We start from the raw sequence: 57,671 nt of genomic DNA on the forward strand, positions 1-57,671 counted from the left end.
ATGCCGCCGATGAATTCCATGAACTGGGTCGAGCGGATGATGGTGTAGGGGATGCCGGAGGCCTCAATAAGTTTTTCTTGCGCGACCTTGGCACGGAAATAGCCGTTTTCGGGCGTCCGGTCGGTGCCGACGATGGACAGCGCGACATGGTGCTGAACGCCCGCTTTGGTCTCCGCCGCATGAAGGTTGCGGCCGGAGGTCTCGAAGAACTCCAGCACCGCCTTGTCTTCAAACGACGGGGAATTGGCAAGGTCGATCACCACCTGAGTGCCGGCGAGGGCCTCCTGGAGCCCCTCGCCAGTGATGCTGTTGACACCGCTCTTGGGCGAGGCGGCCACGACCTCGTGGCCGCCCTGGCGCAGAATGGCAACGGTCTTCGAGCCGATCAGGCCGGTCCCGCCAATGATGACAATCTTCATGATGCTTCTCCGTGCTGAGGAAGGTGGAACGATTCCATGTTAGGGAACGCGGCATCCCCGCGCCAGATCGACTCGGAGCGCTGGCTCGTGGGATAGTCACGGCGCGGGCTGCAATCGAGCAGCAGCAGGCTGAGGGGCTTCATTGCAACTCCATGCAGAAGTGGAGGCCCTTGGCGAGCAGGCCGGAACGGAAATAGAAGCGCTGGGCCAGCGCGTTCGCGAGTGCGGTATCCAGGACAAGTCGCTGGCAGCCTTCTGTGCGTCCAAGCTCGCAAAGCGCCCGCAGCAGACGCTCGCCGTGACCCTGCCCCCGGCCTTCGGCATCGGTGATCAGGTCATCGACGTACAGAAAGCGCCCGTGGATCAGGTTGTCAAGACGCCGATATCCGGCCAGCGCAACAGCTTTGCCATCGTCCCAGAGCGCGAGCAGCCGGTACCCTTGTCCGCTTTGCAGCATGAAGGTGTCGAGAAAGTCTTCCGGCATTTGCAGCTTGGGGCGCAGTTGCCGCATAATCGGGAAGCAGGCATGGATCTCGGCTTCCGTTTCCGCATGCCTGAGCGTCAGGTTCTTGGTCATGGTGCCGATGCGTGCTGGTTTGTGCAGGCTTCAATGTAGTTGAGCGATGACGCAGTCAACAGGCACATGTTTATCGTTTTCAACTAGGCCATCGACCATCGACATGGGACGGTATGACCTAAGAGTGGTTTGTCATGCGATCGACCAGGCGGCGAATGATGGGCGTAGCCGACACGACAACCGGCAGCATGGTCAGCCAGGAAACGCTCCAGGACCTTAGCCAGTGCTGAAAGAACCGGCCTTCTTCTGCAAATGGAAGGCTTGCGATGGCAGCAGCGATGGAGCAGGTCAAGCCGGCCTGGATAACGCCATAGGCGAAATAGCTGTAGCGCGAAGGAATCTTGGGCATGTGAGTCGCCTCTATGCATTCTTTGAACCAGACATTGATGCACCCTGCCATTGCCGCGCCAGGCGCTACGCGGCTGCTTCAATCTTTCCTGCCAACCGCTGCACGGTTTCGTTGGTATCCCACAGCGCGTTTGCGATGAAGCGGAAGTTGACCAGTGCCGCGTGAAACCCATCCCCTTCGGGTAGCTTCGGCCCTGCCACGGCGTCGCGCACGACAGCAACTTCGAAACCTTGCTCCAGCAGATCACGCAGATGGGATTCGACGCACGGATTGGCGGCCATGCCCGCAAGGATCACCTGGTCGACGCGCTGCTTGCGCAACTGTGAGACGATGGTGTCGCAGGAACTGGGCCTGCTCTATGACAAGGGCAACGGCCTGCAGGCGGGCGTGACGCTGTTCAACAACGACGTCAAGGACAAGATCACGCGCGTCGCCTGCCCGACCACGCAGTGCACCGACGGACCAAACCGGTTCGGCGCCGACCCGACTACCTACATGAACGTGGACCGCGCCTACTCGCGCGAGGTGGAAGCCAGCCTGCGCTGGCCGATCGCGCAAGCGTGGTCGCTGACCTGAAGCTATACCTATACCAAGTCAGAACAGAAGAGCGGCCAGTACCAGGGCCAGCCGCTGAACCAGTTGCCGATGCACCTGCTGGTGGCCACGCTGAACTGACGGCCGAGCGAGCGGGTCAACGCCTGGGCGCGCGTCAATTACCGCGGCAAGGAAAGCCAGCCGATCACGGGGCCGTCTTCCAGCACCGTGGTGGCGCCGTCATACACCTTTTTCGACCTGGGGGCGACCTATGCGGTCACCAGGAACGTGTCGGTGTTTGCTGGTATCTACAACCTCTTCGACAAGCAGGTGAACTACACCGATTATGGGTATGTCGAGGATGGGCGGCGGTACTGGATGAGTGTTTCAGTGAAGTTTTGAACGGGCCCCCTCAGCTCGCGACATCATCCGCCCGGCACGTTGCCGGCACCTCTCCATAGAGAGCCATCAACGCGCCCGCAATCGCATTGGTCCAACCAAAGCCATCCTGCAACGGATACTCGCCCCCACCCCCGCCCAAGGCCCGGGCTCCGATATTCCGGATGCGGTATTTCTCCACCAGCTTGCATTCATGGATGTAGAGACTGGCCACGGTCGCCAGCCAGCGCTGCGCGATCTCACGCGCCAGGTCGTCGTGACCATAGCGTGCCAGCCCGCGCACGGCCAGCCATTGCAGCGGCGCCCAGCCGTTGGGCTGGTCCCATTGCTGGCCAGAGGTGCATTCCGTGGTGGCCAGCCCGCCGTCGACCAGCAGCCGGTCCTTCACCGCCTGCGCCACGGCTTGCGCCTGCGGCGGCCGCGCAAGACCGAGATAGAGCGGCATCACCATTGCCGCGGTCAGGCACAGCCGCGGCGCGCCGCGGCACCAGTCGTAGTCGACAAAGGCGCCCGCTGGGTCGTCCCACATGTATTGCAGGATGGCTGCTTCGCGCCGCTGCGCTGCCGCGCGGTAAGCCTCTGCCGCGCCATCGCCGGTCTGCTCGCACAGCGCGGCGAGGCGCGTTTCCAGGTGCCAGAGCAGTGCGTTGAGGTCGACCGGCAACATTGCCGTGGTCCGGATGGTGGCAAGGTCCGCGGTCCGGCCGGGCGGCGTGGATGGCGAATCGAGCCAGCGTGAACTGAAGTCCCACCCCGATTCCGCCGCGGCGCGCAGGTCGCGGAACACCAGGTGATGCGGCCGGCCGCTGCGCATCGCGGTCTCCATGTCCTCCAGGAAGGCTTCCTCGCGCGGCCACGGGCGGTCGTCCCAGTAGCGGTTCAGCACCGCGCCGTCGGGCAGGCAGACCACCCGCCGGTGCGCGTGGCCGGGCCGCACGCAGTCGGCACCGTCCATCCAGAAGGCGTATTCGCGGCGCAGCTGCGGCAGGAAGTCGATGGCGCTGCCCAACTGCTCGCGCTCGAGCAGGTCCACCATCAGCGCAAACACCGGCGGCTGCGAGCGGCTCAGGTAGTAGTTGCGCGTGCCGTTCGGCACCATGCCATACGTGTCGATTAGGTAGGCGAAGTTCCGCGCCATCTCCACCATCAGCTCGCCGCACCCGCTGCCGGCCAGGCCCTCCATGGTGAAGTAGGAATCCCAGTAATACAGCTCGCCGAAGCGCCCACCCGGCACCACGTAGCGGTGCGGCAGCGGCAGCAACGACGACAGCGGCGGATGGGCCACGGGCTCGCGCGTCAGCACCGGCCACAGGCCATCGATATGTTCGCGCAGGGTGCTGGCCGGGTCTGACACGTAGTGGCTCTCCGGCACGATGGCGCGGGTGAAATGCGCCTGCACGAAATCGGCCAGCGAGAAGCCCGGCGTGTCGCGCGTTTCGCGGTAGCGCGCCACGATCAGGTCCGGGTCGCAGTTGGGAATGCAGTCAGGGAAGGTCTTGCTGTCGGCAAACAGGCCGCTGTGCTGGACATCGACGAACAGTTCGCAGTAGCGCGCCGCGGGCGACAGCATGTCGGCACAGGCGCAGCCGGGCAACGTGTGCGGCGGCGGGCAGTCCCGGTGCGTGACCAGCGCTGGCCGCGCCGCCGCATGGACCTTGCCGGGCGCCGCCACTGGCCCCGGCACCGCGCCGGCGCCGTCAGGGGTGGCCGGGGCCGAGCGCGGCACCGTGCTGCCGCCGGCAGCGGGGCCTGGCGACGGCGGGATGGCGGGTTCGGACCCGGACTTGCCTGTCGGCTGCATGGACGCCTCCTTGCACCGGGCGCTGCCGGCTCATGTGGATAGGAGCCGAGAAGTGCCGGGTAAGTTCGCGGCCGCCCCCCCGAAGCGGCCCATGTGCCACGCAGTTGTTCACACCTCCTTCTCGCCATGCTGCACCAGTATCGCCGGCGCGGGCTCCCGCACGCCCAGCTGCATGAAGATCCAGGCCGACGCGCACGTAATCAGCCCCATGCAGACAAAGGTGGCATGAAACGCTGGCAGCACCGCCGCGGTATCGCCGCCAAAGCGATGCTGGAAGGTCGCCAGCAAGGCGCCCGCCGAGGTCACGGCCAGGCTCATCGACAGCATCTGCACCATCGACAACATGCTGTTGCCGCTGCTGGCGCCGGCCCCGCTCAGGTCCTTCAGCGTGACCGTGTTCATGGCCGTGAACTGGATCGAATTGACCATGCCGAACAGCGCCAGCAGCGGAACCAGCAGCCACAGCGGCAGCTGCGGCGTGATCAGCGCAAAGGCTGCCATCACCAGCCCTACCACGAAGGTATTGGCCACCAGCACGTGGCGGTAGCCGTAGCGCTGGATCAGGCGCGTGGCCAGGCGCTTGGAGGCCATGCCGGCCGCGGTGACGGGCAGCATCATCAGGCCCGCATTGAACGGCGAATAGCCCAGGCTGACCTGCAGCGTCAGCGGAATCAGGAACGGCATCGAGCCGTTGCCGATCCGTGCGAACAGGTTGCCCAGCAGCCCTACGCTGAAGCTGTGGATGCGGAACAGCCGCAGCGGGAACAGCGGCTGCTTGCGCCGGTTGGCGTGCAGCCCGTAGGCGGTCAGCGCGGCCATGCTGGCGATCAGCAGCATCAGCACGGTGGCGTGCTGGAAGCCCAGCCCGGCCAGCCCGTCGAGCGAGAATGACAGCGCCAGCATGGCGATGGCCAGCAGCAGATAGCCGGCGATGTCAAAGGACCCGATGCCTGTCAGCCGCGCGTTGGGCATATAGCGCACCGTGGCCAGTGCGCCCAGCAGGCCGACCGGCACGTTGATCAGGAAGATCCAGTGCCACGACAGCACCTGCGTCAGCCAGCCGCCCAGCGTCGGCCCGATCAGCGGGCCGATCATGCCGGGGATGGCGACGAAGCTCAGCGCCTGCAGATACTGCTCGCGCGGGAAGGTGCGCAGCACCGAGAGCCGCCCCACCGGCAGCAGCATGGCCCCGCCCACGCCCTGCACCGCGCGCGCGCCGATCAGGAAGTTCAGCGTCGGCGCGTAGGCGCACAGCAGCGAGCCCACCACGAACAGCCCGATGGCGGTCTGGAAGATGGTGCGGGTGCCGAAGCGGTCCGCCAGCCAGCCCGAGGCCGGGATGACCACCGCCATGGTCAGCGAGTAGGCAATCACCACCGACTGCATCCGCAGCGGACTCTCGCCCAGGCTGTGCGCCATCGACGGCAGCGCGGTGTTGACGATGGTCGAGTCCAGCGTCTGCATGAAGAAGCCGACCGCCACCACCCACAGCATGATATTGGAATCTCGGTTATCAGTACGAAAACGGCTGGGAAACATGGGGTTTCAGTGTGGGTAGGTGGAAACGAATGTGCCCCAAACCGACGCTTTGGGGCACTGCGGAGCTAGTATATCCGTCGCAAAAACACACATATAGCGGTGCATCAGAATGGCTAATTTCGAGCAACGGGGGCACACGGTTCGTGCCCTGGTTCGCATGAAGGGACAGCTCGCATCAGCGCTACTTTCGACAGCGAGAAGGCCGCGCGGCAGCATCGACGTCACGCTTATCAACGCGACCGCGAGCCTGGAAAGGCTCCACCCTGATTGCCGTTGTGCTGCTGCTTACAGGCTGCGGCACAACGCCGGCCCGGCAGTGCGATCGCTGCCGGAGATGGCAGCCGGACAGACCTTGCAGGACTATACGCTCGACGTGGTCACGTCGATCCTTGGCGCCGTGCTGTCCATCGCCGGCCGTGTCACGGCGTCGAAGACCATCATCCCGCCCAAGGGCTGAACGGCGTTGGCTGCGTACTAGCGCGCAAACCCGGCGCGCGCTTTGCGACTACCCACCGCCAGCGCGAGCATCAGCGCGTGACTTCGACACTCTTTCGCTTGAAACTTGGCGGAAACAGAATATGCCAATGCATCATTCAGTGATGTCGCCCATCTAATGTAGAAAAAGAGCCCCCGGGGACCGGGGGGTTCCCCGAGGGCCTTAAATGCGAGGCGAAACAGCAGCCCCGCACATTCCATGCTGAATGATGGTCGTTGAATCGGCATCCGCCAGAGTATCTAAACCATTGCGCCATTAAGTGTGTTTCAACGGCGAATAGGGCAATTACTTGCCTATTGAGACGTGATTACCGGGTGAACCTCGGCGGCGGCACGGCGCCGGGACGCTTGATCTTCATCCATTCGCGCGAGCGCTCCCCGTCCTGATACAGCGAGCCGGCGCGCTTCCCCACCACTCCCTCCACCCCGGTGAGAGCGCATGGCCGTACAGCCACGCGCCATCCTCGACGCTATCCGCGTACAGAAGCCCTGCACGCGGCTCGGCCAGAAGTCGACGGAGTGGACGCTCCAGCGGCTGCCGGCGCAAATCCTTTCCCTTGCCGACCCGCATGTCAAACACGCAGTAGGCCACAAGGTCCGCGCCCTTGTACCAGCCCCGGGCCCGCGCATGCCTGCTCCCTGTCTCTCGCCGACCCGACGCAGCCATCCGACGCGCCTTGGCGGCGACTGCATTGTCGGCATAGCCTGTATTACGTGCAACGCAAAGGCAGACTTATTCGCCGCTTCGACGAGTCTGGAGCCGCACGCTGAAATCGTACGACGCTTTGTCGTTTTTCTATTAATAAGAATTGAGAACCGCACCTGGCCATGCCTATTGGGCAACCAGCCTCGGTGGGCCGGTATCAGCGCATGTTGCTGCCTAATGCGGCCGATGACAACCTTGTGGATCTGCAGCGCGGCGAAAAAATAAGTATAGGTCGACTGGGCAGCCATTGCGCCAAAAAATACAGCGCGCAACTTCCACTGAACAAAAAGAAATCTCCAGTTCGCCGCCTTGCTTTAACTATACTTTCGAGAACATTATTACATACCAAAATGTAAATTCTGCAGCAATGCTGAAGCGCATATTTTTAATACGAAGCGAGGAGGGAACCATCATAGCTTTAAGGATCTGCTGAATACTGCGGAGCGAAGAAAAAAGTAAACAGCAAGCCAATTTTTCTCATCCGGGGGCTCAATGAATCCTTGGAGAAAAATATGAGAAATCTAGCTTTAGTTACATTGGCTGCGGTGCTGGTCGCTCCCGCAGCTTGGGCGGAAACAATTCCCGCCAATGGGCCCAGCGGAGCACATTATGCAAACGGCTCTGCCGAGCCGCAATGCACCGTAGATTCCAGCCAGGATGTCAGCTGTACCGGGACCACCATCGGGGGGGTCGGCAAAACTAATGCGACAGCGATTCTGTCAGCGACTTACTCAGGCACCGTGCAGTGCACAAACCATGGCGGCCAGATCGTCGAGGTGAAGACGAAGTCCACGGAGGCTACTTCGTCTGGAACCCTGAGACCTTCCAGGAACGGGCAGCTGGTAGTGCCGCCGCTCAGTACGACGGCGCCGACCACCCAGGAGTTACTGAGCGCGGCCACCTGCCCCAACGGGAACTGGACCAAGCAGCTGATCGCGGGCCCAACCCTTACGGGTTTCGTGTACACGGTCACCTTCGCGGGCTTCACCCAGCCTTATATCAGCATCGTGGGTCCTTGATTGACTTAGCACAGGCTTCGGCACATTCGACCGATACGCGAGGGCGTCCTGAGCCATAGGGATGGGCGTGCCAGCATCCGCTGGCACGTCTCCAATCGGTGGCGGCTGGTACCAGCATTTCATGCGGTGCCACGCCCGCTTTTTCCTGAATCATCGGATGCTTGACCATGCAACAAGACGTTCACCTTAATTGCCACGGGTGGCATGCACCGCGCCATTTTTTGCATGCTCGGTGGATGCTGCTGTTCAGTCTGCTGCTTACCGGATGCGGCGGAGGGGATTCCGCCCCCGCATCAATGGCAGCCACGCAGCAAGCTTCGTCGGGACCGAGCCCATTGGCCGCGCAAAGCACGTCGCCAGGAGGGGCAAAATCGGCACCGTCGGCCGTGACGGACGAAGCTGCCGTGCCTTCGGTTGGGTCCGCCAGTATGGTGCAACTCAGCGCGTTACCGCAGCTGTCATCGCTGTCCGACCGTGAGAAGGCGGGGTTGCTCATGCTGCTGCCCTCCAAGTCGTCTTCGCAACGGCTGGCATTGATTAACATGTATCCCAGTCTGGTCAAGCTGCCGGCCCAGCAAAAGGAGCTGTTGCTGGACCAACTGGAAAAAATCGTCCCGGTCACGGTAAGTCAGCGTCAATGACCGCTTTCCGACAGAGGCTTCGCTGCCATGCTAGTCGAGGCGCTGACGCTGGTCCTGGCTGAAATAGGCAAGCCGGTACAGCCGCCACGGTGCCTGCGCACTGTCGCGGCAATAGCCATAGCGGAAGGTGTCTTCCAGCGCGGGCAGGTCGTAGCGCAGGTCGGTGAACCAGACGCAGGCGACCGTTTCGCCCGGCGGCACGGATGGCGATGCCCGCATCGCCGTGATGGCGGACAAGGCCGGATAGACCGCGAATTGCCTGAAATCGGCAAAGTCCGGCCGCACCCAGAGCTGCCATGCCAGCGCCTGCTCAGCCGGCGCCTCCGGCAGCCGCGGCCGCTGTGTCCAGGCCATGCGCGCGGGCGGCTCGTAGGCCCTGGCCATGGCCGGCAGGCGCCCCAGCACCTGCCATTGCGGCACCCAGGCCGGATGCCCGGCCAGGTTGACGTGGGCGACGCGGTAGTCTGTCTCCGCGCGGGCGATCAGTTTCCAGTTGAACGGAGAAAATGGCTGGGGCAGCGCGTCCACGCCCTGCGCCTGGATGCCGGCGGCGCGCAAGGATTCGTTGCCCAGTTCCAGCGCCCGTTGCCTGAGCACGGCCTGGGCGCCGACATAGGCGCACAGCAGCGCGATCCCCGCCAGGGCGGCCCGACTGCGCCACTGCAGCGCCAGGAACAGTGCCAGGACCAGGCCGGACACGACGATGCCGCTCAGCAACGGATCGACCAGGAAGCTGGTGCCAAGGCTGAAGCGCCGCTCGGAGCCGGGATAGAAGATGCGGGTGCCATAGACGGTGATCAGGTCCAGCGCGATATGGCTGGCCACGCCGAGGCAACTGACCGCCAGCGCATCTCTCCACGCCTCGCGCCGGCGGGCCACCAGGCAGAACAGGCCAGCAAGGAGCGCGCCCCAGGCAGGGAGCAGCAGCAGCGAATGGGTCGGCCCCTGGTGCCACTGCGCCAGGAAGCGCAGCGGATGGACCAGGAAGCCCAGAAAATCAATATCCGGAAAGGCACCGGCGGCAGCGCCCAGCAGCAGGCGCTCGCGCGTGCTGAGTCGCCGGCCGGGGGCCTCGGCCATGGGGATGGCAAGCGCGGCCTGCGCTCCCATCAAGGCATGCGTGATCGTATCCATCCCGACCGGCCCCCCTTGTCGCCAGGGTGGCGCCAGGCCAGGCGCTCGGCGCAGCGCAGTTGCCGTTCGAGCCAGGCTTGCGTGCGCCCGGTATCCGGCGAACGGTCGCGCAGCCAGTAGCCGAAGGTGGAGAGGAAGATGCCGGTCAGCACGACCTCCCCCACTTCGCGGCGCCAGCCGGATTCGGGCAGGCGGGCCGATTCCCGCAGCCACTGCACGGTGCGGCTGATATGCAGCAGGCCCTGTACCTGCAGATGCACGTGCTCTGGCTGCAGCTTGTAGCGCAGCATCTGGGCGGTGAGTTGCCGGTGCGGGGCCAGCGCCTCGAGCCAGGCGAGGATGGCCTGCTCCAGGCGCTCGCGGTGCGATAGGGCAGCCCAGCCTTCACGCGTGGCAGCGCGCACGAGCGCAAGGTCGGCACGTTCGAACCAGGCCTCGGCCAGGTCGTCCTTCTGCAGGTAATGCCGATGAATCTGGTCCAGGCCGATGCCCATGTCATCGGCGACGTCATGCAGGTGCAGGGCGTCCCAACCGCTGCGCTCGCCGAGCATCAGGGCGACCTCCAGGATCCGGCCGGCCAGGGCTGCATCGTCGTTCATGGCGTTGCCATCCTCGGGAATGCGCGTCAGCGCTCTACCTTCCAGCATAGAGAGGCAGCCCGCGTGCGAGCGCGAATTTCTTTGCCATGTGCACGATGCTGCCGGATCGGCGTGCAGTCGAGGGCTTGCCGGCCTGTACCCGGTTCGGCACCTGCCTCGACAATTTCCGCACGCGGGCTATCTTTAGGGTGTCAGTCCAGGCGCCATCCGGAACGGCCGCCGTGCCAGCCAGAATTCGGCGGCGGCCGCGGCGTTGCGTGGACAGAGGCCGTACGCGCATGAAAGCGGATTCTCCCCCGAGGCAGAACTACGAGGATGCCCTGCTCGGCATCGTGCGGGAGATGTCTTCGGCCATGCGCCCGCCGGCAGAGTCTGAAGTGACGGTCGCGCTGGACAGCACGCTCGAAGGCGAACTGGGCTTTGACAGCCTGACGCGCGCCGAGCTGCTGACCCGCCTTGAACACCGCTTCGGCGTCAGCCTGCCAGAGCAGGTGCTGGCCCAGGCCGACACCCCGCGCGCGCTGCTGCGTGCCTTGCTCGCCGCCCAGGACCTCCCGCCTGGCGCAAGCGGCGCGCACCTGCGCCAGGCCCGCCCTGCCCCGGCGGCGCAGGCGCCCGAGGGCGCCGCCACCTTGCCGGACGTGCTGCGCTGGCACTTGCGCAGCCACCCGGAGCGCACCCACATCATCCTGCAGGACGGCGACGGCGCAGACACGCAGATCAGCTTTGCGCAGCTGCACCGCCGCGCCGCGGCCATCGCCGCCGGACTGGTCGCCCGCGGCGTGAGCGCGGGCACGGCCGTGGCCATCATGCTGCCCACCAGCCCCGAGTACTTCTACAGCTTCTGCGGCGTGCTGCTGGCGGGCGGGATTCCGGTACCGCTCTACCCGCCGGCGCGGCTGGCGCAGATCGGCGACCACCTGCAGCGCCACGCCGGCATCCTGGCCAACGCGCAGGCGCCGATCCTGATCACGGTGGCCCAGGCGCGGCCGCTGGCGGCCCTGCTCAAGGCCAGCACGGGAACGCTGCATAGCGTGCTCACGCCGCAGGAACTGGAGGACGGCGGCGGCGCCCCGGTCCATCCGATGCTGCGCACGCACGACATCGCCCTGCTGCAATACACCTCGGGCAGCACCGGCTCGCCCAAGGGGGTCGTGCTCAGCCATGCCAACCTGCTGGCCAACCTGCGCGCCATGGGCAAGACCCTTGCCGTCGGCTCGCAGGACGTCTTTGTCAGCTGGCTGCCGCTCTATCACGACATGGGCCTGATCGGCGCCTGGCTGGGCAGCCTGTACTACGCCTACCCGCTGGTGGTGATGTCACCGCTTGCCTTCCTGGCGCGGCCCGAGCGCTGGCTCTGGGCGATCCACAAGTACCGCGGCACGCTCTCGGGCGGGCCCAACTTTGCCTTCGAGCTGTGCCTGCGCAAGCTGGCCAATGCCGACCTGGCCGGCCTGGACCTTTCCAGCTGGCGCTTCGTCTTCAATGGCGCGGAGCCGGTGAGCCTGCAGACCATGCGCGCCTTCATGGAGCGCTTTGCCCGCTACGGCCTGCACCCGCAGGCCGCCGCGCCTGTGTACGGGCTGGCCGAGGCCTCGCTGGGCCTGACCTTTCCGCCGCTGGGCCGCGGGCTGGCCGCCGACCGCATCGACCGCGCCGAGTTCACGCGCACTGCCGTGGCCGTGCCCGCCGGCGAACGCGAGCCCAATGGTGAGCGCAAGACCCTGGAATTCCCGTCCTGCGGCCGGCCGCTGTCCGGCCACGAAGTCCGCATCGTCGACGCCACCGGATGCGAACTGGGTGAGCGGCATGAGGGCCTGCTGCAGTTCCGCGGCCCTTCGGCCACCAGCGGCTATTTCCGCAATCCCGTGCAGACCCGCCAGCTGTTCGACCGCGGCTGGCTGAACACCGGCGACTATGCCTATATCGCCGCCGATGAGGTCTATATCACCGGGCGCGCCAAGGAAACCATCGTGCGCGGCGGCCGCAATATCTATCCCTATGAACTGGAGCAGGCGGTCGGCGCCATCCCCGGCATACGCAAGGGCTGCGTGGCCGTGTTCGGCAGTCCCGATCCGGAGAGCGGCACCGAACGCATCGTGGTGATGGCGGAAACCGCCGAGAAGGATGTGCAGGCGCGCCGCGCGCTGCACCGGCAGGCGCTGAAGACCGCCCTCGACGTGCTGGGCATGCCGCCCGACCATATCGCGCTGGTGCCGCCGCACAGCATCCTGAAGACATCGAGCGGCAAGATCCGGCGCGCCGCCTGCCGCGAGCGCTTCGAGCACGGACGGCCCGGCCGTGGCGTGGAGGCGCCCTGGCTGCAGATCGCGCGCTTTGGCTGGCGCGCGCTGCGGCCGGAGCTGCGGCGCGGCCGGCAGACCGCCGCGGGCCTGTCCTACGCCCTCTATGCCTGGCTCCTGTTCGCCGCGCTGGCGCCGGCAACCTGGCTGGCATCGGTTGCACTGCACCGGCCGGCACTGGGCTGGGCGCTCAGCCACCACGCTGCCCGGCTGTTTCTCAGGCTGGGCGCGGTGCCATGGTTCGTGCAAGGGCTTGAGCACCTGCCGCGCGACCGGCCCTGCATCCTGGTCTCGAACCACGCCAGCTACCTGGATGGCATCGTGCTGGTGGCGGCGCTGCCCGCGCCGGTATGCATGGTCGCCAAGCGCGAGCTGCAGGGCCAGCGCATTCCCGGCACCTACCTGGCCAGCATCGGCGCCGATTTCATCGACCGCTTCGATAACGTGCGCGAACACGAGGACGTGGAGCGCGTAGTGGCGGCGGTGCGCGCCGGGCATTCGGCGCTGTTCTTCCCCGAAGGCACCTTCGGGCGCGCCCCGGGGCTTCAGGCCTTCCGCTCGGGCGCGTTCCTGGCGGCCGCGCGGGCCGGCGCGCCGGTGGTGCCGGTCGCCATCCGCGGCACCCGCTCGGTGCTGCGCGACGGCCAGTGGCTGCCGCGCCGGGGGCCGATCGGCGTGGTATTCGGCAGCCCGCTCTGGCCGGACGGCGCAGACTGGCCGGCCGCCATGCGCCTGCGCAACACCGCCCGCGCCGAGATCCTGCATTACTGCGGCGAGCCGGACGCCCGGCGCACGACGCACCGGGATGGAAGGCGGGCCTAGTGCCCCGCGCCGCGAGGAACTTGCCATGACATCTGCCGACGGCGCAGGACACTAGCGGCATGGATACCTTTGCCACCGCCCCGATGTGGGCCGGCTTCCTGGTCCTGGTGCTGGGGACGCTGGTCGTGGACATCTTCGTCCTTGGCGGCCGGCGCGCGCACCGTGTTTCGACACGTGAAGCGCTGGGCTGGACCCTGACCTGGTCGACCCTGGCCCTGCTCTTCGGCATCGCCCTCTGGTGGCTGCTGGCCGGGAGCACCGGACGCGAGACCGCGGACCGCAAGGTGCTGGAGTTCTATACCGGCTACCTGATCGAGCTGTCGCTGTCGGTCGACAATATGTTCGTGTTCGCGATGATCTTCGGCTATTTCGCGGTGCCGCCGGAGTTGCAGCGCAGGGTGCTGCTGTTCGGCGTGGTCGGCGCCATCGTGATGCGCGCCGCCATGATCCTGGCCGGCGTGTGGCTGATCAGCGAATTCTCGTGGATCCTCTATGTGTTCGGCGTGTTCCTGCTGTTCACCGGCATCAAGATGCTGTTCGTCTCCAGGCGTGCCCCCGATCTCTCGCGCAATCCCATCGTTCGCTTCTTGTGCGCGCATATGCGGGTCACCGCGGACTATCACGGCGAGCGCTTCTTCGTGCGCATGGACGGCATGCGCCATGCGACCCCGATGTTCCTGGTGGTGCTGCTGGTCGAGGCGACCGACCTGGTGTTTGCCGTCGACAGCATTCCGGCCATCTTCGCCGTCACCACCGACCCCTTCATCGTCTTCACCTCCAACATCTTCGCCATCATGGGGCTGCGGGCGCTGTACTTCCTGCTGGCCAACCTGGCGCAGCATTTCCAACACCTGAAGTACGGCCTGGCCATCGTGCTGGCCTTTATCGGCGCCAAGATGCTGGCCGAGCCGTGGTTCCATGTGCCGGTGCACTGGTCTCTCGGCGCCGTCGCCATGACGTTGCTGGTGTCGGTCCTGGTCAGCCAGGCCAGGGCCCGGCGCACACTTGCACACGCCGGCGACGAGCTGGGTAGCCACTGCGCGTCGCGCGAGCGCAGGGCGGGAAACAGGCGCACATAAGGAGCAATGCCATGAACAAGATCCTGCTTGCGACCGACGGGTCGGCCTATAGCGACGCGGCCGCGCGCTACCTGGTACAGAATCCCCTGTTCAGCCGCGACTTCGTGGTGCACGTGATGCACTGCGAGCCGGATGTGGCTGGCGACATCAAGACCTTCATCGACCGGCACACCCTCGATGCCTGGCATCGCGAACAGAACGACAAGGCGATGCAGTCCGTGGCCAGCATCCTGGGCGAGGCCGGTATCGCTTTCGAGTGCCATGGCGTCGTCGGCTTCGCGCCGGCGCGCATCGTCGAGTACGCGGGCAGCATTGGCGCCAGCCTGATCGTGATGGGTTCGCACGGCCGCGGCGGCTTCCTGGATGCCATCATCGGCTCGGTGGCCAGGCGAGTCCTTGCCCACGCGCACTGCCCGGTGCTGCTGGTCAGGAGCTAGCCACTCTCAAAGGGCGGCGCGCAGGCCCAGGAAGAAGCGGCGCCCGGGCGCGGGTTCGAAATACCGCCCGTTGGCCTCGTTGACGATCACCGAGCCGATATAGCGCCGGTCGGTGAAGTTGTCGATGCGGCCGAAGACGTAGAGCCGGGTCGGGCCGATGCGGAACTCATAGCCGGCGCGCAGGTTGAAGACCGCATAGCCGGGCGCGGCCTGCGTGTTGAGGTCGTCGGCGTAGACGCGGCTGTCCACGCGCATCTCGGCCCCCAGCGTCAGCGGCGCTGCCGGCCGCCATGACAGGTCCGCGCCCAGGCTGTGGCGCGCGGTGCCGGGCAGGCGGTTGCCGGCTGCCACGGTCTGGCCCTGCGCGTTGACGAAGCTGTCGCCGAAGTAAGCATCGAGCCAGGTATAGGCCAGTCCTGCCTCGATACGGCTGCCGCCGCCCTTGCCCGGCGTGCCCACCTCGCCGAGGAAGCCGCCGCGCCAGCCCAGTTCAAAGCCGCGCCGGTGCACGCCGCTGACATTCTGGTAGACGGTGCGCCCGGCGTTGTTCGATTGGGGCACCACTTCGTCGTGGCTGTCGGCATCGAACAGCGCCGCCTCCAGCCGCTGCCCCGCCGCCTGCCACTTGATGCCGATCTCGCCCTGGCGGCTGGTAGAGGCCTGCAGCCCCAGGTTGCTGCCGACGCCGCCTGGGCCGTAGGCGACTTCGGTCAGCGTCGGTGTCTCGAAGCCGCGGCCGAGGTTGGCGTAGACGTTGAGGGAATCGAGCGCGTGCCACACCACGCCAAGCACGGGGCTGACGTTGCTGTAGGTCGCGCTGCCACTGTCATCGGGGCTGGCCGCATTGATGAAGTGGTCGTCAATGCCAAGCCGCACCCGGCTGGCGCGCACGCCGCCCACCAGTTGCCACGCCGAGTGGAAGCTCCAGTCGAACTGCGCAAAAGCGCCAAGGTCGGTCGCGGTATTGGTCTCGTCGCGGCGCAGCGCGCCCTGCGTGCCGTTCTGGTTGACGTAGCCGTTGCGGCCATCGCGCATGCCGTTGGCTTCGAGCCCGGCGCTCCATAGCAGCGGCAGGCCGGCGGCGGTGGTGGCGCGCCGGCTCCATGACAGCGCGGCGCCGCCGTAGGTGCGGTCCAGGTCGACGATGCCGCCGGCCGAATTCGGCGCGGCACCGCTGAGGCCCAGCCGCTGGTACAGGTTGCGCGTGCCGCCGTACAGGCGTGCCGACAAGCTGTCGGTCCCGGTCAGCTGGTGGTCCACCACCACGCCGGCCTGGGTCTGCTCGACATTCTTGCCGGTATCGAACTGGGTCGCCGCGGGCACCGCCTGGCGCGGGTTGGCATCGGCCTGCGCACGCGTGAGCCCCAGCGGGTCCTGCGCCAGCGGCTGGTTGAAATAGTTGAATTGGCCGGTCACGCGCGTGCCGCTGGCCGGCTGCGCCACGACCTTGGCATTGAGCTGGTAGCGGCGCGCCGCGCTGTGGTCGCGGTAGCCGTCGGTCTGGTAGGTCCAGGCATTGAGTGAGCCGCCGAGCCGGTCGTTGCCGCCGGCCAGCGCGATGCCCGCCTGCCACTGGCCATCCGAGCCGAACCCCGTCGACGCGCGCCCGCTGAAGCCATCCTTGGGCGGATCGGGCGTGAACACCTGCACCACGCCGCCCGACGCATTGCCATACATCTGCGCAAACGGGCCGCGCAGCACCTCGACGCGGCTGGCGTTGGCAAGGTCGGCAGTGGAAGCCTGGCCCTGCCCGTCCGGCATGGTGGCCGGGATGCCGTCGACATACAGGCGCACGCCGCGCACGCCGAAGGTAGAGCGCGTGCCAAAGCCACGCACCGCAAGTTGCAGGTCCTGCGAGTAGTTCTGCCGGTCGCGCACCGCCACGCCCGGCACGCCGGCCAGCACCTCGGACAGGTTCACCAGCGGCGTGGCGCTGCGCAGCGGATCGACCGGCACGCTGTCCACCGCCGCCGGCGCATCAAAGCGGCGCTGCTCGCTGCGGGTGGCGCTGACCACCACGTCGGGCAGCGTTTCGGCAGTGGCAGCGGCCACTGCCGTGCCGGGCGGGTCGGCGGCACGCGCGCCGGTGCTGGCAAGGATCAGCGCGGCCAACGCCAGCGCGGAGCGGTTCGCGAACGGGATGCGGGGGATACCGGAACGGCGCTGCTGCCGGACCGCCAAAATCTGCCTGCCGCCTGGTTTCATGGGGATCGAAAGCGGTTGCGGGTTCTGGCGCGGAGGACGGGGGCGCCGGGCACAGGTGAATGTGTCGCAACTTTATCGTGCCCACAGCACTATTGTCACGCGCGCGGCTGCGGGGAAAACCCGCGGAAGAGACCATGCCGAAACCGGATTCCAGATGTTCAGAAAAATTCAACAACTGATTGCATGGACGCTCACGCAACCAATCCCATGGCTCTCTACACTGCTTTCATCACCCGCCGCAACCGCACCAGTCCATCACGCGATGCAGCATAAGGGTATTCAGATTTCCGCAACTACCAAGGGATCCACCATCATGACCACCGCACAAACCCGCATCGCCATCGTCTACCATAGCGGCTACGGCCACACCGCCAAGCAGGCCCAGGCCGTTGCGCGCGGCGCCGGCAATGTCGCAGGCGCTGAAAGCCTGCTGATTCCGGTCGAGGACATCGACCAGCACTGGGACACGCTGGAGCAGGTGGACGCCATCATCTTCGGCGCGCCGACCTACATGGGCAGCGCCTCGGCACAGTTCAAGGGTTTCATGGACGCCACCTCGCGCAATGTCTTTGCCAAGGGCGGCAAGTGGGCCAACAAGGTCGCGGCCGGCTTCACCAACGCGGCCTCGCGCTCCGGCGACAAGCTGGCCACGCTGCAGCAGATCGCGATCTTCGCGGCGCAGCACGGCATGCACTGGGTCAACCTGGGCCTGCCCCCGGGCCACAACAACTCCAAGTCGACCGAGGACTCGCTGAACCGCCACGGCTTCTTCCTGGGCGCCGCCGCGCAGTCCAACGCCGATGAAAGCGCCGACGTGGTGCCGCCGCTGGCCGACCTGCGCACCGCCGAGCACCTGGGTGCCCGCGTGGCCGAAGTGGCGCAGCAACTGGTCGCGGGCCGGCGTGCGCTGGCTGAACTGAAAGAAGCTGCCTGATCCCGTCGCACTCTCACTGATCGGCCCCCATGGGGCCGATTTTCTTTTCCGGGGCAGTCGCGAGCCCTGGGCGGTCAGTACAGGACTTCCAGCTCGTCGAACAACTCGCTGTCCTTCTGCGCCGCCGAGCGCGCGCGGCGCCGGATTTCCTGCAGCAGGCAGTCGGTGAAGCACTGCGCCGCAGGGCTGCGCACCGCGTTGTGGCGCGTGATGACGCCGAGCCGGCTGGTCTCGAACTGCTCGGCCAGCGCAAAGACGTGGACCCAGCCGCGCATCGACTCGGTCAGCAACAGCGGCCGCGGGCAATAGCTGATCATGCCGGCATTGCGGATCAACTCCAGCAGCAGCGCGGTGGAGTGCGCGCAATGCAGCCGCGCCGGGTCGATGCGGGCTTCATGCTGCCAGAACAGGTTGCGCATAAAGGACTCGTAGCTGGCCGCGGTGTAGTTGACGACCCAGTCCTGCTCCAGCAGTCCGTGCAGCGACCGCGCATCCGCGCACGGGTGCCCGCGCCGCGCGATCACGCACGAGGTGTAGGCAAGCAGCGGCTCGCACTCGAATTCCTGCGTGGACATCGCCGCCGTGAACGGCCCCACGGCAAAGTCCAGCGTGCCTTCGCGTAAGCGGGGCAAGGCCACCGCGGTCAGGCCTTCGAAGATCTCCACCTGCACGCCCGGCATGCGTTCGCGAAAGCGCAGCAGCACGCGCGGCAGGAAGGTCAGCATGACCCAGGGCGTGACGCTGATGCTCAGCCGCCCCACCCCTTCGCCGCGCAGCGTGGCCAGTTCTTCACTGGCGCGGGCGAGCTGCCCGACCACCAGCCGGGCGTGGCCCAGCATGCGCTGCCCCGCCTCGGTCAGCGCCACGCCGCTGGCGGTACGCGACAGCAAGGGCAGCCGCGCCTCGCTTTCCAGCTCGCGCAGCGCCTTGGTGACCGCCGCCTGCGACAGCCCGACCAACCGGGCGGCGGCGCGGATACTGCCGGCGTCGGCAACGGCGACCAGCGCCTGGATCTGGTGGAGTTTCATCGTCATGGCGGTTCGAACTGGTGACAACCAATGGTTGTCAGGATAACAGTATTGCGGCTATCGGCACGCGCGGGCCCTGCATAAGATCGGCCCACGCAATCCCCCGACAAAGCCTCCGGAGACCCCATGCACCCCGATCCCGTCCTGCCCGGCATCCGCGCCATCGAAGCCGAGATGGTGGACCTGCGTCACCGCATCCACGCCTATCCCGAGCTCGGCTTCGAGGAATTCGCCACCAGCGACCTGGTGGCGGAGTGCCTGCAGGCCTGGGGCTATGCCGTGCATCGCGGCCTGGGCGGAACCGGCGTGGTAGGCACGCTGCGTCACGGCGAAGGCCGCGCCATCGGCCTGCGCGCCGACATGGATGCGCTGCCGATCCGCGAAGCCACGGGCCTGCCGTATGCCAGCAAGATCGATGGCAAGATGCATGCGTGCGGCCATGACGGCCACACCGCCACGCTGCTGGCCGCGGCCCGCTACCTGGCCGAGCACAAGCCTTTCCGCGGCACGCTGCACGTCATCTTCCAGCCGGCCGAGGAAGGCATGGGCGGCGCGCGCGAGATGATCCGGGACGGCCTGTTCCGCCTGTTCCCCTGCGATGCGGTGTTCGCGCTGCACAACATGCCCGGCCACCCGACCGGCAAGTTCGGCTTCCTGGGCGGGCCGTTCATGGCCTCGTCCGATACTGTCACGATCCGCGTCACCGGACGCGGCGGCCACGGCGCGGTGCCGCAGCGGGCGGTCGATCCGGTGGTGGCCTGCGCGTCGATGGTGATGGCCTTGCAGTCGGTGGTGGCGCGCAATGTGAACCCGCTCGACATGGCCATCGTGACCGTCGGCGCGATCGAGGCCGGCAAGGCGCCCAACGTGATCCCCGAGAGCGCCGAGCTGCGCCTGTCGGTGCGCGCGCTGAAGGCCGAGGTGCGCGACCTGCTGCAGGCACGCATCACCACGCTGGCGCATGCCCAGGCCGAAAGCTTCGGCGCCAGCGCCGAGGTCCACTACGACCGCCGCTACCCGGTGCTGGTCAACGACCCCGCCACGACCGAGATGGCGCGCGAGGTCGCGCGTGAATGGCTGGGCGAGGACGGCCTGATCGACAACATGGTGCCGCTGACCGGCAGCGAGGATTTCTCTTTCATGCTCCAGGAATGCCCGGGCTGCTACCTGATCGTCGGCAATGGCGATGGCGAGGGCGGCTGCATGGTGCACAACCCCGGCTACGACTTCAACGACGCCTGCCTGCCGCTTGCGGCCACCTACTGGATCAAGCTGGTCGAGCGCTACCTGCGCTGAGCCACGCTCCGCCGTCGACAATGACCGGCCCCAAGGCCGGCGCCACCCCACCCACGGAGACACCGAATGCCCACTTCCCTGCCCGCGCAGCCGCTGGACGGCGCTTATGCCGCGCCCCCGGCCAGCCGCGCCGCACCGCGCCGTCGCGTGATCGCAGCCATCACCATTGGCAACGGCCTGGAGTTCTACGATTTCACCGTCTACAGCTTCTTCGCGGTACTGATTGGCAAGCTGTTCTTTCCCGTGACCGGCAGCTTCGGCCAGCTGATGCTGTCGCTGGCCACGTTTGGCGTGGGCTTTGTCGCGCGCCCGCTCGGTGGCCTGCTGATCGGGCTCTATGCGGACCGCGTGGGGCGCAAGCCGGCCATGGCGCTGACGCTGTGGCTGATGGGGCTGGGCTCGCTGCTGTTCGTGGTCACGCCCACCTATGCGCAGTCCGGGCTGGCCGCGCCGCTGCTGATCGTGCTGGCGCGGCTGCTACAGGGCTTTGCGCTGGGCGGCGAGGTCGGGGCCTCCACGGCGCTGCTGATGGAGTACGCCGACGACCATTCCCGCGGCTACTACGGCAGCTGGCAGCTGTTCAGCCAGGGCGTGAGCGTGCTGCTGGGGGCGGTGGTCGGGCTGTCGCTGACCAACGGGCTCTCGCCTGACGCCCTGCAAAGCTGGGGCTGGCGCGTGCCGTTCGCCATCGGCATCCTGGTGATCCCGCTCGGCCTCTATATCCGCCGTCACCTGGAAGAAACCGCCGAAGCGCCGGCCGCCGGCGCGCCGGGCCATGAACGTGCAGGCCTGACTGAAATCTTCCGCGGACACGGCCGCGTGGTGGTGGCCGGCGTGCTGGTGACCATCGGCGGCACCTCCGCCACCTATATCGTGCTGCACTACATGACCAGCTACGCGGTGACGGTGCTGAAGATCCCGCTCGGGCTCAGCATGGCCGCCGGCTGCGTCGCCGCGCTGGTGCAGGTGGGGCTGTCCGCGTATGCCGGCAGGCTGTCCGACCGCATCGGCCGCAAGCCCGCCATCCTGTGGTCGCGCGTGGCGATGCTGGTGCTGGTCTACCCCGCCTTCCTGCTGCTCAACGCACGGCCGTCGCTCGGCACGCTGCTGGCCGTGGTCGCGATGCTGGCCCTGCCGCTGGTGCTGAACGTGGTGCCGTCCGTGGTGCTGATCACCGAGCTGTTCCCGCGCCGCATCCGCGCCAGCGGATTGTCGGTAGTCTATTGCATCGGCGTGCTGGTGTTCGGCGGCTTCGCGCAGCTGATCGCCACCTGGCTGATCGAACTGACCGGCAACGCCAGCGCCCCGGCGCTGTATGTGATCGGCTGCGGCCTGATTTCGCTGGTCGGGCTGGCGATGGTGCCGGAGACGGCGGGCAAGCGGCTGGACTGACGGTGGCGGACTAGTGTCCTGTTCCGCAGATAGCTTGCCAAAATGAAATCGTCCAGTTGGCTGTCAGGCTAGGCGCGAGGAGGCGCCATAGCCATAGCTATGGCAACGACGAGCAACGACGCATGGCGGCCAACTGGGCGATTTCATGGCAAGGTATCTGCGGATACAGGACACTAAGCGCCGGACAAGATCCGGCGCGCGCGCTCCAGCACCGGACGGTCCACCATCTTGCCGTCCACCGCCACCGCGGCGCCATCGGCAGCGGCGGCCGCGGCCATGACACGCACGGCCCAGTGCCGTTCATCGGCCGACGGCACCAGGCCGTCGTGCACGCCGCGGACCTGGCCCGGGTGGATCAGCAGCTTGGCGCCAAAGCCGAAGGCCCGGGCGCGGCGCGTTTCCGCGGCAAGTGCGGCGTCATCGCCGATTGCGGTGCAAACGCCATCCACGGGCGCGGGCAAACCCGCCGCGCGGGAATGAAGCACCAGCCGGCTGCGAAAGTGGTGCAACGCTTCGCCGTCGTCCTGCACGTCGAGATCGAACATCAGATCGATGCTGCCGAACAGCAGCCGGACCACGCCGCCGGCACGGGCCAGCTCGCGTAAGCCGGCAAAGCCGGCGGCGTTCTCGACCAGCGGGAAACAGCGCACACCGGGCAATGCCGCAGCCAGCGCATGGACGCCGGCCGGATCAGCCTTCGGCAGCACGATTTCCGAGACACCCTGCGCGCGGCACCAGGCGAGATCGTCTTCGTAGTACGCGGTATCGGCCCCGTTGATGCGCACCAGCATGGCGACGCCGGCTGCCGATGCCTGCGCGCAAAACGCCGCCCATGGGGCGCCAAGTCCGTCGCGGGCCTGCCCCTTGTCGGCGGGCGCGACCGCATCCTCGAAGTCGACGATGACGGCATCGGCGCCGGAGACTATCGCCTTGGCGATGCGCTCCGGACGCGAGGCCGGGACAAACAGGTAGCTGCGCGGATTGGCGATCGGCATGGCGGCTCCTTTCAGACTGCGCCGGCTGAGCGCAACGCGGCAATCTGCGCCGCGGTCTGGCCCAGATCGGCGAGGATGGCATCGGTGTTTGCGCCGAGCGACGGAATCGGGTCCATGCGTGCCTCGGTCATGCCCGGCGGCAGCAACGCCGGCACGGGACCCACCGGCGTGTCGACCTGGCGCCAGCGCTGGCGCGCCGCCAGCTGGGGGTGATCCCATACGTCAGCGATGGTGTTGACGCGCGCATTGGCGATCCTGGCGGCCTCCAGCCGGTCGACCGCTTCGGCGGCGGTCAGGCCCGAGAAGCTGTCGACGATGCGCGCGCGCAGCGCCGCGCGGTTCTGGTTGCGCAGGCTGTTGCTGGCAAAGTCGGGATGCGTGGCGAGATCGGGTTCGCCCAGCACTGCCTCGCAGAACACGACCCACTCGCGCTCGTTCTGCAGTCCCAGCATCACGGTCTTGCCATCGCCGGTCGGAAACGGGCCATAGGGATAGATGGTGGCATGTGCCGCACCCGCGCGCGGCGGCGGCTCGGAGCCATCGAAGGCGTAGTAGAGCGGGAAGCCCATCCACTCCACCATCGATTCCAGCATCGAGATATCGATGCGCTTGCCGCGCCCGGTCTTGCCGCGTTCGAGCAGCGCGGCCAGGATATTGGTATAGGCATACATACCGGCCGCAATATCGGCCACCGAGGCACCGGCCTTGACGCCGTCCTCCGGCGTGCCGGTCACGGAGACAAAGCCGGACTCGCTCTGGACCAGCAGGTCGTAGGCCTTCTTGTCGCGGTACGGGCCGTCGCTGCCATAGCCCGAGATATCGCACACGATCAGGCGCGGGTACTTTTCGCTCAGGCTGTCGAAGTCCAGGCCCAGGCGCGCGGCCGCGCCGGGCGCGAGGTTCTGCACCAGCACGTCCGCGCGCTCGAGCAGTCCGGCCAGCACGGGGGCGGCCGCGGCGTGCTTGACGTCGAGCGTGAGGCTCTCCTTGGAGCGGTTGGTCCAGACGAAGTGCGAAGACAAGCCGCGCACGCGCGTGTCGTAGGCGCGGGCAAAGTCGCCGCTGCCAGGCCGCTCGATCTTGATGATGCGCGCGCCCAGGTCCGCCAGCTGGCGGGTACAGAACGGGGCCGCGATCGCCTGCTCCAGGGAAACGACGGTGATGCCTTCGAGGGGATGGGGCATGGTGGTATCCGGTTTTGCGCAATGTCCTGACGGCAATCTACCGGAGCGCGCCGCACCTGGGAAATACCGATTGCCGAGGGGATCATAAGTAAAATGAATACTTTGGAATTCTCCCGGAGCCTGCCATGGACCTGCGCGCCATGCGCTATTTCATCGCCATCGTCGACCAGGGCAGCCTGACGCGGGCAGCCGAAGTGGTCTGCGTGGCGCAGCCCGCACTCAGCCAGCAGCTGGCGGCGCTGGAAAAAGAGCTGGGCGTGCCGCTGGTCCACCGCGGCGCCAAGGGCGTCAGGCCCACGGAAGCCGGCCGCACGCTCTATCGCCACGCCCGCAATATCCTGCGGCAGGTGGAGATCGCAGGCGCCGAGGCCCGGGTGGCGGGCACGGATGTCACCGGCATGGTTGCCATCGGCCTGCCCACCACGGCGGCAGCGGCATTCGGCATGCCGCTGATCCGCGCCGTGCGCGCCCGCTATCCGCAAATCCGGCTGCAGCTGTTCGAGAGCATGAGCGGTTATATCTCGGAGCTGCTGGACCACAACCGGCTGGACTTCGCCATCCTGTTCCGCGATGTGCCGTCGCGCGCGGTGGAACTGGAGCGGCTGGCGAGCGAATCGCTATACCTGGTCGGAACGCTTCCCGTGACGCGCGGGCGCACAAAGGCGCAATCGAAGCCTCGGGCGCAGGCCGGTGCGGAAGGCGCTACGGTCGCGATCAAGGCATTGGGCGAGCTGCCACTCGTGCTGCCAAGCGGCTCGCAGGGCCTGCGCGAAGTGGTCGAGCTTGCCTTCGCGCAGGCCGGCGTGCCGCTGAACGTGGTGGCCGACCTGGATTCGCTGCCCTTCCTGCTAGCGACCGCGCGCGAGGGCCTGGCCTGCACCATCCTGCCCGCGTCGTCGCTGTCCGACGCGGACAGCGACGTGCCGCGGCACCTGATCGTGCCGGAACTGCGCCGCACGCTGTCGCTGTGCTGGCCACGCGCGCTGCCGCGCACCAGCGCGGCCGAGGCCGTGGCGGAGGTGCTGCGCGAACTGGTGGCCGAACGCATTGCGGCGGGCGGGTCGCTCAAGCCGCCGCTCATTCCGCCGCCTGCAGCCGATCAATAAAACTTATGCCCGTAGTCGGCGATTGAATTTCACGCCGGCGCGGCAGTCGGCTAGAGTTGCCACCAGCCTGGGCCGGCATTCACGGCCCCGCAACTCCAGGAGACACCATGCAACGCACCCGCCGCGCCCTGGCAGCCGCCGCTGCCCTGGCCGCCTGCCTGCCGCTGTTCAGCGCCAGGGCCCTCGCCGCCGATCCCTATCCGTCCAAGCCCATCCAGATGATCGTGCCGCAGGCGCCGGGCGGCACCAACGATATCGTCGCGCGCCTGGTCGCCGCGACCCTGTCGCAACGGCTCGGCCAGCAGGTGGTGGTGGAAAACCGCCCGGGCGCCGGCGGCAATATCGGCACCCAGGCAGCGGCCCGCGCCGCCCCGGACGGCTACACGCTGCTGATGACCATCAGCAGCACGCAGGCCATCAACCCGTCACTGTACCGCAGCATCCCGTTCGACCCCGTCAAGGATTTCGAGCCGATCGCCCCGGTGGCGAGCGTGCCGAACGTGCTGGTGGCCAATCCCGCCTTCCCCGCCAAGTCCCTGCCCGAACTGATCGCGATGGCCAAGGCCAGCCCGGACTACTACCGCTATGCCTCCGCCGGCAATGGCACGCTGAACCACCTGCTGGGCGAGATGCTCAACAGCATGGCCGGCATCAAGCTCGAACACGTGCCCTACAAGGGCGTCGCGCCAGCGCTGAACGATGTGCTGGGCAACCAGGTGCCGCTGGCCTTCGCCAGCCTGCCGTCAGTGCTGGCCCATATCAAGGCGGGCAAGGTGCGCGCGCTCGGCGTCAGCTCCGCCAAGCGCTCGCCGTTCGCGCCGGACATTCCCGCGATCAGCGAAACCGTGCCCGGCTATAGCGGCGACCTCTGGGTCGGCCTGTTCGCGGTCAAGGGCACGCCGAAGGACGTGACGCAAAAGCTTGGCCAGGCCATGCAGGAGATCCTGGCGGACAAGACCCTGCGCGACAAGCTAGCGGCACAGGGCGCCGAAGTCATGACGGGCACGCCGCAGCAGTTCAGCAAGATGCTGGCGTCCGACATGGACAAGTGGGCCCGCATCGTGAAGGCATCGGGCGCGCAGGTGGACTGAGCGCAAAACAGGCACCCAGGCGGCACGCCAGCGGGCATGCCGCCACTCCCGCACACCCCCACCCTATCGGGCAACGAGCGCCGCCAGGTCCAGCCCCCCGCCGGTCGCGAAATTATTGCGACAAGACCCCTTCCAGCAGCTTTCCTCAACAGGTAGTTCCTGCCTTCGGCTAATCGTCGGGCCAGACAGCTCCCATGACGGCGAGCCGCCAGGGCCATCCCACTTGGTGTTTTCCCTAGGGCAAAAAGCCTTGGCGAAGCCCGCGGCAGTGCGCTACATTTGAATCAAATAAATATTTTATTTGATTATTTATTCGATGCGCGCGATACGTCACGCGCCACCAGGAGACAGCGCCCCCGATGAGTTTCCAAAACCACTCTTTCTAGCGACGGCGGTGATAGGTTGCGATTTCGCGCGTCGCGATCTCGTAGACCTTTTCCAGTTGTTCCAGCTGTCCGGCCGCCTTTAGGGCGCTGGATTTAGGGCCGAATTCGCCTTGCGCGGTCTCGAGCAATGTCTCGCGCCGCAAGCGGGCGAATTCGTCGCACACCCTTATGCCTTCGTCAGTGGCGAAGTAGTAAATGCCCGTGCGTGCGCTGCCGTATTTGTCGACCAGTTCGGCCTTGAGCAGCTTGCGCAACTCATATTGCATGTTGGGCACATCCTGGCGATTGGTCATGTGCAGCAGGTCCTTGATGGTCTTGGGCCGTTCGTGCATCCGGATGATGTGCAGCAGGGTATTTTCCTGCCCGCTCAGCGTAATCCCGGTCACGGCAGCCAGGCATTCGGACTGCCACCGCAGGAACGACTGATAAACCCGCATGACGGCGTATTCGAGGTCGGTGATCTCGACGCTGAAATCATCCGTCGCCAGGTGCCAGCGATGTTGCTCGGCAGTGCGGTCGATTTTCGCGGATGGCGTGGAGTTACTCGAGGTCTTGGGCATTGTCAGCTCGACGCACGTTGCGTGCGTGGGTTTATCAGGGCAGTACGGGCGCCGCATTATCCGTGTGCGGCGCCTGCTTCAGGGATTCTACTTGGCCGGGAGATACGCATGAGAAAAATTCTGAACACGAAGGACTTTGTACTGGGCACGTTTGCGACCAATTGCTCGGGTGGCATGTCGGTAACCAAGATCGGCGAGCGCTGGGACAACTCGTGGGAAAACAACGCGAAGCTGGCCCGGATGCTGGACGACGCCGGTATCGACTTCATGCTGCCGATCGCGCGCTGGATCGGCTACGGCGGCGAGACCGACTTCCACGGCTCGGTGCTGGAAACGATCACGTGGGCTGCCGGGTTGCTGGCGCAGACCAAGAACCTGACGGTATTCGCGACCATCCACACCGCGGCCAACCACCCGGCGGTGGTGGCCAAGCAGATCGCGACGCTGGACCAGATCGGCCAGGGCCGCGCGGGCCTGAACATCGTGGCGGGCTGGAACCGCCCCGAGTACGAAGCCCTGGGCCTGCCGCTGGCCGCCGGCCACGACAAGCGCTACAGCTATGCGCAGGAGTGGTTCGACGTCATCAAGCAGATCTGGGAGCGCGACGGCGCCTTCAACTATGACGGCGAGAATTTCCACCTGAAGGGCATCTACGGCCTGCCCAAGCCGTGGCACGGCGAGCGCCCGCCGATCCTGAACGCCGCGGGTTCCGGCGAAGGCCGCGACTTCGCCATCCAGAACGCCAACTTCCTGTTCACGCCGGCGATCGACCCCGCGCGTTCCAAAGTGGAAGTGGCCGAGCTGAAAGCCAAGGCCCGTGCGGCAGACAAGCCAGTGCAAGTGCTGACCTTCTCGCACGTGGTGTGCCGCCCGACCGAGCAGGAAGCGCGCGACTATCTGCGCCACTTTGCGCAGGACAACGCCGACTGGGCCGCGGTGGACAACCTGGTGGCGCTGCAGTTTGCCAACGCGCAGTCGTTCCCGCACGACCTGCTGGCACTGATCCGCGACCGCATGGCGGCCGGCCACGGCGGCTTCCCGCTGGTGGGCACGCCCGAGCAGGTGGCCGACGGCATCTGCGCGCTGGCCGAAGCCGGCTTCAAGGGCACCACGCTGTCGTTCGTCGACTACGTGAAGGAGTTCCCGTACTTCCGCGACACGGTGCTGCCGATCCTGGAGGCACGCGGCCTGCGCCAGCCCGGAGGGTCGAGAAATGGCGGCCAGTAAGCACGACCCGCTGGCGGCGCTGCAGCAGCAGTTCAAGCAGGCGATGCGTGGCTTCGCCGGCGCGGTGACCGTGGTGACGGTGGCCGAAGGCGAAGAGCGCAGCGGCTTCACCGCGACCTCCGTGTCGTCGTTCTCGGCCGAGCCGCCGATGGTGGTGGCGTCGATGAAGGCGACCAGCTCGTCGGCCGGGCTGCTGCAGAGCACGCGGCGCTTCGGCGTGAACCTGCTGCGCGTGGAGCAGCAGGCGATCGCGCAGCGCTTCACCGGCTTTGGCGGCGAGGCCGGCGCCGCGCGCTACGGCGGCGACGCCTGGACCCAGCTCACCCGCGACGGCGCCCCGGTGCTGGCCGATGCCGTGGTGGCCATGGATTGCGAGGCGGAGGAACTGCTGGAGCGCCACGGGCACATCCTGATCATCGGGCGGGTGCGGGCGGTACACGTGGCCGAGCAGGCCCCGGCGCCGCTGCTCTACTGGCAGGGGCGGTACACGCGGCTGGCACACGCGTCGGCCTGACACGGCGCACACAACAAGGAGACACCATGAGCAACACCGTGCAACAGCTTGCCGCGGACCTTTCCAGCGGCAAGGCAAAGATTATCGACCTGACTCAGACCCTGTCGCCGGACTTCCCCGCGCTGGTGCTGCCCCCCGAATTCGGGCAGGTGTGGGCGTTCAAGATGGAGCGCATCAGCCAGTATGACGACAAGGGACCGGGCTGGTACTGGAACAACTTCTCCTGCGGCGAGCATACCGGCACGCATTTCGACGCGCCGGTGCACTGGATCTCGGGCAAGGACCACGCCAACAACACCGTGGACACCATCGACCCGGCCAACTTCATTGCCCCCGCGGTAGTGGTCGATGCCAGCGCTGAAGTGGCGCAGAACCCCGACTGGGTGCTGACGGTGTCGCACCTGCAGCGCTGGGAAGCCGAACACGGCCGCATTCCCGCCGGTGCCTGGGTGCTGCTGCGCACCGACTGGAGCAAGAAGACCGACCCCGCCGAGTTCCTCGGCCTGCGCGAGGACGGTGCCCATACTCCCGGCCCGGAACAGGCTGCGGTCGAATGGCTGATCCATGAGCGCAACGTCCACGGCTTCGGCGTCGAAACCATCAACACCGATGCCGGCCAGTCGTACGCGTGGCCGCTGCCATACCCGTGCCACACGCTGACGCACGGCGCGAACAAGTATGGCCTGCAATGCCTGAAGAACCTGGACCAGTTGCCGCCTACCGGCGCGTTGATCGTGGCGGCACCGCTGAAGATCCAGAACGGGTCGGGCAGTCCGTTGCGGGTACTGGCGATCACGGCCACCTGACAGGCCGCGGACGTCCACAAAAGAAGAGAGAGGAAGAGAAGACAAATGAAGCACCAACGCAGGATCCTGGCCGCCGCGGCGGCCGCCGGCAGCCTCGCCTCCGGCGCCGCACATGCCCAGAGCGCCGTGCAGCTTTACGGCACCATCGACGCCTTTGCCGGCTCCGTGCGCGCCAGTGGCGATGCGCACAGCACTGCGGTCGTCGACAGTTCCGGCCTGACCACCTCGTACTGGGGCATTGGCGGGCAGGAAGCGCTCGGCAACGGCCTGAACGCCGAGTTCACGCTGGAGAGCTTTTTCCGCACGGACAATGGCAAGGTCGGCCGCTTCGACGGCGACGTCATGTTCGGGCGCAATGCCTATGTTGGCCTGAACGGAAGTTTCGGCGCGATCAAGCTCGGCCGCAACACCACGCCGTGGTTCGTGTCGATGTTGCTGTTCAACCCGGTGGCGGATTCGGCCGTGTTCTCGCCGATGTTCCTGCATGCCTACACCACGCCGCCTGGCTCGCCGGTCGGCAACTCGGTCGCAGGTGACACCGCCTGGGACAACTCAGTGCTGTACCAGAGCCCCGGTTTCGGCGGGCTGCGCTTCAATGCGATCTACTCAACCGGCGAGAGCGCCGGCCACCAGGGCAAGCAGAACTACGGCGGCAATGCCACCTACTTCAACGGCAACTTTGGCGCCACGCTGGCGGTGCAGCGGGCGGGGGTCAATGCGCCGGAATTCGCGGCCAGCGGCGCCAGCTACCAAATGGCCTACCTGGCCGGCCTGTCCTATGACTTCAAGGTGGTCAAGCTGTTCGGCCAGTACGCGCAGTCGGACAACAGCTTCAGCGCGCTGAGCCGCCAGCGCAACCGCACCATGCAGGTGGGCGCGAGCGCGCCGCTGGGACCGGGCTCGCTGATGGCAACGTGGGTGGGCACCTGGCAGGGCGGCAACGAGACGCTGGGCTCGGCCCGCCGCGATACCACCACGCTGGCCTACGACTACCCGTTCTCCAAGCGCACTGATCTTTATGCCGCCTGGCGCTATGACAAGGTGACCGACCTGAATCCGGGCAACACCTTCGGGCTGGGCCTGCGCCACAAGTTCTAGCAGGAGCCCGGCGCCTCCCTTCGAGGCGCCGATCAGATTTTCTTGGTCGCCCAAAAAACTATTTCCACAATCATATGTTTATGCCTAAACTATGTGGAACGACAACGAGCGCGTGGCGACGATCGCGCGAAACAGGTTCCCTGGCGGCTTCTCCGGTTCACCATCCGCCACCCATCAGGAGACAGACAATGACCCCAGCTGGCACCGCTCAGCCCTGGCGCCCCGCTTCTCGCGCGACCTATACCGTACTTTTCGTATGCTTCCTTGCGATTCTCTTTGAAGGCTATGACGTCGGCGTCATGGGAGCGGTACTGCCCACACTTGCCGACGACCGCAACTGGAACCTGACGCCGCTGGAACTCGGTGCCCTCAGCAGCTATGCCCTGGTCGGCATGTTCTTTGGCGCCTTCCTGATCGGCACGCTGAGCGAGATGATCGGCCGCCGCCGCATGCTGCTGCTCTGCGTTTCCCTGTTCTCGCTGACCATGCTGGGGGCGTCCTATGCGCCGACGCCCGCCATCTTCGGCATCCTGCGATTCATCGGCGGGCTCGGCCTCGGTGGCGTCATTCCCGTCGCCGCCGCCCTGACCATCGAGTACTCCCCGCCGCACCGCCGCAGCTTCAACTATGGGCTCATGTACTCGGGGTATTCCGTGGGCATCCTTTGCGCCGCGCTCATTGCGATGTGGCTGTTGCCCAGTCTTGGCTGGCGTGGCGTGATTGGCCTGGGTGCCGTGCCCATGGTGTTGATACCGCTGATGGCGTGGCTGCTGCCCGAGTCGCTGGAGTACCTGGTGGGGCAAGGGCGAATCGATGAAGCGCAGGCATTGGCCGATCGCACTGGCAATGGCCGGCTGCCGTCACAAGCCCGGCCCGCCAACAGCGCCGCCCGCGCCACCTGGCGCGACGTGATGTCGAGCATATTCGCCCGCAAGCAGCTACGTGCGACGGCGTGCTTCTGGATCGCACTGTTCTTCGGCTTGCTGCTGGTCTACGGCCTCAATACGTGGCTGCCGACCATCATGCGCAAGAATGGCTACGACCTCGGCTCCAGCCTTTCCTTCCTGGTTATCTTCAGCCTTGCTTCCGCGGTAGGCGGCCTCTTCCTGGGCAGCGCGGCCGACAGGATAGGCGCACGTGGCACCGTCGCGGTTTTCTACCTGATCGGCGCTCTCGCCATCGGCGCGCTGATGTTCCGCAACTCCGTTGCCGTCAACTACCTGCTGGTCGCACTGGCAGGCGTGGGCAGCGTCTCGGCATCCCTGATCCTTACGGGCTATCTGGCCGGTTACTACCCGGCACACGCACGGGCCGCGGCAACAGGATGGGCCCTGAGCTTCGCGCGCTTCGGCGCCATGAGCGGCCCGCTCGTCGGCGGCTACGTGGCCGGCTCAGGCCTGAGTTTCGGCTGGAACTTCATCACGTTCTCAATTGCCGGCCTTGCCGCTGCGCTGGCTGTGGCGCTGCTGCCATCGGCACGGCAACCAGTCGTCGTGGCCCGCGCCGGCCAGCAAAGCAACGCATAGATGGCCTGAGGAGGGACTTCGGCTTCCACGGAAGCCGTTCCCGTGACCTCGAGCTCCGTCCATATATATGATTATGGCAATGTTTCTGCTTAAACTATATTCGTCTCACCCCAACGTGAGCGTCAGGAAGAAAAGCCATGGCTGAGCGTTCGTTTGCCGAAGAAGTCAAGAAATTGCGCCTGGGTTCCGGCGAGGTATTCAGCGGCGAGGGCATCCTCGCGGTCACGAAGGCGCTGCTGGAGTCCGGCGTCGCCTACGTCGCCGGCTACCAGGGCTCGCCGATCTCGCACCTGATGGACGTGCTGGCCGATGCGCAGGACATCCTTGCCGAGCATGGCATCCGCTTCGAGAACAGCGCGAGCGAAGCCACCGCGGCTGCATCGCTGGCGGCCTCGGTCAACTACCCGCTGCGCGGCGCGGTCACGTTCAAGGCCACCGTGGGCACCAACGTGGCATCGGACGCGCTGGCCAACCTGGCTTCGGGCGGGGTCACCGGCGGCGCGCTGATCATCGTCGGCGAAGACTACGGCGAAGGCTCCTCGATCATGCAGGAGCGCAGCCACGCGTTTGCGATGAAGTCGCAGATGTGGCTGCTCGATCCGCGCCCCAACCTGCCGTGCATCGTGCAGGCGGTGAAGGACGGTTTTGACTTGTCCGAGGCGTCCAATACTCCGGTGATGCTGCAGCTGCGTGTGCGCTCATGCCACGTACATGGCCAGTTCGTGGCCTCCGACAACCGCCGCTCGAAGTTCTCCATCCAGGACGCGCTCGAGAACCCCACGCGCGACCTCAGCCGCATCGTGCTGCCCCCGGCGAGCTTTGTGCACGAGCACGAGAAGATCAAGCAGCGCTGGCCCGCCGCCGTGAAGTTCATCGAGGAACGCCAGCTCAATGAATTCTTCCAGGGCGAGATGGACGACATCGGCATCGCCGTGCAGGGCGGCAGCTACAACACGCTGATCCGCGCACTGGAGCAGCTCGGCCTGGCCGATGTGTTCGGCGAGTCGAAGATCCCGCTGTACGTGATGAACGTGGCCTACCCGCTGATCGATTCGGAGTGGGAACGCTTCTGCGCGGGCAAGCGCGCGGTGCTGGTGCTGGAAGAAGGCCAGCCCAACTTTATCGAGCAGAACGCCGCCAACATCCTGCGCATGGCCGGCACCACTGCCACACTGCATGGCAAGGACCTGCTGCCGCTGGCCGGCGAGTACAACACCGCGACCGTGCACAAGGGCCTGCGCGCTTTCCTCGAGCAGTACGGCAAGATCGAGCCGCTGCCGGAACCCAAGCCTGCACGCAAAGTGATCCCGCTGGTGCAGGCGCCGGCCGCCACCGTCGATGCCGTGGCTGCCGAAGTGCTGGAACCGCAGAAGCTGGTCGACGAGAGCGTGCATGCGCGCCCGCCCGGCTTCTGCACCGGCTGCCCGGAGCGCCCGATCTTCACCGCGATGAAGCTGGTCGAGCGCGAGATCGGCGAGCACCACGTGAGCGCCGACATCGGCTGCCACCTGTTCTCGATCCTGCCGCCGTTCAACCTGGGCAACACCACCATGGGCTACGGCCTGGGCAGCGCCAGCGCCGCGGCGCTGAACGCGCCCGGCGGCAAGCGCGCCATCTCCGTGATGGGCGATGGCGGCTTCTGGCACAACGGCCTGACCAGCGGCATCGCCAACGCAGTCTTCAACAAGAGCGACAACCTGACCATCGTGGTCGACAACAGCTACACCTCGGCCACCGGCGGGCAGGACATTCTGTCCTCGACCGCGCTGAACGACACCCGCAGCACCGGCCACGCCATCGAGGACGCGGTCAAGGGCGTGGGCGTCAAGTGGGTGCGCACCATCCGCCGCACCTATGACCTGAAGGCGATGAAGGCCACCCTCAAGGAAGCGCTGACCACCGGCGCCAAGGGCCCCAAGGTGCTGATCGCGCAGAGCGAATGCATGCTGAACAAGCAGCGCCGCGAGAAGCCGAAGACGCGCAAGGCGATCGCCGACGGCCAGCGCGTGGTGCGCGAGCGCTTTGGCGTGGATTCGGACACCTGCACCGGCGATCACTCGTGCATCCGCCTGTCCGGCTGCCCTTCGCTGACGATCAAGCCCAACCCGGACCCGCTGCGCACCGATCCGGTCGCCTCCGTGCTGGACAGCTGCGTGGGCTGTGGCCTGTGCGGCGAGGTCTCGCACGCGGCGGTGCTGTGCCCGTCCTTTTACCGTGCGCAGATCGTCACCAACCCGACCCGCATCGACAAGCTGCGCCAGCGCCTGCGCGACGGCGTGATCGGCTTCCTGCAGCGCCGCGATGCCGCGCGCCGCACCCGCCTTGCATTCTGAACACCAAGCCTGGAGAGGTTCAATCGTGAACGCACCCAACAACCTCAGTGCCAAGCCAATCAAGGTCGCCATCCTCGCCATGGGCGGCGAAGGCGGCGGCGTGCTGGCCGACTGGATCGTGGATCTGGGCGAGCACAACGGCTATATCGCGCAAACCACGTCGGTGCCCGGCGTGGCGCAGCGCACCGGCGCCACCATCTACTACGTCGAACTGTTCCCGCGCGACCTGGCCGAGCAGGCCGGCCGCCAGCCGGTGCTGGCGCTGATGCCCACCCCTGGCGATGTCGATGTGGTACTCGCCTCCGAGCTGATGGAAGCCGGCCGCGCCGTGCAGCGCGGGCTGGTGACGCCGGATCGCACAACGCTGGTGTCTTCCACCCACCGCGTGTACTCCATCGCAGAGAAATCCGCGATGGGCGATGGCCGCGTCGACAGCAATGAGCTGATCGCCCATGCCGGCAAGGCCGCCAAACGCTTTGTACGCTTCGACATGGCGCAGGCCGCCGAAGCCAGCGGCAGCGTCATCAGCGCCGTGCTGTTCGGCGCGCTGGCGGGCACCGGCGTGCTGCCGTTCAGCCGCGCGCAGTTCGAAGCCACCATCGAGCGCGGCGGCGTGGGCGTGAAGCCCAGCCTGCGCGCTTTTGGCGCGGCGTTCGCCACAGCCGAGGCCGCTGAGACGCCCCCCGCGGAAGCCGCAAAGCCGCTGGGCGAACTCAAGCCGCAGGATCCCGGGGTTGCCCAGTTGCTGCAGCGCGCGCGCACTGAACAACCGGCCGAGAACTGGCCCGTCGTGGTCGAAGGCGTGCGCCGCATGATCGACTACCAGGACGTGGCCTACGCCGGCCTGTACCTGGATCGGCTGGCTGCAGTGCGCCAGGCCGTCGGCAACGACGACATCGCGCTGCTGCGCGAAACCGCGCGCCACCTGGCGCTGTGGATGTCGTACGAAGACACCATTCGCGTGGCCGACCTCAAGACCCGCGACTCGCGCTTCGCGCGCGTGCGGGGCGAGGTGCGCGCCGGCGACAAGCAGTTGCTGGCGATCAACGAGTTCATGCACCCGCGCCTGGAAGAAATCTGCGAGACGCTGCCGGCCGGGCTCGGCCGCTGGCTGATGCAGCCGCATTTCGTGCACCGACTGGTGCGCCGCTTCACCACCTCGGGCCGCGTGGTCACGACCAGTTCGCTGCGGGGCTACCTGATGCTGTGGGCGGTCTCGCGCCTGCGCGGCATCCGTCGCAGCACGCTGCGCTATGCGCTGGAAACCGAGCGTATCGAAGGCTGGCTGGCCCAGCTGCTGGCCGCCGCGCGCCTCAACCCTGCGCTGGCGCTGGAAGTGGTGCAGTGCCAGCGGCTGGTGAAGGGTTACAGCGACACCCATGTGCGCGGCCTGACCAACTACCAGACCCTGATGAACGCCGTGGTGCGCGCCGGTGCCCGTCTGGCCCCGGCCACGCTGCGCGAGTTGCGCGAAGCCGCGCTGGCCGACGAGCACGGCAAGAAGCTGAAGGAAGCCCTCGCTCGCCACGCGCTGGCGTGATCACTCGCAAACCCAGGAACCGCAGACCATGAGCACTACGCATACCTTCCGGCGCCAGCACAAGATCCATTTCTCGGAATGCGACCCGGCCGGCATCGTCTTCTACCCGCAGTACTTCGTGCTGTTCAACGATCTCATCGAACGCTGGGTCGACACCCTGCTGCCGGACGGCTACCACGGCGTGATCGGCGCGCGCCGGCTGGGCATGCCGACCGTGCACCTGGAGGTGGACTTCAAGGCGATCAGCCGCTTTGGCGACCAGGTCTGGCTGGAGCTGGAAGTGGTGCGCCTGGGGGGCAAGTCGATCACGCTGGCCTGGCGCTGCACCGGCGCAGACGGCGAGCTGCGCATGGCGGCCACGCAGACCATCGTGATGACTTCGCTGGACACGCACCTGGCCATTCCGGTACCCGATGACCTGCGAGCCGCCATCGAACACGGCCCTGTCCCCGCAGACCGGTCTTTTCCCGAAATCACCGTCTGAATGCCGACGTACCCGCAGCGCGGGTGCCAAAGACTCCGGTAGTAACTTGATTGGAAGCAGCCATGAACATAGTATGTATCGGCGGTGGCCCCGCCGGCCTGTATTTCGGCCTGTTGATGAAACTCCAGGATCCCGCCAATAAAGTCGTGGTGGTCGAGCGCAACCGTCCCTATGACACCTTCGGCTGGGGCGTGGTGTTCTCCGACGCCACCATGGACAACCTGCGCGAGGCCGACCCGGTCTCGGCCGAGACCATCGGCGATGCGTTCAACCGCTGGGACGATGTCGAAGTCCACTTCAAGGGCCGCGCGGTGCGCAGCGGCGGCCACGGCTTCATCGGCATCGGCCGCAAGAAGCTGCTGAACATCTTGCAGGCGCGCTGCGAGGAAGTCGGTGTGGAACTGGTATTCGAGAACTACGTCGAGGACGACCAGGCCATCGCGCGCAAGTACAACGCCGACCTGATGCTGGCTTCCGACGGCCTCAACAGCGTGGTGCGCAAGCGCTATGCCGACACCTTCCGCCCCGATATCGACACGCGCAACTGCCGCTTTGTCTGGCTGGGCACGAAGAAGGTGTTCGACGCCTTCAACTTCATCTTCGTGCCGACCGAGCATGGCTGGTTCCAGGCACATGCCTACCGTTTCGAGGACGGCACGTCGACCTTCATCGTCGAGACCCCGGAAGAAACCTGGAAGGCCGCCGGCATCGACCAGATGAGCCAGGAAGAGGGCATCGCCTACTGCGAAAAGCTGTTCGCCCCGTACCTGGACGGCAACCCGCTGATCAGCAACGCCGGCCACCTGCGCGGCTCCGCGATCTGGATCCAGTTCCCGCGCGTGATCTGCGAGAAGTGGGTGCACTGGAACAGCCTGACCGACGCCAGCGGCCTGGAGAAGAAGGTGCCCGTGGTGTTGATGGGCGACGCCGCCCACACCGCGCACTTCTCGATCGGCTCCGGCACCAAGCTGGCGCTGGAAGATGCCATCGAGCTGGCGCGCACCCTCCGCAACACCGACGGCCCGCTGGAAGATGCACTGAAGCACTACGAAGCCGTGCGCTCGGTGGAAGTGCTCAAGATCCAGAACGCCGCGCGCAACTCGACCGAATGGTTCGAGAACGTCAGGCGCTATGAAGACCTGGAGCCCGAGCAGTTCGCGTACTCGCTGCTGACCCGCTCGCAGCGCATTTCGCACGAGAACCTGCGCGTGCGTGACAAGGCCTGGCTGGAAGGCTACGAGTCATGGCTGGCCGGACGCGCCGGCACGGATGCCACCGCCGTGCCGCCGATGCTGACGCCGTACACCGTGCGCGGCGTGGAACTGAAGAACCGCGTGGTGGTGTCGCCCACCGCCATGTATTCCTGCCAGGACGGCGTGCCGGGCAATTTCCACATGGTGCACCTGGGCAGCCGCGCACTGGGCGGTGCCGGCCTGGTGATGGTGGAAATGACGGCGGTGTCGCCGGACGGCCGCATCACTGAGGGTTGCCCGGGCCTGTGGAATGACCAGCAGGCGGCGGCATTCGCCAACATCGTCGGCTTCGTGCATGAGCACACCAGCGCGCGCATCGGCGTGCAGATCGGCCACGCCGGCCGCCGTGGCTCGACGCAGCTGGGCTGGGAGCAGATGGACCACCCGCTGGCCGAGGGCAACTGGCCGCTGATCTCTGCCTCCGCGCTGCCGTACCTGCCGGGCGTTTCGCAGACGCCGCGCGCCATGACCCGCGCAGACATGGACCGCCTGCGCGATGACTTCGTTTCCGCCACCCGGCGTGCCGCCGGCGCGGGCTTTGACTGGCTGGAGCTGCAGGCCGGCCACGGCTACCTGCTGTCGACCTTCCTCTCGCCTGTGACCAACCAGCGCAGCGACGAATACGGCGGCTCGCTGGAAAACCGCATGGCCTTCCCGCTGGAAGTGCTGCGCGCGGTGCGCGCGGCCTGGCCGCAGGACAAGCCGGTGTCGGTGCGCATTTCCGCCACTGACTGGGTCGAAGGCGGCAACAGCGCCGACGACGCGGTGGCCATGGCGCGCCTGTTCAAGGAGGCCGGCGCCGACATGATCGACTGCTCTTCCGGCGAAGTCACGCCGGCGCAGAAGCCGGTCTACGGCCGCATGTTCCAGACCCCGTTCGCCGACCGCGTGCGCAACGAGGCAGGCGTGCCGACCATCGCCGTGGGCGCGATCACCGAAGCCGACCACGTCAACGGGATCATCGCCTCGGGCCGCGCCGACCTGTGCGCGCTGTCGCGCCCGTACCTGGCCGATCCGGCCTGGCTGCTGCGCGAGAGCGCGCGACTGGGCTACCGCCGCGTGGAATGGCCCAAGCAGTACCTGTTCGCCAAGGATCAGCTGGAGCGCAGCATCAAGCGCGCGGCGGCCTGACGATGGCTCACCCCTCTCTCGTCCACGGGAGAGGGAGAAACCAGACCAAAGAGGAAGACGATGTCGAATACCTCGTATGACACCTACCGCGAGAACGTAGCCGGCCGCGCCGACGTGGAAGACACGCCCGAGCTGGTCGCCTACTACAAGGAGCTCGATGCGCTCAAGACCGGCGCGCTCTGGACCGTGGCCAACAAGATCGAGCCGTGGCAGCCGAAGTCAGAATCGGTGCCGGTGCTGTGGCGCTACCGCGACCTGCGTAATCACGTGCTGCGCTCGGTCGACCTGGTAACACCGGAGAAGGCCGGCCGCCGCGTGATCTACCTGAACAACCCGGGCCGCCAGGACGTTTCGGCGGCGGTGGGCTGGCTCTATTCGGGCCTGCAGGTGATGCATCCCGGCGAGGCCGCCTCAGCGCACGCTCACTCGTCGTCGGCGCTGCGCTTCATCATGGAAGGCAGCGGCGCCTACACCATCGTCGACGGCCACAAGATGACGCTGAACGCCAACGACTTCGTGCTCACGCCCAACGGCACCTGGCATGAGCATGGCGTGGCGGCCGAAGGCACCACCTGCATCTGGCAGGACGGCCTGGACATTCCGCTGGTCAATGCCATGGAGGCCGGCTTCTACGCTGTGCACCCTGACCTGCAGCAAGCTGTGACTCACCCGCTCGACGACATGCCGGCGATCTGGGGCGGCAAGGGCCTGCGCCCGCACGAAGGCAACTGGACCCAGCCGTATTCGCCGCTCTACAAGTACGAATGGGCGCCGACCTACGAAGCACTGGTGCGCCACAGCAAGGTCACCGGCGGCAGCCCGTTCGACGGCGTGCTGATGCACTACGTCAATCCGGTCACCGGCGGCCCGGTGATGCCGACCATCGGCGCCAGCATGCAGCTGCTGCGTCCGGGCGAAGCCACCAAGGCGCACCGCCACACCGGCAGCTTCATCTACCAGGTAGCCAAGGGCAGTGGCTACTCGGTCATCAACGGCCAGCGCTTCGACTGGACCGAGCGCGACATCTTCTGCGTGCCGTCGTGGGCCTTCCATGAGCACGCGAATGCGTCGGCCAGCGATGACGCCGTGCTGTTCTGCTTCAACGACCTGCCGGTGATGCATTCGCTCGGGCTTTATCGCGAGCAGGCGCTGGCGGAGAACGGCGGGCATCAGGTCGTCCTTTAAACCTCAGCAGTACCTGTTTTCCAAGTTATGCAGCCGCACCGATTGCGGCCTTTTCCGGAGTTATCAAACCATGCGTCTCGTAACCTATCGCGCTGAAGTCGCTGCCGCCGCCCGCCTGGGCGCCATCGTCGATGGCAATGTCGTTGACCTCGCCCGCTTCGGCGCCGCCGTCGGCGTGGACATTCCCTCCACCATGCTCGAGTTCATCGACCTGGGCCCCGAGGCAGTCCGCTCGACCAGCGCGCTGCTGAACGAATATCGCGGCAAACTCCCGTTCAGCGTGGCCGTGCCGGCTTCCAACGTCAAGCTGCTGGCGCCGATCCCGCGTCCGCGCAAGAACATCTGGGGCATCGGCCTGAACTACGTCGAGCACGTCGCTGAATCCAGCCGCAGCCTGGACACCTCGAAAGAGCTGCCCAAGGAGCCGGTGATCTTCTCCAAGCCGCCCACCACCGTGATCGGCCCGGGCGATGCCATCGAGCACAACAAGGAAATCACGCAGCAGATGGACTGGGAAGTCGAGCTGGCCGTCATCATCGGCACGCGCGGCAAGGGCGTGAAGGAAGCCGACGCGCTCAACTACGTGTTCGGCTACAGCGTGATGATCGACATCTCGGCACGCGACTGCCGCCGCGCCGGCCAGTGGATCTACTCCAAGGGCCAGGACACCTATGCCCCGTTCGGCCCGGTCCTCGTCACCGCCGACGAGATCCCCGACCCGCACACGCTGGACCTGTCGCTGACCGTCAACGGCGTGACCAAGCAGAGCTCCAACACTCGCCACATGCTGTTCAAGGTGCCGGCGCTGATCGCGGACATCAGCAAGGGCATGGCGCTGGAACCCGGCGACATCATCGCCACCGGCACGCCGGACGGCGTGGGCGCGGGCCGCACCCCGCAGGAGTGGCTGTGGCCGGGCGACACCGTGGTGGCCACGGTGGAAGGTATCGGCGAACTGCGCCACCCGGTGGTGGCTGTCTAAACCCCGTCATCCCCGCGCAAGCGGGGATGACCGCTGCAAGCGAGGCACACATATGCTCAACCTGCCCAAGTTCAAGGCCGCGGCCGTACAGGCCGCCCCCGTCTTCCTCGATGCCGATGCCACGGTCGACAAGGTCTGCCGGCTGATCAGGGAAGCCGCCGACAACGGCGCGAAGCTGGTCGCCTTTCCGGAAGTGTTCGTGGCCGGCTACCCCTATTGGAGCTGGCTGACCAACCCGGTCGACGCCAGCCCCTGGTTCGAGAAGCTGGTCAAGGCTTCCATCGAGATCCCCGGCCCGGAGATCCGCAAGATCGCGCAGGCGGCGCAGGCCAACCACATCAACGTGATCGTTGGCGTGAACGAACGCAGCCGCACCGGCGTCGGCACCCTCTTCAATACGCTGGTGACCATCAGCGATGAAGGCCGCATCCTGGGCCGCCACCGCAAGCTGGTGCCCACCTGGGCCGAGAAGCTGACCTGGGCCAACGGCGATGCCTCCGCGCTGCGCGTGCACCAGACCAGCGTCGGCCCGCTCGGCTCGCTGGCCTGCGGCGAGAACACCAACACGCTGGCGCGCTTTTCGCTGCTGTCGCAGGGCGAGCTGATGCACGTGGCCAGCTATATCGCGCTGCCGGTGGCACCGGCCGACTATGACATGGCCGAGGCCATCAAGGTACGCGCCGCCGCCCACTGCTTCGAGGGCAAGGTGTTCGCCGCGGTGTCGTGCTCGACGGTTTCGGAAGAGATCATCGAAGCGATGAGCCCGCTGAATCCCAAGGCACGCGAACTGCTGTCGCGCCGCAACAGCGCCTTCTCCGGCTTCCTCGGCCCGGATGGCCGCGTCATCGGCGAGCCGCTGATCGACGCGGAAGGCATCGTCTACGCCGACATCGACCTGTCGCGCTGCATCCAGCCGCGCCAGATGCACGACATCACCGGCCACTACAACCGCTTCGACATCTTCGACCTGCGCGTCGACCGCCGCCCGCTGCAGCCCGCCCAGTTCCTGGACGGCGCCAGCCAGGCCTTCGACCTCGACGCCGAGGAAGCGGAACTCAACGCATTCGACCTTTCCGAGAGCAAGTAAATGTCTTTCCTGTTGACGCCCCAGAAGCCGCTGCGCATCGGGCAGATCGTACCGTCCTCCAATACCACCATGGAGACGGAAATCCCCGCCATGTTGCGCGAGCGCGAGAAGGACTTCGCCGAGCGCTTCACCTTCCACTCCAGCCGCATGCGCATGAAGAAGGTGGTGAAGGAAGAGCTGGAAGCCATGGACCGCGACAGCGACCGCTGCGCCATCGAACTCTCCGACGCGCGCGTCGACATGCTGGGCTACGCCTGCCTGGTGGCCATCATGAGCATGGGCAAGGGCTATCACCGCGTCTCCGAGGCACGCCTGACCCAGCGCACCGTCGACAACGGCAACCCCGCGCCGGTGGTGACCAGCGCCGGCGCGCTGGTGGACGGCCTGCACGCCATGGGCGCGAAGCGTGTCTCGGTGGTGTGCCCGTACATGAAGCCGCTGACGAAGATGGTGGTCGACTACATCGAGAGCGAAGGCATCGAGGTCAAGGACTACACCGCGCTGGAGATCCCCGACAACCTGCAGGTCGCCGCGCAGGACCCGGCCAACCTGCTGGAGATCTACAAGCGCATCGACACCACCGGCGTCGACGCCATCGTGCTGTCGGCCTGCGTGCAGATGCAGTCGCTGCCGTCGATCCAGAAGGTGCAGGACGAGTCGGGCATCCCGACGGTGTCGGCGGCGGTGGCCACCACCTGGCAGATGCTGCGCAAGCTGAACCTGCGCGCCGAGGTCGCCGGCTGCGGTGAGCTGCTGAGCGGCAAGTACTGAGCGCCATTCCACGCTTTCGTCGTCCCTGTTCCCGCGGGGACGACGCTTCGCACATGCACATGGACGACATTCACTTCTACGAGCCCACGCGCGGTCACGGGCTGCGGCACGATCCGCTGGCCGCCATTGTCGGCCCACGCCCGATTGGCTGGATTTCGACGGTGGACAAGGCCGGGCGCGCCAACCTGGCGCCCTACGCATTCTTCAACGTCTTCAACTACACGCCGCCAGTGGTGGCGTTCTCCAGCGTCGGCTACAAGGACACCGTGCGCAACGTCGAGGACATTGGCGACTTTGTCTGGAACCTGGTGACGCGCCCGCTGGCCGAGCGCATGAACATGACCAGCGCCGGCGTCGCGCCCGAGGTCGACGAATTCGGCCTGGCGGGCCTGACGCCGGTGCCGTCGCGCCTGGTGTCGGCGCCTCGCGTGCAGGAGAGCCCGGTATCGTTCGAGTGCCGCGCGACCAAGGTCATGCAGCTGAACCAGGCCGACGGCGCCATGCTCGATACCTGGATGGTGCTGGGCGAGGTAGTTGGCGTGCATATCGACCGGGCCTTCCTGCCGGACGGGGTCTATGACACCGCCGCCGCACGCCCCATCCTGCGCGGTGGCGGCCCGGCCGACTACTACGAGGTCAGCAAGTCGATGCTATTCCAGATGCGCCGGCCGGCCTGAGGCGCGGCCCTGGCCTCAGTTGGCAGGGCGGTGCAGGTGGATCAGCAGCTTCAGCGTGGCGCGCAGCTCGTCGGCCTTCTTCTTGCCGAGTGGCGCCAGCACATGGTCCTCGTGGGCCCGGGCCTGTGCGATCAGGGTGGAGGTCAGCTTCTGCCCGCGCGGCGTGATGCGCACCAGCGTGATGCGCCGGTCGGTCTCGTGTGGGATGCGCTTGACGTAGCCCTGCGCCTCCATGCGGTCGAGCAGGCGCGTCACGGTGGGCTGCTTGGTCACCGAGACCTGCGCCAGTTCCCCGATGCTGATTGGCTTGCCGCCGGACAGCGTGGACAGGACGCGCCAGTCTGAGATGGTGAAACCATTGGCTTGCACGATCACGTGGAATTCCCCCGAGATCAGCTGGCTGGCCTGGGCCAGCAGGGCCGGGGTGTAGTTGTCGACGAAATCGTCGTCGGCGGTGTCGATGGGTTGGTTCATGCGGTCCGGTGGGCGGGTTGCGGCCCCGAAGGCCGCGCGACGGGCAGAACATACCACGGCGGGATCGTTCGTCCAGAGCAAGGCATGCCGCCACTGCCGCACACCCCCACCTTATCGGGCAACGAGCGCCGCCAGCTCCGCCGTCCGCTCCGCCACGAAATCCCGCAGCGCCCGCAGCAGCGGCGTCACCTGCCGCCGCCCCGGCACCACCATGTACAGCGGCGACGCCTCGGTGCCCCAGTCCGTGCACAGCGCCTGCAAGCGCCCTTCGGCCAGGTCCTCGGCCATATCGAAATAGGCCTTGTACGCGATCCCCTTGCCGAGCAGCGCCCAGCGGTGCACCGCGTCGCCGTCGTTGGAAACATTGAAGGCCCGCACGCGCACCGTAACGGCATCGGTGCCATGGCGCCAGAAGCGCCAGCGGTCATGCACCTCGTCGCCGAGCATGTAGCACAGGCAGTTGTGCTCCGACAGCGCCTGCGGCGTGTCCGGGGTGCCGTGCTGTGCCAGGTATTGCGGCGACGCGCACAGCACGCGGCGGTTGTCAGGCGCCACCGGCAAGGCGACCAGGTTGGAGTCCGGCGGCTCGCCATAGCGGAACGCCGCGTCCACCGGATCGCTGTAGATATTGGCGATGCGGTCAGTCAGATGCAGACGGATCTCCACCTGTGGGTGCCGGGCCTGGAAGGCATCGAGCCACGGCAGCAGCAGGTTGCGGCCGAAATCCGAGGTTGCCGACAGCTTCAGCGCCCCGCGGAACGCTTGCACGCCGGTGGCCAGCTGCTGGCCGACCTGCTGCAACGCGTCCAGCGCCGGCCGGCCTTGTGCCAGCAGCAGTTCACCCGCCTGCGTCAGGCGCATGGTGCGGGTGGAGCGCACGAACAGCTGGACGCCCAGTTCCGCCTCCAGCCGCTTGAGCGCAGCGCTGGCGGCGGCCGGGGTCAGGTCCAGCGCCCGCGCGGCGGCCGACAGGCTGCCGCTGTCGGCGGTGCGTACGAAGATATCCAGGTCTTGCAGGGCCTTCATCGGTTGTTCCCGGATGGCTGTGATCTTCAAATTTTAATTGATAGCCGCAGCAAATGATGCGGGGTTTTTCAAAGGGAAGGCCAGTGGGACGATGACGCATCGACACCCTGCACCCACGAGGAACCCAACCATGACCGCCCCAAAGCTGTTCAGCCCCCTGCTCCTCGGCCCGCTCTCGCTGCCCAACCGCATGGTGATGGCACCGATGACCCGCGCCCGCACCAGCCAGCCCGGAAACGTGCCCAATGCGCTGATGGCGTCCTACTACGCCCAGCGCGCCAGCGCCGGCCTGATCGTCACCGAGGCCACCCAGGTCTCGCCCCAGGGCCAGGGCTACAGCTTCACGCCCGGCATCCATAGCGAAGCGCAGGTGCAGGGCTGGCGCGGCGTCAGCGATGCGGTGCACCGTGCCGGCGGACGCATCGTGCTGCAACTGTGGCACGTCGGCCGGATGTCGCATGCCAGCTTCCATGCCGACGGACTGCCGGTGGCGCCGTCGTCGCTGTCGCCCGACGCGCAGGTCTGGGTCGTCGGTGAAGACGGCGTCGGCCGCATGGTCGACTGCCCGGTGCCGCGCGCCATGACCGGGGCCGATATCCGCGCCGTGATTGAAGACTTCCGCCGCGGCGCCGCCAACGCCATGCGCGCCGGCTTTGACGGCGTGGAGATCCACGGTGCCAACGGCTACCTGGTCGACCAGTTCCTGCGCACCACCTCCAACCACCGCAACGACGGCTACGGCGGCGCCATCGCCAACCGCATCCGCTTTGCCGAGGAAGTGGTCGCCGCCGTGGCCGGCGCAGCCGGCGCCGACCGCACCGGCATCCGCCTTGCGCCCTTCATCACCCAGCGCAACATGGACTGCCCGGAGATCATTCCGACCATCCTGCAGCTGGCGCAGCGGCTCGACGCCGCCGGCGTCGCCTATATCCACCTGGCGGAAGCGGACTGGGACGACGCGCCGCACATCCCCGAAGACTTCCGCCATGCGCTGCGCGCCGCCTACAAGGGACGCGTGATCGTGGCCGGCAAGTATGACCAGGCCCGCGCCGAACGCATCCTGGGCCAGGGGCTGGCCGACCTGGTCGCGTTCGGGCGCCCCTTTGTCGCCAACCCGGATCTGCCGGCACGCTTTGCAGCCGGCCTGCCGCTGGCTGGTTTTGACAGCCAGAGCTTGTTTGGCGGAGATGCGCGGGGGTATACGGACTACGCGGCGGCGGCATAGGCCGGCTTGCCCAGGAAACCGCTAAAGACCGCACCGTCCCGGCCGTTAAACAAGAGTTGGCCAGCGAAGACATTGGCAAGACAGGCAGCCGGCACGCCGGTGCCTGCACTTCTGAGGTGGAAACGGGAGAGAGACATGCAGAACCTGGGGATTCGCATACGCCTGGGCGCGGCGTTTGGCGCCATGTGGTCGCTGATGGCGATCGGGATCGCGGTGGCCTTGCCGCGGATGCAGGATGCGGCCGATGCGCGGCAACTGCTGATCGCGCTGGGCGTGGGTGGGCTATGCCTGGCGGTGGGCGCGGTCTGGGCTCTGGCGCGCAGCATCGAGGCGCCGTTGTCCGAGGCCGTCTACATCGCCGAAACCGTGGCGGCGGGTGACCTCAGCCAGGAGTTCGACACCGAGCGCGGCGGCGAGTTTGGCCGGCTGCTGGGCGGCCTGGGCGAGATGGAAGACATGCTGACCGACCTGGTGACACGCATCCGCGCTTCCACTGATTCGATCACCACCGCTTCGCACCAGATTGCCGCGGGCAATACCGACCTGTCGCAGCGCACGGAAGAGCAGGCGGCGGCACTGGAAGAGACGGCGTCCAGCATGGGGGAGCTGACCTCGATGGTGCAGCAGAACACCGAACGCGCCCGCGCCGCCAACGGGCTGGCGGCAACCGCATCGGGCATCGCCGCGCGCGGTGGCGAAGTGGTGGGCAATGTGGTGCAGACCATGTCGGCGATCAGCGCCAGCTCGCGCAAGGTCACCGACATCATCGAAGTGATCGAAGGCATTGCCTTCCAGACCAATATCCTGGCGCTGAACGCCGCGGTGGAAGCAGCGCGCGCGGGCGAGCAGGGCCGTGGCTTTGCCGTGGTGGCGGGCGAGGTGCGCACGCTGGCGCAACGCAGTGCGTCGGCGGCGCGGGAGATCAAGCAGCTGATCGACGATTCGGTGCAGCAGGTGGACAGCGGCTCGGCACTGGTGGGCCAGGCGGGAGAGACCATGCAGGAGATCGTTCAGGCAGTGGCCAGCGTGACCGGGCTGCTAGGCGAGATTACGGCGGCATCTGAACAGCAAAGCGCCGGCATCGCGCAGGTCAACGAGGCGGTGGCGCAGATGGATACCGTGACGCAGCAGAATGCGGCGCTGGTGGAGCAGGCGGCCAGTGCGTCGCACGAACTGGCGGGCCAGGCCACCGAGCTGCAGCGCGTGGTGGGCGAGTTCAAGCTGGATGCGGAACCGGTGTCAGCACAAGCGCCGGGGCATGGCGCATTCAGGCAGGTTGCTGCGTTCGGCTGATGTGGGCAGCGCTGCCGCTGCCGCCATGGCCCGCTAACCGCTTGTGTGCTCCCTCTCCCGCTTGCGGGAGAGGGTTGGGGTGAGGGCGGGAGTCTCCACGAAGTACAGCCGATGGTATGCCAGTGCCCACCCTCACGCCCTGCCCCTCTCCCGCAAGCGGGAGAGGGGAGAAAACCAGCGGCAAGCTGACGTCTTCAGTGACTTAGGCCGTCACACTAGCCGGCAGCACCGCCTGCACCGCCGCCGCAAAGCGCTCGACAATCCTGTCGATATCCTGCGGCGTGCAAATAAACGGTGGTGCGAACAGCACGTGGTCGCCATGCACGCCATCGACCGTCCCCCCCATCGGATAGACCAGCAGGCCGTTCTGCACGGCGGCGGCTTTCAGGCGTGCATGCGTCTTCAGCGCCGGATCAAGCGTGGCCTTGCTATCGCGGTCGGCCACGAATTCCACGCCGACGATCAAGCCGCGTCCACGGATATCGCCCAGGTTGGGATGATCGCCCAGCGCCTCGCGCAGCCGTGCCCGCAGTTGCTCGCCGCGCGCCAGCACGTTGGCCAGCAAGTTGTCTTCGGCGATGGTTCGCTGCACCGCCAGCGCCGCGGCGCAGGCCGTGGCATGGCCAATATAGGTGTGGCCATGCTGGAAGAAGCCGCTGCCGCCGACGATGGCGTCGTAGATCCGGCGCGTCGACAGCATCGCGCCGATCGGCTGGTAGCCGGCACCCAGGCCCTTGGCGATGGTGACGATATCGGGCACCACGCCATCCTCTTCGCACGCGAACAGGTAGCCGGTACGGCCCATGCCTGACATCACTTCATCCAGGATCAGCAGCACGCCGTACTTGTCGCACACGGCGCGGATGCGCTTCAGGTAGTCACCCACCGGCGGCACCGCGCCGGCGGTGGCACCCACTACGGTTTCGGCGACGAAGGCGGCCACGGTGTCGGGGCCCAGTTCCAGGATCTTGGCTTCCAGCTCGTCGGCCAGGCGCTGTGCGTACTGCGCGTCGGTCTCGCCGGCCTGCTGGTCGCGGTAGGCATAGCACGGCGACACGTGGTGCGCCGGCACCAGCAGCGGCAGGAAGGGCTCGCGCCGCCAGGCGTTGCCGCCGATGGCCAGCGCGCCCAGGGTGTTGCCGTGGTAGCTCTGGCGGCGCGCGACGAAGTGGCGGCGGCTGGACTGCCCCACTTCGACAAAATACTGGCGCGCCAGCTTCAGCGCCGACTCCACCGCTTCGGAGCCGCCCGAGACGAAGTAGACATGGTCCAGGTCGCCCGGCGCCGCTTGCACGAGCGTGTCAGCCAGGGTCTCCGACACCTCGGTGGTGAAGAACGAGGTATGCGCGTAGGCGATGTTGTCGAGTTGCGCCTTGATCGCCTCGATCACGCGCGGATGGCCGTGCCCCAGGCACGACACGGCAGCGCCGCCGGAAGCGTCCAGATAGCGCCGGCCTTCGCTGTCGATCAGTTCGATGCCCTGCCCGGCAACGGCAACGGGCAGCTTCTGGCGCGGATTGCGATGGAATACGTGGGTCATGATGGTGTGTTGGTGGTGCCTGGCCGCGCGTCAGCGGCGGACGGAAGTGTTTTCGGTGGGGCGGCGCTGCAGCACACGGCCGGAGAAGGCGGGCAGTGCGCTGCCCTCGCTGTCCGCCTGCGCGGACTGTTCCCAGACCCGGGCGCCATTGACCCAGACGCCGTGGATGCCAGTGCTCAGCTGCAGCGGGTCTTCAAAGGTGGCGCGGTCCTGCACGCGGTCCGCATCGAACAGCACCAGGTCGGCAAACGCACCCGGCACGATCTGGCCGCGGTCTGCCAGCCCGTATTGCTGCGCGGCCAGTCCGGACATCTTGTGGATCGCGGTTTCCAGCGTCATCAGCTGGTCTTCGCGCACCATGCGCGCCAGGATGCGCGGGAAGGTGCCCCACTGGCGCGGATGCGGGCGCGGGTCGAACGGCATGCCGTCGGAGCCGAAGATGGTCAGCGGAAACTGCGCGATCCGCTCGACGTCGCGCTCATCCATGATGAAGTAGATCGCCGCCGCGGGACGCAGCTTTGCCAGCAGCGCGTCCTCGTCCAGGCCAAGCTCCTGCATCAGCTCGTGGAAGTCGCGGCCGCCCGCGGCCGGGTAGCCGGTGGACCAGGTGATCATGGTGCGCGTGGACTGGCGCACGCGGTCCAGCCGCAACATGGTCGAGGTCGCGGGATAGGGATGGCAGTCCAGGCACAGCGGCTGCAGGCGCGCGGCGTCAGCCAGCAGCCCGAGGGTTTCGACCGAGCGGCCGTGATTGCGCTTGCCCGCCACCTTGTGGTGCGAGAACACCACCGGGCAGTCGAGCGCGCGGCCGATGCGCAGCGCTTCTTCGATCGACGGCACGATGTCGTCGGTCTCGTCGCGCAGGTGCGTGGAATAGAGGCCGCCGTGGGTGCGGACCGGCTCGCACACGGCGATGATCTCGGCTTCGGTGGCGGCTGCCGCGGGCGGATAGAACGTGCCGGTCGACACACCGAAGGCGCCCGCCTCCATCGCCAGCCTGACCTCGTCGCGCATCGCGGCGACTTCCGCCTCATTGGTGGGCCGGTCCAGTTGCGGCATCGCGCGCACGCGCAACGTCGAATTCCCGAGCAGCGGCACCACGTTGACATTGGCCGGCGTCGCGCGCAGCGCGTCGAGCCACTGCGCGAAGGTATCGAAGCGGAACAGCGCGGGCGGCCCCAGCAGGTCCAGCGGCTGCGGCGGCGCGCTGCTGACCAGCGGCGCCACGCTGATGCCGCAATTGCCGGTCACCACGGTGGTGATGCCCTGCGACACCTTGGGGGTCATGTCCCGATGCACCAGCAGGTAGCCGTCGTCGTGCGTGTGGGCATCGATAAAGCCCGGTGCCAGCACGCGGCCGGCTGCGTCCACGGTCTGGTCCGCGGCCATGTCGCCGCAGTCGCCCACGGCGATGATACGGTCGCCCGCGACGGCAACATCGGCCACGCGGCGGGCTGCGCCCGTGCCGTCCACCACCGTGGCGTTGCGGAAGATCAGGTCGGCGCGCCGGGGCGCGGCGGGTTGCGATGCCATCGTCAAATCCTTGTCTCTTCGGCGGGCGTTACTGCGGCGTGATGCCGGCCTGCCTGACCACGGGCGCCCACTTGTCGGTTTCACGCGCGGCATAGCCGGCCAGCGCCTGCGGCCTGCCGCCGACCGTTTCGGCACCGAGCGCGGCGAACTTGTCCTTGATGGCCGGATCCACCAGCGCGCGGTTGAAGGCGCCGTTGAGCTTGCCCACCACGTCGGCCGGCGTGCCTTGCGGCGCCACCAGGCCGCCCCAGGCCACCCCTTCGAAACCCGGCACGCCGGACTCCGCGATGGTGGGCAGCGCCGGCAGCAGCGGCGAACGCGCCAGGCTGGTCACCGCCAGCGGCTTGAGCTTGCCGGCCTTGATCAGCGGCAGGATGGTCGGCATGTTGTCGATCAGCACATTGACCTGGCCGCGCATCACATCGGTGGCGGCCTGCGGGCTGCCCTTGTAGCCGACGTGCGTCCAGGCGAGCCCCGCCTTGTCCGCGAGCAGCTGGCCGGTCAGGTGGCCGGACGTGCCCTGGCCCGGCGAGGCATAGGTGACCTTGTCCGGATTGGCCTTCACATAGGCCACGAGCTCGGCAATGGTCTTCACCGGCATATCCGGCTTCACCGCGATCACGTTCGGCACCTTGAACAGCAGCACCACCGGCATGAAGGCATCGGGCCGGTACGGCAGCTTGCGGAAGGTGCTCTTGTTGATCGACAGCGTCACGTTGTTGGCGTAGCCCAGCGTGTAGCCGTCAGGCGCGGCGCGTTCCAGTTCTGAGATTCCGATCACGCCCGAGGCGCCGGGCTTGTTGTCGATCACAAACGACTGGCCCAGCGACTTGCCGACTTCGGCGCCCAGTGCGCGCATCAGCACGTCGGGACTGCCGCCCGCCGCGGACGGCACCACCAGGCGGATCGGGCGCGACGGATAGCTGTCCGCCACTGCCGGCCCAGCCAGGCCCGCGGCGCCCAGCCATAACAGGGTGGCCATGAACCGTCGCTTTTGCTGCTGCCTTTGCACTTGCATCTCGATATCCCGTCCAGTACCTGGGTAGGCCCCGGCTACGCGTTTGCAGTATAGGGGCATGATCCGAGTCAATGCAACATTTGTTTCCTAAGGCGCGGAAATGAAACACCCACGATGCGGCGCAGGCACGAAAGTCCTTGCCGCAACGGCCCCGAACCCCAATGAAACAGTCGTTACAGCTGTCGGGGCGCCCCGCCACAATGAAAATGGGGCGGCAATGCATGCCGCCCCCCGGCGCTGTCAGGCTGCTGTGCGTGGCTTGTCCGCCGCACGCTTGCGCGGGGTCTTGCCGCCGCCGGTTGCCGGCGGCGCTGCCGGCCCGGTGACATCCTGCGAGGCGCCGACCATGGTCAGGGCGTTGCCGTGCTCGTCCAACGTGACCTCGCCTTCCTCATGGATGTCGCGATGGCTGCCGTCGGGCAGCTGGATGCGGTAGTCGACACTGTATGGCGCCTTGTCGACGATGGCCGCGCGGATGGCGGCCTGCACGCGGGCGCGGTCCTCCTCGACGATCGACGCCAGGTAGCGCTCCATGGTCACCTTGAACGCCTGCGGGGCCCAGCCGAAGATGCGGTAGGCCTCGTCGGTCCAGGCGCAGTCGTCGGTCTGGATATTCCAGTACCAGCCGCCCAGGTGGGCAATCTCCTGCGCCTTGGCCAGCAGCGCCTCGTTCTGGCGCAGCGCGGCCTCGGCGCGTCGCCGCTCGGTGATGTCCAGGCTGACGCCGATCATCTTGACCGGGCGCTGGTCGAAATCGCGCACCAGCGTGGCCCGCGACGAGATCCAGCGCGTGGTGTCCTCATGCACGACGCGGAACTCCCACTCGTGCATCTCCTGCGCGCCCAGCGTGCGCGCCAGCACCTCGCGCAGGCGCGCAACGTCGGCCGGGTGCACGCAGGCCCAGAAGTCGTCCATGTTGCGGATATGGCGGCCGAACAGCGTGACGTCGTTGGACGAGTAGGTCAGGCCATCGGTCAGCACGTTCCATTCCCACGTGACGATGCCAGACACCTCCTGCGCGAACTTCATGCGCGCCTCGCTCTCCATGATCTCCGCCAGGTGCTTCTGGCGCAGTTCCTTGATGTGCGGGTCAGAGGCGATACTGGTCTCCAGGTCGGCGATGGCCTGCTCGCCGTAGCGCAGCCACAGCCAGTTGACACCCAGGAAGCGCGCCAGCGCGAGCAGCCGCTCGTATTCGATCTCGCCGCCACGGGTCCACTTGTGCACGGCCGACGGCGACACCGACAGCGCCTCTGCCACCTGCTTGAGCATGATCCTTTTGCCTTCCAGCACCCCCTTCAGGCGCGTGGCAAAAGTGTCTTCCGTCATGGGCATCCCCTCCACTTTTTTTCAACCGATGGTGAATTGAGTAACTCGAACCTTACACCATCACCGCAAATCGCGCGAATTGATAGCCATTAACCATCGAGTAGATCATTTTCATCGGTTTTTTGAATTGCAGCACCCCTGCGCTCCTCACTAGACTTCATCCCACATCACCCATAGTAATTTAATTTACTGTTAGTAAATCGATAAAGCACCGAGACCAACGAGGAGACAACCCCATGCAAGACACCACCGCCCCCGTCTGCGGCACCACCCCGCCGCTGGCCTACACGCTGCCGGCCGACTACTACACCTCGCAGGAAGTCTTCGAGCAGGAGAAGAAGACGATCTTCGCGCGCAGCTGGGTGTGCGTGATGCACAAGAGCCAGGTGGCCGAGAACAACCAGTACGCCACGGTGAAGGTGGCCGGCGAGAACGTGTTCGTCGTGCGCGGCCGCGACGGCGTGCTGCGCGCGTTCTACAACGTCTGCCCGCACCGCGCCCATGAGCTGTTTGCGGATGGCGCCGGCAAGGCCAAGAACGTGATCACCTGCCCCTACCACGCCTGGTCGTTCGGCCTGGACGGCAAGCTGATCCATGTGCGCAACGCCGAGAACGTGCCGGGCTTCTGCAAGGACAACGCGGGCCTGACGCCGGTGCGCGTGGAAGAGTTCTGCGGCCTGGTCTTCGTCAACCTGGACATGGACGCGAAGCCGCTGGCCGAGCAGGCCGCCGGCCTGAACGACGAAATCCGCGCCCGCTGCCCGGATGTCGACAAGCTGGTGCCGGCGCACAAGCTCAGCTACGAGATGAAGGCCAACTGGAAGGTGGTGGTCGACAACTACCTGGAATGCCTGCACTGCCAGACCGCGCACCCGGCGCTGGTCGAGTCGATCAGGATGGAGACCTACAAGCACGAAGTGCGTGGACTCTACACCAGCCAGGTCGGCCAGACCCGCTCGGGCAGCGACGCCTTCACCTATGACAGCGACGCCCCCAACACCGACTTCGCCGCGTACTGGCTGTGGCCCAACGTCACGCTGAACGTGCTCCCGGGCGACGGCAACTACGGCGTCTTCTACATGTTCCCGGTGGATGCCGACACCACCATCCAGCACTTCGAGTTCTACTTCCGCGACAGCACGCCCACGGCCGAGCAGGAACAGCTGATCGAGTACTACAAGAACGTGCTCAAGCCCGAAGACCTGAGCATCGTCGAATCGGTGCAGCGCGGCCTGAAGTCGCGCGGCTACCGCAACGGGCAGGGCCCGCTGCTGGTCACCGACGACAAGACCTCCGCCATCGGCGAGCACGGCGTGCAGCACTTCCAGCAAATGGTGCTCGACGCCCTGGCCGCCTGAAACGAACCACCGAACCGGAACCGCAGCAATGATCCAGACCCAGCTCTATATCGACGGCCAGTGGCAGTCGCCCATCGACCAAGGCACGCGCGCCATCCTGAGCCCGGCCGACGAGTCCGTGATCGCCCAGGCCGCCGAAGCCACCCGCGCCGACGCGCGCCTGGCCATCGCCGCTGCGCGCAAGGCCTTCGACGGCCCGTGGCGCCAGACGACGATCCGTGACCGCGCCAAACTGCTGAACAAGATCGCCGAACTGATCGACCGCGACGCAGAGAAGCTCGCCCACCTGGAGTCGCTCAATACCGGCAAGACGCTGACCGAGAGCCGCACCGACATGGGCGATATCGCCGCCACGTTCCGCTACTTCGCGGGGCTGGTCGCATCCGAGTCGGGCGCCGTCAACGAAGCGCCGCACCATGTGATCAGCCGCACCCTGCGCGAACCGGTCGGCGTATGCGGCCTGATCACGCCGTGGAATTACCCGCTGCTGCAGGCGGCGTGGAAGATCGCGCCCGCGCTGGGCGCCGGCAATACCGTGGTGATCAAGCCCAGCAACCTGACGCCGCTGACCACGCACCACTTCACGCAACTGGTGGCCGAGCTGGACCTGCCGCCGGGCGTGTTCAACCTGGTGACCGGCGGCGCCGAAGTGGGCGCCGATCTGGCCGAGAGCCTGGACGTGGACCTGGTGTCCTTCACCGGCGGCGCCTACGCCGGAGAAAGCATCATGAAGGCCGCCACCGGCAACTTCAAGCGCATCGGTCTAGAGCTGGGCGGCAAGAACCCGAACATCGTGTTTGCCGATGCCGACCTGGACGCCGCGGTCGATTACGCGCTCAACGCCGCGTTTTTCCACGCCGGGCAGGTCTGCTCCGCCGGCTCGCGCCTGATGATCGAGGACAGCATCTATGATGCATTCATCAGCCGGCTGGCCGAGCGCCTGCCGCGCATCGTGATCGGCAACGGCTTCCATGGCGAGACCCAGATGGGCCCGGTGCAGTCGGCGCAACAGCACGAGAAGATCCTGGGCATGGTGCAGGCCGGCATCGCCGAGGGCGCACGCCTGGTCCACGGCGGCAAGCGCCCGGCGGGCGACGTATTCAAGAAGGGCTACTGGCTGGAACCGACGCTGCTGGCCGACGTGACGGCCGACATGAAGATTGCGAAGGAGGAAATTTTCGGGCCGGTGATCACGGCCGAGCGCTTCCGCTCCGAGGAGGAAGTGCTGCGTGCCGCCAACGACACCCCGTACGGCCTGGCCGGCGCGGTCTGGACCCGCGACCTGGACAAGGCGAATCGGATGTCGCGCGGCCTGCGCTTCGGCACGGTGTGGGTCAACGACTACCACCCGTACTTCCCGGAAGCGCCGTGGGGCGGCTACAAGGCGAGCGGCATCGGCCGCGAACTGGCCCGCGTCGGCCTGGACGAGTACACCGAACTCAAGCACAGCTATATCAACCTGGCCCCCAAGGCGATGGGCTGGTTTGGCGCCTGAGCGCAGCTGACTTCGTAATCGCGTGCGCGGCGGACCCACCCCCGGGCTGCCACGCACGGCGTCACGCAAACAAGGAGATTGCACCATGCAGGCAATCCATGAGTACGACTACATCATCGTCGGCGCGGGCTCGGCCGGCTGCGTGCTGGCCGCGCGGCTGACCGAGGATGCCGATGTCTCGGTGCTGCTGCTGGAAGCTGGCGGCCCGGACTGGCGCCTGGACTGGCGCACCCAGATGCCGGCTGCGCTGGCGTATCCGCTGCAGGGCACGACTTATAACTGGGCCTATGTGACCGAGCCCGAGCCGCATATGAACAACCGACGCATGACGCAGGGCCGCGGCAAGGGGCTGGGCGGTTCGTCGCTGATCAACGGCATGGTCTATATCCGCGGCAACGCCATGGACTACGACGGCTGGGCAGAGAACAAGTCGCTGGAGAACTGGAGCTACGCCGACTGCCTGCCCTACTTCCGCAAGGCCGAGACCTACGACAAGGGCGCCAACGACTACCATGGCGGCAACGGCCCGCTGCACGTGACCACGCCCAAGCCCGATATCAGCCCGCTGTTCCGCGCCTTTATCAAGGCCGGCGAGCAGGCCGGCTATGGCCAGACCCAGGACCTGAACGGCTATCGCCAGGAAGGTTTCGGTCCGATGGACCGCACCACCACCGCGCGCGGGCGCCGCTGCAGCACCTCGCTGGCCTACCTGGACCAGGCGAAAGACCGGCCCAACCTGACCGTGCATACGCGTGCGCTGGCGGACCGCATCCTGTTCTCAGGTCAGCGCGCCACTGGCATCTCATACGTCCAGGGCGACCACGTGCGTGAAGCCTGTGCGCGCCGCGAAGTGATCGTCAGCAATGGCGCGATCGCCTCGCCGCAACTGCTGCTGCGCTCCGGCGTGGGCAATGCGGACGAGCTGCGCGCATTTGGCATCGAGTCGGTGGCAGATCTGAAGGGCGTCGGCGAGAACCTGCAGGACCACCTCGAGATGTACCTGCAGTACGAATGCACCAAACCCGTATCGCTGTACCCGGCGCTGAAGTGGTGGAACAAGCCCGCGATCGGCATCGAATGGTATCTGCGCGGCACCGGCACCGCGGCCTCCAACCACTTCGAGGCGGGCGGCTTTATCCGCAGCAGCGATGACTTTGCCTGGCCCAACCTGCAGTACCACTTCATCCCGCTGGCGATGAACTACGACGGCAGCAACCCGGTGCAGTCGCATGGCTTCCAGTGCCATGTGGGCTCGATGCGCTCGCCCAGCACCGGCTTTGTCAAGCTGGCCAGCCGCGACCCGCGCGTGAAGCCGCGGCTGCTGTTCAACTACATGGCGCATGACGTCGACTGGCGCGAGTTCCGCGCCGCAGTGCGCCTGACGCGCGAGATCATCGGCCAGCAGGCGCTGGACCAGTTCCGCGGCCGCGAGATCAAGCCCGGCATGATGGTGCAGAGCGATGCCGAGATCGACGCCTTCGTGCGCGAGCATGCCGAGACCGCGCTGCACCCGTCCTGCACCTGCAAGATGGGCGACGCCTCCGACCCGATGGCGGTGGTCGACAACCAGGGCCGCGTGCACGGGCTGTCGGGTCTGCGCGTGGTCGATGCCTCGATCATGCCGAAGATCATCACCGGCAACCTGAACGCACCCACCATCATGATGGCCGAGAAGCTGGCCGACGTGATCCGCGGACGCGCACCGCTGCAACGCTCGACGGCGCCTTACTACAAGG

Annotated in this window: 47 protein-coding genes and 2 pseudogenes (2 of these 49 only partly in view); 30 read left to right on the top strand and 19 right to left on the bottom strand. The window is 66.7% G+C overall.

Features of this window, described 5'->3' with window-relative positions; translation table 11 throughout:
- The 4 genes and pseudogenes from CNE_RS28055 to CNE_RS28070 all read right to left on the bottom strand — a co-directional run.
- Positions 1-419, bottom strand: partial view of an SDR family oxidoreductase gene (locus CNE_RS28055; RefSeq protein WP_013953673.1) — the 5' portion only. It extends 334 nt beyond the left edge of the window; 419 of the gene's 753 nt are visible here — the first part of the coding sequence; its start codon is at positions 417-419; its stop codon lies beyond the left edge, outside the window.
- A gap of 139 nt (positions 420-558) precedes the next feature.
- On the bottom strand, positions 559-996 hold the full coding sequence (locus CNE_RS28060; protein ID WP_013953674.1) for a GNAT family N-acetyltransferase: 438 nt from the start codon (positions 994-996) through the stop codon (positions 559-561).
- A 118-nt stretch (positions 997-1,114) separates the two neighbouring features.
- Positions 1,115-1,345, bottom strand: coding sequence for a DUF2798 domain-containing protein (locus CNE_RS28065; protein WP_013953675.1), 231 nt, complete (start codon positions 1,343-1,345; stop codon positions 1,115-1,117).
- Positions 1,346-1,410: 65 nt separating this feature from the next.
- Positions 1,411-1,668: pseudogene (locus CNE_RS28070) on the bottom strand (cysteine hydrolase family protein); the annotation flags it as partial.
- Between the two features lies 1 nt (position 1,669).
- Here CNE_RS28070 and CNE_RS39535 point away from each other — a divergent pair.
- A pseudogene (locus CNE_RS39535) lies at positions 1,670-2,281 on the top strand (TonB-dependent receptor domain-containing protein); the annotation flags it as partial.
- 10 nt (positions 2,282-2,291) lie between these two features.
- On the opposite strand, the gene treF reads toward CNE_RS39535, so the two are convergent.
- Together treF and mdtD are read right to left on the bottom strand one after the other, a co-directional pair.
- On the bottom strand, positions 2,292-4,079 hold the full coding sequence (treF, locus tag CNE_RS28080) for an alpha,alpha-trehalase TreF (protein ID WP_041228706.1): 1,788 nt from the start codon (positions 4,077-4,079) through the stop codon (positions 2,292-2,294).
- A gap of 108 nt (positions 4,080-4,187) precedes the next feature.
- Positions 4,188-5,618, bottom strand: a complete 1,431-nt coding sequence (gene mdtD, locus CNE_RS28085) for a multidrug transporter subunit MdtD (protein WP_013953678.1) — start codon at positions 5,616-5,618, stop codon at positions 4,188-4,190.
- A 334-nt stretch (positions 5,619-5,952) separates the two neighbouring features.
- Here mdtD and CNE_RS42765 point away from each other — a divergent pair, with 334 nt between their 5' ends.
- Positions 5,953-6,075 carry a hypothetical protein gene (locus CNE_RS42765; protein ID WP_256449323.1) on the top strand — a complete coding sequence of 41 codons (123 nt, stop codon included), beginning with the start codon at positions 5,953-5,955 and terminating at the stop codon, positions 6,073-6,075.
- A 1,930-nt stretch (positions 6,076-8,005) separates the two neighbouring features.
- Positions 8,006-8,479, top strand: a complete 474-nt coding sequence (locus CNE_RS42280) for an FAM174 family membrane protein (protein ID WP_238553105.1) — start codon at positions 8,006-8,008, stop codon at positions 8,477-8,479.
- Positions 8,480-8,509: 30 nt separating this feature from the next.
- On the opposite strand, the gene CNE_RS28105 is transcribed toward CNE_RS42280, so the two are convergent.
- On the bottom strand, positions 8,510-9,613 hold the full coding sequence (locus CNE_RS28105) for a metal-dependent hydrolase (protein ID WP_013953682.1): 1,104 nt from the start codon (positions 9,611-9,613) through the stop codon (positions 8,510-8,512).
- Positions 9,589-10,212 carry a hypothetical protein gene (locus CNE_RS28110; RefSeq protein WP_041228937.1) on the bottom strand — a complete coding sequence of 208 codons (624 nt, stop codon included), beginning with the start codon at positions 10,210-10,212 and terminating at the stop codon, positions 9,589-9,591. The genes CNE_RS28105 and CNE_RS28110 overlap by 25 nt, the downstream gene beginning before the upstream one ends.
- Before the next feature lie 278 nt (positions 10,213-10,490).
- On the opposite strand from CNE_RS28110, the gene CNE_RS28115 reads away from it, so the two are divergent.
- Genes CNE_RS28115 through CNE_RS28125 form a run of 3 tightly spaced genes read left to right on the top strand, consistent with a single transcriptional unit; the run spans position 10,491 to position 14,853 of the window.
- Positions 10,491-13,337, top strand: a complete 2,847-nt coding sequence (locus CNE_RS28115; protein ID WP_013953684.1) for an AMP-binding protein — start codon at positions 10,491-10,493, stop codon at positions 13,335-13,337.
- 59 nt (positions 13,338-13,396) lie between these two features.
- Positions 13,397-14,416, top strand: a complete 1,020-nt coding sequence (locus CNE_RS28120) for a TerC family protein (RefSeq protein WP_013953685.1) — start codon at positions 13,397-13,399, stop codon at positions 14,414-14,416.
- Between the two features lie 11 nt (positions 14,417-14,427).
- A complete protein-coding gene (locus tag CNE_RS28125) occupies positions 14,428-14,853 on the top strand; it encodes a universal stress protein (RefSeq protein ID WP_013953686.1) in 426 nt (141 codons plus the stop codon).
- A 6-nt stretch (positions 14,854-14,859) separates the two neighbouring features.
- Here the strand turns inward: CNE_RS28125 and CNE_RS28130 are convergent, their stop codons facing one another.
- Positions 14,860-17,058, bottom strand: a complete 2,199-nt coding sequence (locus CNE_RS28130) for a TonB-dependent receptor family protein (protein WP_013953687.1) — start codon at positions 17,056-17,058, stop codon at positions 14,860-14,862.
- Positions 17,059-17,371: 313 nt separating this feature from the next.
- Between CNE_RS28130 and CNE_RS28135 the strand changes: the two genes are divergently transcribed.
- Positions 17,372-17,992 carry a flavodoxin family protein gene (locus CNE_RS28135; protein WP_013953688.1) on the top strand — a complete coding sequence of 207 codons (621 nt, stop codon included), beginning with the start codon at positions 17,372-17,374 and terminating at the stop codon, positions 17,990-17,992.
- Between the two features lie 74 nt (positions 17,993-18,066).
- Here the strand turns inward: CNE_RS28135 and CNE_RS28140 are convergent, their stop codons facing one another.
- Entirely contained in the window at positions 18,067-19,026 is a 960-nt protein-coding gene (locus CNE_RS28140; RefSeq protein WP_013953689.1) for a LysR family transcriptional regulator, read from the bottom strand.
- Positions 19,027-19,146: 120 nt separating this feature from the next.
- Here CNE_RS28140 and CNE_RS28145 point away from each other — a divergent pair, with 120 nt between their 5' ends.
- Entirely contained in the window at positions 19,147-20,316 is a 1,170-nt protein-coding gene (locus CNE_RS28145) for a M20 aminoacylase family protein (RefSeq protein WP_013953690.1), read from the top strand.
- A 66-nt stretch (positions 20,317-20,382) separates the two neighbouring features.
- Positions 20,383-21,708 carry an MFS transporter gene (locus tag CNE_RS28150; protein ID WP_013953691.1) on the top strand — a complete coding sequence of 442 codons (1,326 nt, stop codon included), beginning with the start codon at positions 20,383-20,385 and terminating at the stop codon, positions 21,706-21,708.
- Positions 21,709-21,881: 173 nt separating this feature from the next.
- On the opposite strand, the gene CNE_RS28155 is transcribed toward CNE_RS28150, so the two are convergent.
- Positions 21,882-22,703, bottom strand: coding sequence for an HpcH/HpaI aldolase/citrate lyase family protein (locus CNE_RS28155; RefSeq protein WP_013953692.1), 822 nt, complete (start codon positions 22,701-22,703; stop codon positions 21,882-21,884).
- An 11-nt stretch (positions 22,704-22,714) separates the two neighbouring features.
- Complete coding sequence (locus CNE_RS28160) at positions 22,715-23,887, bottom strand: CaiB/BaiF CoA transferase family protein (RefSeq protein ID WP_013953693.1); 1,173 nt, start codon at positions 23,885-23,887, stop codon at positions 22,715-22,717.
- A 125-nt stretch (positions 23,888-24,012) separates the two neighbouring features.
- Between CNE_RS28160 and CNE_RS28165 the strand changes: the two genes are divergently transcribed.
- On the top strand, positions 24,013-24,993 hold the full coding sequence (locus tag CNE_RS28165) for a LysR substrate-binding domain-containing protein (RefSeq protein ID WP_013953694.1): 981 nt from the start codon (positions 24,013-24,015) through the stop codon (positions 24,991-24,993).
- A 107-nt stretch (positions 24,994-25,100) separates the two neighbouring features.
- Positions 25,101-26,084 (top strand): tripartite tricarboxylate transporter substrate binding protein, encoded by a 984-nt coding sequence (locus CNE_RS28170; protein ID WP_013953695.1) that lies wholly within the window; start codon positions 25,101-25,103, stop codon positions 26,082-26,084.
- Between the two features lie 382 nt (positions 26,085-26,466).
- On the opposite strand, the gene CNE_RS28175 is transcribed toward CNE_RS28170, so the two are convergent.
- Positions 26,467-27,030: a winged helix DNA-binding protein gene (locus tag CNE_RS28175; protein WP_148271677.1), complete on the bottom strand. Its 564-nt coding sequence runs from the start codon at positions 27,028-27,030 to the stop codon at positions 26,467-26,469.
- Between the two features lie 108 nt (positions 27,031-27,138).
- On the opposite strand from CNE_RS28175, the gene CNE_RS28180 reads away from it, so the two are divergent.
- The 14 genes from CNE_RS28180 to CNE_RS28245 all read left to right on the top strand — a co-directional run bounded on the left by CNE_RS28180 (position 27,139) and on the right by CNE_RS28245 (position 43,644).
- Positions 27,139-28,257: an LLM class flavin-dependent oxidoreductase gene (locus tag CNE_RS28180; RefSeq protein ID WP_041228709.1), complete on the top strand. Its 1,119-nt coding sequence runs from the start codon at positions 27,139-27,141 to the stop codon at positions 28,255-28,257.
- Positions 28,244-28,771 (top strand): flavin reductase family protein, encoded by a 528-nt coding sequence (locus CNE_RS28185; protein WP_013953698.1) that lies wholly within the window; start codon positions 28,244-28,246, stop codon positions 28,769-28,771. Before CNE_RS28180 ends, CNE_RS28185 begins: the two co-directional genes overlap by 14 nt.
- Positions 28,772-28,797: 26 nt before the next feature.
- The gene (locus CNE_RS28190) at positions 28,798-29,577 is read left to right on the top strand and encodes a cyclase family protein (RefSeq protein ID WP_013953699.1); all 780 of its coding nucleotides are present in this window, start codon (positions 28,798-28,800) and stop codon (positions 29,575-29,577) included.
- Between the two features lie 45 nt (positions 29,578-29,622).
- The gene (locus CNE_RS28195) at positions 29,623-30,675 is read left to right on the top strand and encodes a porin (protein WP_013953700.1); all 1,053 of its coding nucleotides are present in this window, start codon (positions 29,623-29,625) and stop codon (positions 30,673-30,675) included.
- 188 nt (positions 30,676-30,863) lie between these two features.
- Positions 30,864-32,201 (top strand): MFS transporter, encoded by a 1,338-nt coding sequence (locus CNE_RS28200; RefSeq protein WP_013953701.1) that lies wholly within the window; start codon positions 30,864-30,866, stop codon positions 32,199-32,201.
- 137 nt (positions 32,202-32,338) lie between these two features.
- A complete protein-coding gene (locus tag CNE_RS28205; RefSeq protein WP_013953702.1) occupies positions 32,339-34,534 on the top strand; it encodes a thiamine pyrophosphate-dependent enzyme in 2,196 nt (731 codons plus the stop codon).
- Positions 34,535-34,613: 79 nt separating this feature from the next.
- The gene (locus tag CNE_RS28210; protein ID WP_049800684.1) at positions 34,614-36,074 is read left to right on the top strand and encodes an indolepyruvate oxidoreductase subunit beta family protein; all 1,461 of its coding nucleotides are present in this window, start codon (positions 34,614-34,616) and stop codon (positions 36,072-36,074) included.
- 28 nt (positions 36,075-36,102) lie between these two features.
- Entirely contained in the window at positions 36,103-36,558 is a 456-nt protein-coding gene (locus tag CNE_RS28215; RefSeq protein WP_013953704.1) for an acyl-CoA thioesterase, read from the top strand.
- A 62-nt stretch (positions 36,559-36,620) separates the two neighbouring features.
- A complete protein-coding gene (locus tag CNE_RS28220) occupies positions 36,621-38,942 on the top strand; it encodes a bifunctional salicylyl-CoA 5-hydroxylase/oxidoreductase (protein ID WP_013953705.1) in 2,322 nt (773 codons plus the stop codon).
- A 60-nt stretch (positions 38,943-39,002) separates the two neighbouring features.
- Positions 39,003-40,127: a cupin domain-containing protein gene (locus CNE_RS28225; RefSeq protein ID WP_013953706.1), complete on the top strand. Its 1,125-nt coding sequence runs from the start codon at positions 39,003-39,005 to the stop codon at positions 40,125-40,127.
- A gap of 70 nt (positions 40,128-40,197) precedes the next feature.
- Positions 40,198-41,109, top strand: a complete 912-nt coding sequence (locus tag CNE_RS28230; RefSeq protein ID WP_013953707.1) for a fumarylacetoacetate hydrolase family protein — start codon at positions 40,198-40,200, stop codon at positions 41,107-41,109.
- A gap of 52 nt (positions 41,110-41,161) precedes the next feature.
- Positions 41,162-42,196 (top strand): carbon-nitrogen hydrolase family protein, encoded by a 1,035-nt coding sequence (locus tag CNE_RS28235; protein WP_013953708.1) that lies wholly within the window; start codon positions 41,162-41,164, stop codon positions 42,194-42,196.
- Positions 42,197-42,967 (top strand): maleate cis-trans isomerase family protein, encoded by a 771-nt coding sequence (locus tag CNE_RS28240; protein WP_013953709.1) that lies wholly within the window; start codon positions 42,197-42,199, stop codon positions 42,965-42,967.
- Positions 42,968-43,020: 53 nt separating this feature from the next.
- Entirely contained in the window at positions 43,021-43,644 is a 624-nt protein-coding gene (locus CNE_RS28245) for a flavin reductase family protein (RefSeq protein ID WP_013953710.1), read from the top strand.
- Between the two features lie 15 nt (positions 43,645-43,659).
- On the opposite strand, the gene CNE_RS28250 is transcribed toward CNE_RS28245, so the two are convergent.
- Together CNE_RS28250 and CNE_RS28255 are read right to left on the bottom strand one after the other, a co-directional pair.
- Positions 43,660-44,118 carry a MarR family winged helix-turn-helix transcriptional regulator gene (locus tag CNE_RS28250; protein ID WP_041228710.1) on the bottom strand — a complete coding sequence of 153 codons (459 nt, stop codon included), beginning with the start codon at positions 44,116-44,118 and terminating at the stop codon, positions 43,660-43,662.
- 111 nt (positions 44,119-44,229) lie between these two features.
- Positions 44,230-45,144: a LysR family transcriptional regulator gene (locus CNE_RS28255; protein ID WP_013953712.1), complete on the bottom strand. Its 915-nt coding sequence runs from the start codon at positions 45,142-45,144 to the stop codon at positions 44,230-44,232.
- Between the two features lie 130 nt (positions 45,145-45,274).
- Between CNE_RS28255 and CNE_RS28260 the strand changes: the two genes are divergently transcribed.
- A complete protein-coding gene (locus tag CNE_RS28260; RefSeq protein ID WP_013953713.1) occupies positions 45,275-46,369 on the top strand; it encodes an alkene reductase in 1,095 nt (364 codons plus the stop codon).
- A 135-nt stretch (positions 46,370-46,504) separates the two neighbouring features.
- Entirely contained in the window at positions 46,505-47,662 is a 1,158-nt protein-coding gene (locus CNE_RS28265) for a methyl-accepting chemotaxis protein (RefSeq protein WP_013953714.1), read from the top strand.
- Positions 47,663-47,864: 202 nt separating this feature from the next.
- Here CNE_RS28265 and CNE_RS28270 read toward each other — a convergent pair whose 3' ends face one another.
- The 4 genes from CNE_RS28270 to CNE_RS28285 all read right to left on the bottom strand — a co-directional run bounded on the left by CNE_RS28270 (position 47,865) and on the right by CNE_RS28285 (position 53,082).
- Positions 47,865-49,202, bottom strand: a complete 1,338-nt coding sequence (locus CNE_RS28270; RefSeq protein ID WP_013953715.1) for an aspartate aminotransferase family protein — start codon at positions 49,200-49,202, stop codon at positions 47,865-47,867.
- 30 nt (positions 49,203-49,232) lie between these two features.
- On the bottom strand, positions 49,233-50,735 hold the full coding sequence (locus CNE_RS28275; protein WP_013953716.1) for an N-acyl-D-amino-acid deacylase family protein: 1,503 nt from the start codon (positions 50,733-50,735) through the stop codon (positions 49,233-49,235).
- Positions 50,736-50,763: 28 nt separating this feature from the next.
- Positions 50,764-51,717, bottom strand: a complete 954-nt coding sequence (locus CNE_RS28280) for a Bug family tripartite tricarboxylate transporter substrate binding protein (protein WP_228772318.1) — start codon at positions 51,715-51,717, stop codon at positions 50,764-50,766.
- 276 nt (positions 51,718-51,993) lie between these two features.
- On the bottom strand, positions 51,994-53,082 hold the full coding sequence (locus CNE_RS28285) for a helix-turn-helix domain-containing protein (RefSeq protein ID WP_013953718.1): 1,089 nt from the start codon (positions 53,080-53,082) through the stop codon (positions 51,994-51,996).
- Positions 53,083-53,318: 236 nt separating this feature from the next.
- On the opposite strand from CNE_RS28285, the gene CNE_RS28290 reads away from it, so the two are divergent.
- The 3 genes from CNE_RS28290 to betA all read left to right on the top strand — a co-directional run.
- On the top strand, positions 53,319-54,440 hold the full coding sequence (locus CNE_RS28290; RefSeq protein WP_013953719.1) for an aromatic ring-hydroxylating oxygenase subunit alpha: 1,122 nt from the start codon (positions 53,319-53,321) through the stop codon (positions 54,438-54,440).
- Between the two features lie 28 nt (positions 54,441-54,468).
- A complete protein-coding gene (locus CNE_RS28295) occupies positions 54,469-55,935 on the top strand; it encodes an aldehyde dehydrogenase family protein (protein ID WP_013953720.1) in 1,467 nt (488 codons plus the stop codon).
- Between the two features lie 85 nt (positions 55,936-56,020).
- A protein-coding gene (betA, locus tag CNE_RS28300; RefSeq protein ID WP_013953721.1) for a choline dehydrogenase crosses the window boundary here: on the top strand, positions 56,021-57,671 show its 5' portion. It continues 89 nt past the right edge of the window; only the first 1,651 of its 1,740 coding nucleotides appear in the window; the start codon lies at positions 56,021-56,023; its stop codon lies beyond the right edge, outside the window.

This window comes from Cupriavidus necator N-1, assembly GCF_000219215.1.
GTDB lineage: Bacteria > Pseudomonadota > Gammaproteobacteria > Burkholderiales > Burkholderiaceae > Cupriavidus > Cupriavidus necator.

Bases quoted from the DNA above. Each gene is read 5' to 3' on its own strand.
- CNE_RS28180 (WP_041228709.1), top strand. From the start codon at position 27,139: ATGAGAAAAATTCTGAACACGAAGGACTTTGTACTGGGCACGTTTGCG.
- CNE_RS28240 (WP_013953709.1), top strand. From the start codon at position 42,197: ATGTCTTTCCTGTTGACGCCCCAGAAGCCGCTGCGCATCGGGCAGATC.
- CNE_RS28120 (WP_013953685.1), top strand. From the start codon at position 13,397: ATGGATACCTTTGCCACCGCCCCGATGTGGGCCGGCTTCCTGGTCCTG.
- CNE_RS28150 (WP_013953691.1), top strand. From the start codon at position 20,383: ATGCCCACTTCCCTGCCCGCGCAGCCGCTGGACGGCGCTTATGCCGCG.
- CNE_RS28235 (WP_013953708.1), top strand. From the start codon at position 41,162: ATGCTCAACCTGCCCAAGTTCAAGGCCGCGGCCGTACAGGCCGCCCCC.
- mdtD (WP_013953678.1), bottom strand. From the start codon at position 5,618: ATGTTTCCCAGCCGTTTTCGTACTGATAACCGAGATTCCAATATCATG.
- CNE_RS28275 (WP_013953716.1), bottom strand. From the start codon at position 50,735: ATGGCATCGCAACCCGCCGCGCCCCGGCGCGCCGACCTGATCTTCCGC.
- CNE_RS28185 (WP_013953698.1), top strand. From the start codon at position 28,244: ATGGCGGCCAGTAAGCACGACCCGCTGGCGGCGCTGCAGCAGCAGTTC.
- CNE_RS28200 (WP_013953701.1), top strand. From the start codon at position 30,864: ATGACCCCAGCTGGCACCGCTCAGCCCTGGCGCCCCGCTTCTCGCGCG.
- CNE_RS28170 (WP_013953695.1), top strand. From the start codon at position 25,101: ATGCAACGCACCCGCCGCGCCCTGGCAGCCGCCGCTGCCCTGGCCGCC.
- CNE_RS28250 (WP_041228710.1), bottom strand. From the start codon at position 44,118: ATGAACCAACCCATCGACACCGCCGACGACGATTTCGTCGACAACTAC.
- CNE_RS28295 (WP_013953720.1), top strand. From the start codon at position 54,469: ATGATCCAGACCCAGCTCTATATCGACGGCCAGTGGCAGTCGCCCATC.
- CNE_RS28205 (WP_013953702.1), top strand. From the start codon at position 32,339: ATGGCTGAGCGTTCGTTTGCCGAAGAAGTCAAGAAATTGCGCCTGGGT.
- CNE_RS28125 (WP_013953686.1), top strand. From the start codon at position 14,428: ATGAACAAGATCCTGCTTGCGACCGACGGGTCGGCCTATAGCGACGCG.
- CNE_RS28270 (WP_013953715.1), bottom strand. From the start codon at position 49,202: ATGACCCACGTATTCCATCGCAATCCGCGCCAGAAGCTGCCCGTTGCC.
- CNE_RS28260 (WP_013953713.1), top strand. From the start codon at position 45,275: ATGACCGCCCCAAAGCTGTTCAGCCCCCTGCTCCTCGGCCCGCTCTCG.
- CNE_RS28255 (WP_013953712.1), bottom strand. From the start codon at position 45,144: ATGAAGGCCCTGCAAGACCTGGATATCTTCGTACGCACCGCCGACAGC.
- CNE_RS28140 (WP_013953689.1), bottom strand. From the start codon at position 19,026: ATGACGATGAAACTCCACCAGATCCAGGCGCTGGTCGCCGTTGCCGAC.
- CNE_RS28245 (WP_013953710.1), top strand. From the start codon at position 43,021: ATGCACATGGACGACATTCACTTCTACGAGCCCACGCGCGGTCACGGG.
- CNE_RS28290 (WP_013953719.1), top strand. From the start codon at position 53,319: ATGCAAGACACCACCGCCCCCGTCTGCGGCACCACCCCGCCGCTGGCC.
- CNE_RS28220 (WP_013953705.1), top strand. From the start codon at position 36,621: ATGAACATAGTATGTATCGGCGGTGGCCCCGCCGGCCTGTATTTCGGC.
- CNE_RS28130 (WP_013953687.1), bottom strand. From the start codon at position 17,058: ATGAAACCAGGCGGCAGGCAGATTTTGGCGGTCCGGCAGCAGCGCCGT.
- CNE_RS28060 (WP_013953674.1), bottom strand. From the start codon at position 996: ATGACCAAGAACCTGACGCTCAGGCATGCGGAAACGGAAGCCGAGATC.
- treF (WP_041228706.1), bottom strand. From the start codon at position 4,079: ATGCAGCCGACAGGCAAGTCCGGGTCCGAACCCGCCATCCCGCCGTCG.
- CNE_RS28210 (WP_049800684.1), top strand. From the start codon at position 34,614: ATGGGCGGCGAAGGCGGCGGCGTGCTGGCCGACTGGATCGTGGATCTG.
- CNE_RS28230 (WP_013953707.1), top strand. From the start codon at position 40,198: ATGCGTCTCGTAACCTATCGCGCTGAAGTCGCTGCCGCCGCCCGCCTG.
- CNE_RS28195 (WP_013953700.1), top strand. From the start codon at position 29,623: ATGAAGCACCAACGCAGGATCCTGGCCGCCGCGGCGGCCGCCGGCAGC.
- CNE_RS28175 (WP_148271677.1), bottom strand. From the start codon at position 27,030: ATGCCCAAGACCTCGAGTAACTCCACGCCATCCGCGAAAATCGACCGC.
- CNE_RS28165 (WP_013953694.1), top strand. From the start codon at position 24,013: ATGGACCTGCGCGCCATGCGCTATTTCATCGCCATCGTCGACCAGGGC.
- CNE_RS28285 (WP_013953718.1), bottom strand. From the start codon at position 53,082: ATGACGGAAGACACTTTTGCCACGCGCCTGAAGGGGGTGCTGGAAGGC.
- CNE_RS28215 (WP_013953704.1), top strand. From the start codon at position 36,103: ATGAGCACTACGCATACCTTCCGGCGCCAGCACAAGATCCATTTCTCG.
- CNE_RS42280 (WP_238553105.1), top strand. From the start codon at position 8,006: ATGCAACAAGACGTTCACCTTAATTGCCACGGGTGGCATGCACCGCGC.
- CNE_RS28160 (WP_013953693.1), bottom strand. From the start codon at position 23,887: ATGCCCCATCCCCTCGAAGGCATCACCGTCGTTTCCCTGGAGCAGGCG.
- CNE_RS28265 (WP_013953714.1), top strand. From the start codon at position 46,505: ATGCAGAACCTGGGGATTCGCATACGCCTGGGCGCGGCGTTTGGCGCC.
- CNE_RS28155 (WP_013953692.1), bottom strand. From the start codon at position 22,703: ATGCCGATCGCCAATCCGCGCAGCTACCTGTTTGTCCCGGCCTCGCGT.
- CNE_RS28110 (WP_041228937.1), bottom strand. From the start codon at position 10,212: ATGAACGACGATGCAGCCCTGGCCGGCCGGATCCTGGAGGTCGCCCTG.
- CNE_RS28225 (WP_013953706.1), top strand. From the start codon at position 39,003: ATGTCGAATACCTCGTATGACACCTACCGCGAGAACGTAGCCGGCCGC.
- CNE_RS28065 (WP_013953675.1), bottom strand. From the start codon at position 1,345: ATGCCCAAGATTCCTTCGCGCTACAGCTATTTCGCCTATGGCGTTATC.
- CNE_RS42765 (WP_256449323.1), top strand. From the start codon at position 5,953: ATGGCAGCCGGACAGACCTTGCAGGACTATACGCTCGACGTGGTCACG.
- CNE_RS28145 (WP_013953690.1), top strand. From the start codon at position 19,147: ATGCACCCCGATCCCGTCCTGCCCGGCATCCGCGCCATCGAAGCCGAG.
- CNE_RS28105 (WP_013953682.1), bottom strand. From the start codon at position 9,613: ATGGATACGATCACGCATGCCTTGATGGGAGCGCAGGCCGCGCTTGCC.
- CNE_RS28280 (WP_228772318.1), bottom strand. From the start codon at position 51,717: ATGGCCACCCTGTTATGGCTGGGCGCCGCGGGCCTGGCTGGGCCGGCA.
- CNE_RS28135 (WP_013953688.1), top strand. From the start codon at position 17,372: ATGACCACCGCACAAACCCGCATCGCCATCGTCTACCATAGCGGCTAC.
- CNE_RS28115 (WP_013953684.1), top strand. From the start codon at position 10,491: ATGAAAGCGGATTCTCCCCCGAGGCAGAACTACGAGGATGCCCTGCTC.
- CNE_RS28190 (WP_013953699.1), top strand. From the start codon at position 28,798: ATGAGCAACACCGTGCAACAGCTTGCCGCGGACCTTTCCAGCGGCAAG.